Source organism: Croceibacter atlanticus HTCC2559 (assembly GCF_000196315.1).
Lineage (GTDB): Bacteria > Bacteroidota > Bacteroidia > Flavobacteriales > Flavobacteriaceae > Croceibacter > Croceibacter atlanticus.
This window is the reverse complement of record NC_014230.1, coordinates 230,686-288,356: the sequence shown is the minus strand read 5'-3', so window position 1 is coordinate 288,356 and position 57,671 is coordinate 230,686. Positions and strand designations below refer to the sequence as shown.

General features: G+C 35.2%; 43 protein-coding genes, 2 tRNA genes and 1 pseudogene (1 of these 46 running past the window's edge). 29 read left to right on the top strand and 17 right to left on the bottom strand.

Going from position 1 to position 57,671, the window contains the following annotated elements; all coding sequences use genetic code 11:
* On the top strand, positions 1–248 hold the 3' portion of the coding sequence (locus CA2559_RS01205; RefSeq protein ID WP_013186004.1) for a hypothetical protein. It extends 1,846 nt beyond the left edge of the window; 248 of the gene's 2,094 nt are visible here — the last part of the coding sequence; its start codon lies off the left edge, out of view; its stop codon occupies positions 246–248.
* A 4-nt stretch (positions 249–252) separates the two neighbouring features.
* On the opposite strand, the gene CA2559_RS01200 is transcribed toward CA2559_RS01205, so the two are convergent.
* Positions 253–1,137 (bottom strand): MBL fold metallo-hydrolase, encoded by an 885-nt coding sequence (locus tag CA2559_RS01200; protein ID WP_013186003.1) that lies wholly within the window; start codon positions 1,135–1,137, stop codon positions 253–255.
* Positions 1,138–1,318: 181 nt separating this feature from the next.
* Between CA2559_RS01200 and cyoE the strand changes: the two genes are divergently transcribed.
* The 15 genes and pseudogenes from cyoE (at position 1,319) to tsaB (ending at position 14,387) form a co-directional block, all read left to right on the top strand.
* A complete protein-coding gene (gene cyoE, locus CA2559_RS01195; protein WP_013186002.1) occupies positions 1,319–2,212 on the top strand; it encodes a heme o synthase in 894 nt (297 codons plus the stop codon).
* A complete protein-coding gene (locus tag CA2559_RS01190) occupies positions 2,212–2,790 on the top strand; it encodes a cytochrome c oxidase subunit 3 (protein WP_013186001.1) in 579 nt (192 codons plus the stop codon). Before cyoE ends, CA2559_RS01190 begins: the two co-directional genes overlap by 1 nt.
* A 138-nt stretch (positions 2,791–2,928) precedes the next feature.
* On the top strand, positions 2,929–3,909 hold the full coding sequence (locus CA2559_RS01185) for a cytochrome c oxidase subunit 3 (RefSeq protein WP_013186000.1): 981 nt from the start codon (positions 2,929–2,931) through the stop codon (positions 3,907–3,909).
* Between the two features lie 18 nt (positions 3,910–3,927).
* Complete coding sequence (locus CA2559_RS01180; RefSeq protein ID WP_013185999.1) at positions 3,928–4,287, top strand: cytochrome C oxidase subunit IV family protein; 360 nt, start codon at positions 3,928–3,930, stop codon at positions 4,285–4,287.
* Between the two features lie 139 nt (positions 4,288–4,426).
* On the top strand, positions 4,427–5,104 hold the full coding sequence (locus tag CA2559_RS01175) for a hypothetical protein (RefSeq protein WP_013185998.1): 678 nt from the start codon (positions 4,427–4,429) through the stop codon (positions 5,102–5,104).
* A gap of 8 nt (positions 5,105–5,112) precedes the next feature.
* Positions 5,113–5,844 (top strand): SCO family protein, encoded by a 732-nt coding sequence (locus CA2559_RS01170; RefSeq protein WP_013185997.1) that lies wholly within the window; start codon positions 5,113–5,115, stop codon positions 5,842–5,844.
* On the top strand, positions 5,828–6,364 hold the full coding sequence (locus CA2559_RS01165; protein ID WP_013185996.1) for a DUF420 domain-containing protein: 537 nt from the start codon (positions 5,828–5,830) through the stop codon (positions 6,362–6,364). The genes CA2559_RS01170 and CA2559_RS01165 overlap by 17 nt, the downstream gene beginning before the upstream one ends.
* A 10-nt stretch (positions 6,365–6,374) precedes the next feature.
* Complete coding sequence (locus CA2559_RS01160) at positions 6,375–6,605, top strand: hypothetical protein (RefSeq protein WP_013185995.1); 231 nt, start codon at positions 6,375–6,377, stop codon at positions 6,603–6,605.
* Between the two features lie 82 nt (positions 6,606–6,687).
* Positions 6,688–7,389, top strand: coding sequence for an ABC transporter ATP-binding protein (locus tag CA2559_RS01155; RefSeq protein ID WP_013185994.1), 702 nt, complete (start codon positions 6,688–6,690; stop codon positions 7,387–7,389).
* Positions 7,382–8,626 (top strand): ABC transporter permease, encoded by a 1,245-nt coding sequence (locus CA2559_RS01150; protein ID WP_013185993.1) that lies wholly within the window; start codon positions 7,382–7,384, stop codon positions 8,624–8,626. Before CA2559_RS01155 ends, CA2559_RS01150 begins: the two co-directional genes overlap by 8 nt.
* A 1-nt stretch (position 8,627) precedes the next feature.
* On the top strand, positions 8,628–9,887 hold the full coding sequence (locus CA2559_RS01145; RefSeq protein ID WP_013185992.1) for an ABC transporter permease: 1,260 nt from the start codon (positions 8,628–8,630) through the stop codon (positions 9,885–9,887).
* Positions 9,888–9,916: 29 nt separating this feature from the next.
* Positions 9,917–11,038, top strand: coding sequence for an efflux RND transporter periplasmic adaptor subunit (locus CA2559_RS01140; protein WP_013185991.1), 1,122 nt, complete (start codon positions 9,917–9,919; stop codon positions 11,036–11,038).
* Positions 11,039–11,099: 61 nt separating this feature from the next.
* On the top strand, positions 11,100–12,431 hold the full coding sequence (locus CA2559_RS01135) for a TolC family protein (protein ID WP_013185990.1): 1,332 nt from the start codon (positions 11,100–11,102) through the stop codon (positions 12,429–12,431).
* 4 nt (positions 12,432–12,435) lie between these two features.
* Positions 12,436–13,716 (top strand): annotated as a pseudogene (locus CA2559_RS01130) (efflux RND transporter periplasmic adaptor subunit).
* 2 nt (positions 13,717–13,718) lie between these two features.
* Positions 13,719–14,387, top strand: a complete 669-nt coding sequence (gene tsaB / locus CA2559_RS01125; RefSeq protein WP_013185989.1) for a tRNA (adenosine(37)-N6)-threonylcarbamoyltransferase complex dimerization subunit type 1 TsaB — start codon at positions 13,719–13,721, stop codon at positions 14,385–14,387.
* On the opposite strand, the gene CA2559_RS01120 is transcribed toward tsaB, so the two are convergent.
* From CA2559_RS01120 to CA2559_RS01110, 3 genes are all read right to left on the bottom strand, one after another.
* A complete protein-coding gene (locus CA2559_RS01120) occupies positions 14,384–15,226 on the bottom strand; it encodes a mechanosensitive ion channel family protein (RefSeq protein WP_013185988.1) in 843 nt (280 codons plus the stop codon). The genes tsaB and CA2559_RS01120 overlap by 4 nt on opposite strands.
* A gap of 81 nt (positions 15,227–15,307) precedes the next feature.
* Positions 15,308–17,353, bottom strand: coding sequence for a thioredoxin domain-containing protein (locus tag CA2559_RS01115; RefSeq protein WP_013185987.1), 2,046 nt, complete (start codon positions 17,351–17,353; stop codon positions 15,308–15,310).
* A 92-nt stretch (positions 17,354–17,445) separates the two neighbouring features.
* Entirely contained in the window at positions 17,446–17,646 is a 201-nt protein-coding gene (locus CA2559_RS01110) for a dodecin family protein (RefSeq protein WP_013185986.1), read from the bottom strand.
* Positions 17,647–17,802: 156 nt separating this feature from the next.
* Between CA2559_RS01110 and CA2559_RS01105 the strand changes: the two genes are divergently transcribed.
* Positions 17,803–20,052, top strand: a complete 2,250-nt coding sequence (locus CA2559_RS01105) for an inorganic phosphate transporter (protein WP_013185985.1) — start codon at positions 17,803–17,805, stop codon at positions 20,050–20,052.
* 74 nt (positions 20,053–20,126) lie between these two features.
* Here CA2559_RS01105 and CA2559_RS01100 read toward each other — a convergent pair whose 3' ends face one another.
* Complete coding sequence (locus tag CA2559_RS01100; protein WP_013185984.1) at positions 20,127–21,044, bottom strand: NifU family protein; 918 nt, start codon at positions 21,042–21,044, stop codon at positions 20,127–20,129.
* Positions 21,045–21,221: 177 nt separating this feature from the next.
* Between CA2559_RS01100 and CA2559_RS01095 the strand changes: the two genes are divergently transcribed.
* Positions 21,222–24,401, top strand: coding sequence for a choice-of-anchor L domain-containing protein (locus CA2559_RS01095; RefSeq protein WP_148232761.1), 3,180 nt, complete (start codon positions 21,222–21,224; stop codon positions 24,399–24,401).
* Positions 24,398–26,980, top strand: a complete 2,583-nt coding sequence (locus CA2559_RS01090; RefSeq protein WP_013185982.1) for a T9SS type B sorting domain-containing protein — start codon at positions 24,398–24,400, stop codon at positions 26,978–26,980. Before CA2559_RS01095 ends, CA2559_RS01090 begins: the two co-directional genes overlap by 4 nt.
* A 70-nt stretch (positions 26,981–27,050) precedes the next feature.
* Here the strand turns inward: CA2559_RS01090 and CA2559_RS01085 are convergent, their stop codons facing one another.
* Together CA2559_RS01085 and CA2559_RS01080 are read right to left on the bottom strand one after the other, a co-directional pair.
* Positions 27,051–28,565, bottom strand: coding sequence for an OmpP1/FadL family transporter (locus CA2559_RS01085; protein WP_013185981.1), 1,515 nt, complete (start codon positions 28,563–28,565; stop codon positions 27,051–27,053).
* 21 nt (positions 28,566–28,586) lie between these two features.
* A complete protein-coding gene (locus CA2559_RS01080) occupies positions 28,587–29,555 on the bottom strand; it encodes a hypothetical protein (protein WP_049787187.1) in 969 nt (322 codons plus the stop codon).
* 99 nt (positions 29,556–29,654) lie between these two features.
* On the opposite strand from CA2559_RS01080, the gene proS reads away from it, so the two are divergent.
* The 4 genes from proS to rpsT all read left to right on the top strand — a co-directional run bounded on the left by proS (position 29,655) and on the right by rpsT (position 31,677).
* Positions 29,655–31,133, top strand: coding sequence for a proline--tRNA ligase (gene proS / locus CA2559_RS01075; RefSeq protein WP_013185980.1), 1,479 nt, complete (start codon positions 29,655–29,657; stop codon positions 31,131–31,133).
* Positions 31,134–31,201: 68 nt separating this feature from the next.
* Positions 31,202–31,273, top strand: a tRNA-Glu gene (locus tag CA2559_RS01070).
* Between the two features lie 60 nt (positions 31,274–31,333).
* Positions 31,334–31,405: transfer RNA gene (locus tag CA2559_RS01065), tRNA-Glu, on the top strand.
* Between the two features lie 23 nt (positions 31,406–31,428).
* Positions 31,429–31,677, top strand: coding sequence for a 30S ribosomal protein S20 (gene rpsT, locus CA2559_RS01060; RefSeq protein WP_013185979.1), 249 nt, complete (start codon positions 31,429–31,431; stop codon positions 31,675–31,677).
* A 128-nt stretch (positions 31,678–31,805) separates the two neighbouring features.
* On the opposite strand, the gene rho is transcribed toward rpsT, so the two are convergent.
* Entirely contained in the window at positions 31,806–33,545 is a 1,740-nt protein-coding gene (gene rho / locus CA2559_RS01055) for a transcription termination factor Rho (protein WP_013185978.1), read from the bottom strand.
* Between the two features lie 179 nt (positions 33,546–33,724).
* Between rho and CA2559_RS01050 the strand changes: the two genes are divergently transcribed.
* Positions 33,725–34,135, top strand: a complete 411-nt coding sequence (locus CA2559_RS01050) for a DUF4293 domain-containing protein (RefSeq protein ID WP_013185977.1) — start codon at positions 33,725–33,727, stop codon at positions 34,133–34,135.
* A gap of 139 nt (positions 34,136–34,274) precedes the next feature.
* Here CA2559_RS01050 and CA2559_RS01045 read toward each other — a convergent pair whose 3' ends face one another.
* The 4 genes from CA2559_RS01045 to CA2559_RS01030 form a co-directional block, all read right to left on the bottom strand.
* Positions 34,275–36,218 (bottom strand): OmpA family protein, encoded by a 1,944-nt coding sequence (locus CA2559_RS01045; RefSeq protein WP_041240842.1) that lies wholly within the window; start codon positions 36,216–36,218, stop codon positions 34,275–34,277.
* Between the two features lie 12 nt (positions 36,219–36,230).
* Entirely contained in the window at positions 36,231–37,187 is a 957-nt protein-coding gene (locus CA2559_RS01040) for a PorP/SprF family type IX secretion system membrane protein (RefSeq protein ID WP_013185975.1), read from the bottom strand.
* A gap of 39 nt (positions 37,188–37,226) precedes the next feature.
* Complete coding sequence (locus tag CA2559_RS01035) at positions 37,227–43,322, bottom strand: Ig-like domain-containing protein (RefSeq protein WP_083798850.1); 6,096 nt, start codon at positions 43,320–43,322, stop codon at positions 37,227–37,229.
* A 485-nt stretch (positions 43,323–43,807) separates the two neighbouring features.
* Positions 43,808–46,279 (bottom strand): M14 family metallopeptidase, encoded by a 2,472-nt coding sequence (locus CA2559_RS01030; protein ID WP_013185973.1) that lies wholly within the window; start codon positions 46,277–46,279, stop codon positions 43,808–43,810.
* A 102-nt stretch (positions 46,280–46,381) separates the two neighbouring features.
* Between CA2559_RS01030 and bshC the strand changes: the two genes are divergently transcribed.
* Positions 46,382–47,995 (top strand): bacillithiol biosynthesis cysteine-adding enzyme BshC, encoded by a 1,614-nt coding sequence (gene bshC / locus CA2559_RS01025; protein WP_013185972.1) that lies wholly within the window; start codon positions 46,382–46,384, stop codon positions 47,993–47,995.
* On the opposite strand, the gene CA2559_RS01020 is transcribed toward bshC, so the two are convergent.
* Positions 47,978–49,438: a glycosyltransferase family protein gene (locus tag CA2559_RS01020; RefSeq protein WP_238524729.1), complete on the bottom strand. Its 1,461-nt coding sequence runs from the start codon at positions 49,436–49,438 to the stop codon at positions 47,978–47,980. The genes bshC and CA2559_RS01020 overlap by 18 nt on opposite strands.
* Positions 49,439–49,724: 286 nt before the next feature.
* Between CA2559_RS01020 and guaA the strand changes: the two genes are divergently transcribed.
* The 4 genes from guaA to CA2559_RS01000 are packed head-to-tail and all read left to right on the top strand — an operon-like array spanning position 49,725 to position 54,158.
* The gene (gene guaA / locus CA2559_RS01015; protein ID WP_013185970.1) at positions 49,725–51,254 is read left to right on the top strand and encodes a glutamine-hydrolyzing GMP synthase; all 1,530 of its coding nucleotides are present in this window, start codon (positions 49,725–49,727) and stop codon (positions 51,252–51,254) included.
* Between the two features lie 9 nt (positions 51,255–51,263).
* Entirely contained in the window at positions 51,264–53,219 is a 1,956-nt protein-coding gene (locus CA2559_RS01010) for an amino acid ABC transporter substrate-binding protein (RefSeq protein ID WP_013185969.1), read from the top strand.
* Positions 53,219–53,620 carry an OsmC family protein gene (locus CA2559_RS01005; protein ID WP_013185968.1) on the top strand — a complete coding sequence of 134 codons (402 nt, stop codon included), beginning with the start codon at positions 53,219–53,221 and terminating at the stop codon, positions 53,618–53,620. The genes CA2559_RS01010 and CA2559_RS01005 overlap by 1 nt, the downstream gene beginning before the upstream one ends.
* Positions 53,613–54,158, top strand: coding sequence for a DUF922 domain-containing protein (locus CA2559_RS01000; protein ID WP_013185967.1), 546 nt, complete (start codon positions 53,613–53,615; stop codon positions 54,156–54,158). Before CA2559_RS01005 ends, CA2559_RS01000 begins: the two co-directional genes overlap by 8 nt.
* Here the strand turns inward: CA2559_RS01000 and CA2559_RS00995 are convergent.
* The 4 genes from CA2559_RS00995 to CA2559_RS00980 form a co-directional block, all read right to left on the bottom strand.
* Positions 54,148–55,092, bottom strand: coding sequence for an NAD(P)H-dependent flavin oxidoreductase (locus CA2559_RS00995; protein WP_013185966.1), 945 nt, complete (start codon positions 55,090–55,092; stop codon positions 54,148–54,150). The genes CA2559_RS01000 and CA2559_RS00995 overlap by 11 nt on opposite strands.
* Positions 55,093–55,101: 9 nt before the next feature.
* Positions 55,102–56,292, bottom strand: coding sequence for a tRNA 2-thiouridine(34) synthase MnmA (gene mnmA, locus CA2559_RS00990; protein ID WP_013185965.1), 1,191 nt, complete (start codon positions 56,290–56,292; stop codon positions 55,102–55,104).
* Positions 56,293–56,385: 93 nt separating this feature from the next.
* Positions 56,386–57,078: a toxin-antitoxin system YwqK family antitoxin gene (locus CA2559_RS00985; RefSeq protein WP_013185964.1), complete on the bottom strand. Its 693-nt coding sequence runs from the start codon at positions 57,076–57,078 to the stop codon at positions 56,386–56,388.
* An 81-nt stretch (positions 57,079–57,159) separates the two neighbouring features.
* On the bottom strand, positions 57,160–57,612 hold the full coding sequence (locus CA2559_RS00980) for an SRPBCC family protein (protein ID WP_013185963.1): 453 nt from the start codon (positions 57,610–57,612) through the stop codon (positions 57,160–57,162).
* Positions 57,613–57,671: the final 59 nt, after the last annotated feature.

Below are 57,671 nucleotides of genomic sequence, written 5' to 3'. Positions count from 1 at the left end.
GTGAAGATGATAGGCCTGCAGATAATGGAAATAATTTGTTGCAAGGTAATAAGGCAACTAGCTTTTATGGCGAGTTAGAATTAGGCTACATTATAAATCCTGCCACTAATTTTAAAGTATACGCTACTGCAATTTATAGAGATTTCTCTGTAGATGAAGATGTGAGCGATGTTATACAAACACAAAATACTGTATGGTTAAACTTTGGTGTTAGGACAGACTTGTTTAATTGGTATTACGATTATTAATTAACTAGTTTTTTTCAGAAGTTAAACTAAGGTAAATGGTTCTTCTCCATTTTTCTGGCGATATAAAAGCACCTTCTGTGTAAAATTTCCCATCAAGATCTTCAGTTAAAGCTCTGTTTTGTGAAACATCTTCCTGAGTAGCGCCACGGTTAATTTCATTTTCAATGCGGGATATACAAGTGTTGTACATAGCTAATGTTTTTTCTAAATCTGTTTTTGTAGCGCGTTTTCCATGTCCTGGAATAATTTGCGTTTCTGCATTAATAAGCATCAACATGTGTTCTATCGCCTTTTTGGCACCGATAACACTTCCGCCAGAATCTAAATCTATATAAGGATATCGGCTATTAAAGAATACATCTCCGGTGTGTAATACATTTTCTTCAACAAAATAAATAATTGCATCGCCATCTGTATGTGCTGTTTCAGGATGAAATATTAAAACTTGTGTAGTGTCGAAATATAAATTTAACTCGGTTGAAAAGGTTAGAATTGGTAAGGCTTTTTTAGATGATTTAGTCTTGTCTTCGATACTTTTTAACAAACGGACTCTTGCATTTTTGTGAGCAAAAACAGAAGCGCCTTTATTTACTATATTTTCATTGCCGCCAGTGTGATCGCCGTGATGATGTGTGTTAAGGAGTGTTTTAATTGGTTTGGGGCTAATGGTTTTTATTTCCGCAAGAATTTGGGGAGTTAATTTGCCAAATTGAGAATCAATCATCAATAAAGCATCTGTATCTTCAAACAATCCTATGTTACCACCTTGTCCGGTAATCATATAAACATGATTAGATAGTTTTTCTGAATTTATAGATACCTTTTGAGAATGCAAAAATAAAGGTGAGCTTAGAAAAATTAATGCCAGTGTGTGGGTTAAAGCTTTCATAATTACAATTGTTTGTGAGGTAGGTCGTAAAAAGATTAAGATACTTAATAATTTAAAACTTGCTCTAATAGATTTTTAATATTGAAATACAATACTTTATATTATAAATTTTATAGGCTGTTCATCGTGGCAAAACATCTATAATGCAGTATCTTTGCACCCCAATTGAAAAACTTATTTCTTGGCTGAAACAGCGCTACATAATACGACAACTTCTTGGAGTTCTGACTTTAAGGAAATCACTAAAATGAGATTAGCTATTAGCGTGGTCTTTTCTTCTGTTGCTGGTTATTTTTTAGGCGCCACCGTTTTAGACTTTGTAGATGTTCTGCTTCTTGCAATTGGTGGCTACTTAATGGTTGGAGCATCAAATGCCTATAATCAAGTTATAGAAAAAGATCTTGACGCGTTAATGGATCGCACTAAAAATAGACCATTGCCAGCAAAGCGAATGAGCGTGCAAATGGCTTTGTTTATAGCTACGGCTTTTGCTATAAGCGGTGTTGCGGTGTTATATTATATAAATCCTAAAACTGCAATGTTTGGTGCATTGTCTATCTTATTATATGTATTGGTATACACACCTCTAAAAACAAAAACACCTTTAGCCGTATTTGTAGGAGCTTTTCCAGGAGCAATACCATTTATGCTGGGTTGGGTTGCCGCTACAAACGAATTTGGAATAGAACCAGGTACATTATTCATGATACAGTTTTTTTGGCAATTCCCACATTTTTGGGCTATTGGTTGGTGGTTGTTTGATGATTACAAAAAAGGAGGTTTTGCTATGTTGCCAACTGGCAAGCGTGACACAAAAACAGCCATACAAGTTATCTTATATACATTCTGGACAGTTTTAATATCATTAGTTCCTGCATTTGGTATGACAGGACGTCTTTATCTTACACCAATAGCAGCTGTTATAATTGGATTGTTAGGAGTGTTTATGATGTATTATGCAATCATGTTATATAAGAAACGAACACCAAAATCTGCAAAGCAATTAATGTTTGCAAGTGTAAGCTATATTACACTGCTTCAAATAATATATGTCTTAGATAAATTTATAAGGTAATGGATTTAACACAAGGAACAGAACAAGAAAAAACAGCACGGTCTAAAAAGATGATGCTTTGGTTTGGCATCATATCTATGGTAATGATGTTTGCGGGATTAACTAGTGCTTATGTAGTAAGTAGTGAGCGTCAAGATTGGTTAAATGATTTCACGCTGCCAGCTTCTTTTATATGGAGTACACTAGCTATTGTAACAAGTAGCATTACTTTATTTATCGCAAAAAAACAACTAAGAGCAAACAACCGCAAAGGAGCAACTTATTCATTATTAGCTACATTGGTGTTGGGAGTAATTTTTGTAGGGCTGCAGTTACAAGGATTTGAAGATATTATTAATTTAGGATTTTATTTTACAGGAAGCGAAAGTTCAATAACAACCTCTTTCATTTATGTACTTGTGTTAGCGCACTTAGCACATATTGCGGCAGGACTAATTGTGCTTTTAGTCTTAATTTATAATCATTTTAAACAACGCTATACAGCAGAGCAAATGCTAGGCTTCGAACTTGGTGCTACATTTTGGCACTTCGTTGATGTTCTGTGGCTTTACCTCTTTGTATTCTTATATTTTTTCTAAGAAAAAGTATGATAATCTTCGTTGAATCAACTCAATGAAAGCGATAAATTAAAAAAATGCCTTGAAAATGCGGTGCAAGCTATTTCGAGAGTACAATAAAAAAGTTATTTTTGCACAACATTAAACCAATTCACGTTTATGGAAGCTACTGCAGTAAGTACTGGCACCGAAGGAAAAACTTGGGGTGGCGGTAATCAACCACTAAAAGCAAGCTATGGCAAGCTAATGATGTGGTTTTTCATCGTTTCTGATGCATTGACATTCTCAGGATTCTTAGCATCATACGGATTTTCCCGTTTTAAATTTATCGATTCTTGGCCAATCGCCGATGAAGTGTTTAATCACTTCCCATTTTTACACGGTGTAGATGCACCTATGTATTATGTGGCATTAATGACCTTTATTCTTATTGGCTCATCTGTTACAATGGTATTAGCGGTTGATGCTGGTCATCACATGAAACAAAAGAAAGTTATTCTTTACATGTTCCTAACTATTATTGGAGGTGCTATTTTCGTAGGATCTCAAGCTTGGGAGTGGAAAAACTTTATTAATGGTGAATATGGAGCCGTTGAAACTCATGGAGGACAAATACTACAGTTTGTAGACAATACAGGTCATCGTGTTGCTTTAGAAAACATTGCTGTTGCAGTTCCTGGAGAAAGAGAACAACACCAAAAGAAAAATGGTGTTTGGTATAATGGTGAAAAAGAATTGCCTACTTACTCAATGAACGAAATCATTAAAGGTTTTGAAGCTAAGCCAGAAATTTTGGTGCGCACACAGATCTTAGATGAAAATGGTCAAAAGACAATTCTTTCTAGAGAAGAGTCTTTGGCAAAGTTAAAAGCCGAAGGAAGAAACATAGTAGAAGGTGCTAACCTTAAACATAACGAATATGGTACGCCATTATTTGCAGATTTCTTTTTCTTCATTACAGGATTTCACGGGTTTCACGTATTTTCTGGTGTAATTATAAACATCATTATTTTCTTTAATGTAATCATTGGTACTTATGAAAGAAGAGGTAGCTATGAAATGGTTGAGAAAGTAGGATTATATTGGCACTTTGTAGATTTAGTTTGGGTATTTGTATTCACATTCTTCTACTTAGTATAACACAAAATATTAAACACAATGGCACACGATACAGCACACGGTAAGGATCCAATTAAACGCATTTGGTTTGTATTTGCATTACTTTCTATAGTAACTATAGTTGAGGTTATCCTTGGTATTATAAAACCAGCATTTTTAATAGAGAATACGTTTATTAAAATGAAATTGTTAAACTGGATATTTATCATCCTAACAATTTATAAAGCATATTACATTACTTGGGCATTCATGCACATGGAAGGAGAAACTAAAGGTCTTAGGAGATCTGTAGTTTGGACAGCTATATTTCTTGTATGTTACCTAGTTACAATTCTTCTTGTTGAAGGAGATTATATTTATGAAGTATACAGAACAGGACATCAAGCTTGGGATTTCTAATATTAAATCCTAAATTATAATATACTAAATGCCCAACAGGAATGTTGGGCATTTCTTTTTTAACAAATGTCTTTAGCTTTTATCTCTATTTGATTAAAATAATGTGACCTCTGTATTGTATTTTTGTGCAAACTAAAATATGCAATTGGAAACTATTAAAGACAACAGGAATAGCCCAGTAAAATATGCTGTACTTATAGCATTGTTTGTATTGCCATTGGTAATCTATCTACTTTCAGCATCTGGTGAGGAGTTGTTCAATTTGTTGCCGCAGCTTACTAAAGATGTTTCAAATTTAGAAGAGTTTGAAGATCTTGAAGGAAATAATGTTTCCTTAGATAATAAGATAACCATTCTTGGCTTTTTTGGAGATACACCAGAATCAAAGAAGGGAAATGCCTTAAACCTTAATGAAAAAATATACAAGCGTAATTATAAATTTGATGACTTTCAATTTGTCATATTAATTTCTGAAGAAGGAAAAGATCAAGCTATCGAATTACGTAATAAAATTGAAGCTTATACCTCTACAGAAAAGTGGATTTTTGCCGTAGGTAGTAAAGATGCGATAAGTAACGTTTTTAATAGTTTAAAAACAGATATGTCATTATCGCCTAATTACTCAACACCATATGTATTTATAATAGACAAAGAACAAATTTTAAGAGGTCGTGAAAACGATGAGGATAATGGTTTAATGTATGGTTATAATTCTGCAGATATAGCTGAAATAAGTAATAAGATGGTAGCAGACGTAAAAGTTATATTAGCAGAATATAGAAGAGCTCTTAAGAAATATAATTCAGATAGAAAGTAAGACTTATTATGAAGAGAAAATACAGTTATATAGGTTTAGGGATCATTATACTAATTTTTGGTATAATAGTAATTCCTAAAATAATTGAGACACTTTCAGAAGGAACAGTTGTAAAAGAGAACAGAACAGAGTCTGTTAAAAACAGTGATCTCGCTTTTGTAACTAGAGATGGTGAGAAGAGAAAAGTACCGCCTTTCAAATTTATAAATCAAGATGGTGATACAATTACTAATCAAGATTATATTGGAAAAGTATATGTTGCAGAGTTTTTCTTTACTTCTTGTCCTACTATTTGCCCAATTATGAACAGTAACCTTGTGGCAGTAGATCAAGAAATTGGAGATGAAAATTTTGGTATTGCTTCTTTTAGCATAGATCCAAGAAAAGATACGCCAGAGGTTTTAAAAGATTATGAAAAACAATATGGTATAACCAATCCAAATTGGAATTTAATGACTGGAGATAGAGATGCTATTTATGATTTGGCAAGAACAGGATTTACAATCTATGCAGAAGAAAACCCAGAAGTTCCTGGAGGATTTGAGCATAGTGGTTATTTTGCATTGGTAGATCAAGAAGGGTATTTAAGATCTCGTAAAGATGAGTTTGGAAACGTTATTATATTTTACAGAGGTTCGGTGCCACAAGGAATAGACCCAACTCAAGCAGATGAAGAACCACAGATTGATATTTTAATTGAAGATATAAAAATTTTATTAGACCATGGCAACAAGAACTAAAACAGACAAAATAGTTATTCCTGTTATAGTAGCACTTTCATTGGTAGTACCATTAGTTGTGTTATTACTTATGAATTTAAATGTGCGTTACAATCTTTTAGGTTTAGAAGTAGGAACATTTCCGTTTTTTCACGCAGTTATAAATGCTTGTACGGCATTATTATTACTAGCTGGATATTTCTTAATAAAAATAGGAGATATGAAATGGCACCGAAATGTCATGATTACAGCATTTGCTTTGTCTTGTGTGTTTTTGGTAAGTTATGTGATTTCTAAAATAAGTAACGATCCTGTGCCTTATGGTGGAGAAGGAATTTTAAGACCAATATATTTCTTTATCCTAATTTCTCATATTGTATTATCGGGTATTATTGTGCCTTTAGTGTTATTTACAATGTATAGAGGTTTAAATAAACAATATATTAAGCATAAAAAAGTTGCACGCTGGACCTTTCCAATTTGGTTTTATGTTTCTGTAACTGGTGTTCTTGTATATATATTTATGTTGCCTTATTATTAAACGTTTCAAAATGAAATCCTATAATTATAAACTTTTAGCCGTTATTGCTTTTTGTCTGTTACTACCAATAGTGGCAGATGCTCAGTGTGCTATGTGCCGCGCTGTATTAGAAAGCGAAGGTGATGGTGGTATGGCAAAAGGTATAAATAATGGTATCGTTTATTTAATGATTTTTCCATATCTACTTGTAGGCGGTATAGCTTTTGCTATTTATAAATATAAAAAGCGAAATAAAGCTTAATTCATTTTAACATTTCTATAACACTTTCGCTGTAACAATTCCTAAAGCAATTAGTCTTATTTATAAACTGACTAGCTGCATTATGATTGAAATTACTAACCTTCACAAGTCCTACAAAACTGGAGCAAACTCTTTGCATGTTCTTAAAGGAATTAACTTTTCTGTAAAAGAAGGTGAGCTTGTATCTATAATGGGATCTTCTGGTTCAGGAAAATCTACATTACTTAATATTTTAGGAATGCTAGATGAAGCAGATGAGGGCTCTTATATGCTAGACAATGTTCCTATTAAGAACTTAAACGAGAAGATAGCAGCTAAATACCGTAATAAATTTTTAGGGTTCATATTTCAATCCTTTAATCTAATTGGATACAAGACAGCACTTGATAATGTAGCAATGCCATTGTACTATCAAGGTATGAAGCGTAATGAGCGTATAGATAGATCTATGGCTTATCTTGAAAAAGTGGGTCTAGCAGATTGGGCTACACACTTGCCAAATCAATTATCTGGTGGTCAAAAACAACGTGTTGCCATTGCTAGAGCATTAGCAAGTGATCCTAAAGTGTTGTTGGCAGATGAGCCTACAGGAGCTTTAGATACTAAAACATCTTACGAAGTCATGGATCTTATTCAAGGTATTAATGACGAAGGAAAAACAATTCTTGTTGTTACGCATGAAGATGATATTGCCCACATGACTAAACGAATAGTAAATTTAAAAGATGGCCTTATTATAGATGATAGTAAGGTAAACCAAGTAAAAGCTATTCAGCATGTTTAATATTGAACGTTGGCAAGAAATATTTCAAACAATAGCAAAAAATAAACTCCGTACGTTTTTAACAGGAGTATCTGTAGCGTCTGGTATTTTCATCTTAGTTATTCTTCTAGGTTTTGGCCAAGGCATGGAAAATGGAATTTCTAAAGAGTTTCAAAATGATGCTTCTAATAGAATAAGTGTTTGGTCTGGAGTTACTACTGTGGAGCATAAAGGACTAAATCCTGGTCGCTTCATACAGATGAAGAATAAAGATTTTGAATTCATCACCAAGAAGTATTCAGATAAAATTGAAAACAAATCATCGCTTTATAGAATTTGGAATGGTCTCGCAACTCATGGCAAAGAAAGTGGTAGTTACCGCGTTGAAGGTGTACATCCAGATTACCAATTCTTAGAAAATGAAACTTTAACAGCGGGAAGATATCTTAACCAAAATGATATAGATCATAACGAAAAAGTTGTGGTGCTAGGTCATAAAGTTAAACGCGATCTTTTTAAAGAAGAAGATGCAATTGGAAAACAATTACAAGTTTCAGGTGTAAACTTTAAAGTTGTAGGTGTGTATACAGATCCTGGCGGAGAACGTGAAGAAGCTCGTATCTTTTTACCAATTACGACTTCTCAAAAAGTTTTTAATGGAGGAAACATTATAAGAAACATGGCATTTACGCTTCAGCCAAAAGAAAATTTTGAGGAAGCGCTAATTGAAAGTGAGCAATTTTCAGCAGAAATTCAAGACTACTTAAAACAAGTACATACCATTGCTCCAAATGATATGAGTGCCATAAATGTGAATAATACATTAGAGCAAACAAAACGCTTTTACGATTTAATTTGGATGATACGCACCTTCTTTTGGGGTGTGGGCATATGTACCATTATTGCAGGAGTTGTAGGTGTAAGTAATATCATGCTCATAATTGTAAAAGAGCGCACTAGAGAGATAGGTGTAAGAAAAGCACTTGGCGCACAACCGTGGTCTATTATAGGAATGATTCTTCATGAATCTATTTTTGTAACCGCAATTGCCGGTTTTACAGGCTTGGTGTTTAGTATGGCACTTTTAGAAATTATAGGGCCAAACATCGAGATGGATTATATTTTAAATCCTTCTGTAAATTTTAATGTGGCAATTACAACCGTATTTATTTTAATAATTGCAGGCGCAATTGCAGGCTTTTTTCCTGCGTGGAGAGCAGCTAGTATTAAACCTATTGAAGCCTTAAGAGACGAATAATATGTTTAGCAAAGACCGTTGGGATGAAATTATAGAAGCCTTAAGCAGTAATTGGTTTAGAACCATACTTACAGCCTTTGGAGTACTTTGGGGTATTTTTATATTGGTTGTATTGCTGGCAGCAGGTAAAGGTCTGGAAAATGGAGTAAAATCAGATTTTGGAGGCATTGCTACTAACACCATGTTTATGTGGACCCAAGGTATTAGCAAACCTTATAAAGGTTTACCTAAAGGCAGACAGTTTAATTATAAAACAGACGATGTTCAAGCAATTAGAGATAATGTACCTAACCTAAGATTTATTTCTCCTAGAAATCAATTAGGAGGTTTTGGGGGTACAAACAATGTGGTAAGAGGATTAAAAACAGGAGCCTTTAATGTGTATGGAGATTATCCAGAAATCATTCAACAGGAGCCAATGGATATTACCAGTGGTCGTTTTATAAACTATGGAGATATAGAGGAAAAGCGTAAAGTAGCTATAATTGGCGAAGGCGTAAAAACAGCAATGTATGGGTTTGCGGAAGATCCCTTAGGAACATACATAAAGATTAATGGTGTAAACTTTATGGTTATAGGTACCTATAAAAAGAAAGGCGGAAATGGTGATGCAGAAGAAGAACAGAAACAAATTTATGTGCCGTTTACTACGTTTTCTCAAGCATTTAATAGAGGAAACAATGTAGGTTGGATGGCCATAACTGCAGAAGATGGCTCATCTATCACAGAAATAAAACCTCAAATATTCGAGCTTTTAAAAGAACGACATACTATACATCCAGAAGATGACAGAGCTATAGGAAACTTTGATCTTTATGAGCAGTTTAGTAAAGTTAATGGGTTGTTTATAGCCTTGCGCTTTGTCGCTTATTTTGTGGGAATACTAGTATTATTATCAGGTATTATAGGTATAAGTAACATTATGCTAATTGTAGTAAAAGAACGCACAAAAGAGATTGGTGTAAGAAGAGCTTTGGGAGCTACACCTTGGAATATAAGAGGTCAAATACTTATGGAGTCTATTGTGCTAACTATAATTTCAGGAATGTTGGGAATTGCTTTTGCAACATTAGTAATTTATGGTGCTAACCAAATGTTGGAGGCAAATGGACCTGTAGACATGTTTGCAAATCCGTCTGTAAACCTAACAGTAGTATTAATAGCATTAACCATACTTGTAGTTTCTGGACTATTAGCAGGACTCATACCAGCTCAAAACGCCATTAAAATTAAACCAGTAGACGCATTGCGTACAGAATAAAACTAACAATTAATAATCAATCAATTCCAATGAAAAAATCTGTAACCATTATCATCCTAATAGTTATTGCATTAGGTTTCAGCATTTCTTTGTATTACCTCTATAGCAAAAATCAAGAGGACCCTATTATTTATACAACAGAAACGCCAACTACAGAAACTATAGTTAAGCAAACAGTGGCTACGGGTAGCATTGTGCCAAAAGAAGAAATATTAATAAAGCCTAATATTTCTGGAATTATAGATGAAGTAGCTATTGAAGCTGGAGATATTGTTAAGCAAGGAGATCTTATTGCTAAGCTTAAAATTGTGCCTAATGTAAATAATTTAGCAAGTAGTAAAAATCAAATTTCTACAGCTAAAATTGCATTAGACAATCAGAAAAAAATCTACGACCGTCAAAAAGCGTTGTTTGATAAAGGTGTAATTTCTGCAAATGAATTTGACCAGGCAAACACAAGTTACCTTCAGGCTAAGCAAACTTATGATGCAGCCAACCAAACTTATCAGATAGTTAAAACAGGTTCTGCAAGAGGATTAGGTGTCTCTGCAAATACAGAAATTAGAGCTACCGTTGCAGGAATGGTATTAGATGTGCCTGTTAAAACAGGAAATCAGGTTATTGAGAGTAACAACTTTAATGATGGGACAACAATTGCAACATTGGCAAATGTTAATAATATGATTTTTGAAGGAAAGGTAGATGAAAGCGAAGTTGGAAAAGTATCTGAAGGCTTACCGTTAGAAATAACAGTTGGTGCTATTGAAAATAAAACCTTCGATGCAGTTTTAGACTACATAGCTCCTAAAGGTGTAAGTGAAAATGGTGCTATTCAATTTGAGATAAAAGGAACGCTACAAAAGCAAGATTCAACTTTTATACGTGCAGGATTAAGTGCCAATGCCTCAATTATTTTGGCAAAAGCAGAAAACGTCCTTGCTATAAAAGAAGCCTTAGTTCAATATGACCCTAAGACACAGTTACCGTTTGTAGAAATTGAAACTGGAGAACAGTCTTTTGAGCGTAGAGATGTAAAATTAGGAATATCCGACGGTATAAATGTTGAAGTATTAGAAGGATTATCAAAAGACGACAAGATTAAAGTTTGGAACCAAGTGAAGCCAGTACAAGGTTTTAGCGGAAGAGGATAATTTTTTTATTCAATCTGTAACTATTTATTAAAACATAGACTTATTAATTAAGATCACCATTATGAAAGGATTCTTTAGTATAGTATGTATCGTTTTGTTTGCCGTTTCTGGACAAGCACAAGATAAAACATGGACATTGGCAGAATGTATTAATTACGCTCTGGAAAACAACATATCCATTAAACAAAGTGAATTAAACTTAGAGGCTGCAGAAATAGATAAGAGCGACGCTATCGGTAATTTTTTACCATCAATTAATACAAGTGCTTCACTATCTAAAAATACAGGTTCAAGTATTAACCCAGTTACTAACACATTTGAAAATACCTCATTTACATCTGCTACAGGTGGCATAAACGCAGGATTAACATTGTTCGATGGGTTAAGAAATTTTAGACAGCTACAACGATCTAAGCTAAACAGACTAGCTAGTCAATACTCATTAGACAAAATGAAGGATGATATTTCTTTATTTGTGGCTAATGCTTACTTGCAAGTATTGTTTAATAAAGAAACTGTAAATGTGCTTAGATCTCAAAATGAAATTACCATTCAGCAGTTGGAGCGTACACAAGAATTGGTTGATGCTGGATCTTTACCAGCAGGAGACCTCTTAGAAATTAGAGCTACAAATGCAGATGAGAAACAACGCTTAATAGTTGCTAAGAATAATGTAAGAATTGCATTAGTAAGCTTAGCACAAACACTTTTAATTAAAGATTACGATAATTTTCAAATTGCAGATGATGACTATAATATTATAGATGATGGTTTATTAAGTAAGCCAGTTTCAGTTATCATAGCACAAGCAGAAGAAGAGCGTAATGAAGTTAAGCTTGCAGAGCAAAATAAAGCTATAGCAGAGAAAGATGTAGAGATTGCAAAAGGAGCATACCTTCCTACACTAAGTGCATTCTTTCAATATAACACGCGTTGGGCAGATAATGATTTCTTTAACCGAGACTTTAGAACTCAACTTTATGAAAATGATGGTTTAGGTTATGGGTTGCAATTAAGCTTACCTATATTAAATGGTTTTGCTACAAAAAACTCTGTTAAGAGAAGTAAGATAAATGTACTTAGAGCAGAATATAACTTAGAGCAAGCAAAACTAGACTTAGAGTCTAACGTGTATCAAGCCTATGTAGATGCAGAAGGAGCTAAAGAAGCATATGAAGCTGCCTTGGTAGCATTAGAAAGTCAATCACAAGCCAATACATATGCACAAGAGCGTTTTGATGTTGGCCTAACAAATGCTTTCGATTTTAGCCAAAGTAAAATACGTTTGCAAAACGCAGAGATTGAAGCAAAACGTACTAAGTACGATTATATTTTTAAACTTAAAGTCTTGGAACTCTACTTTGGGGTACCTGCTTCAGAATTAAAATTCTAGTATTATGAAAAAAAAGACACTCTACTTATTATTAGGTGGTTTAGCACTAATGGCAATCCTAGTAGTAGGTTCAAAATCTGGCTGGTTTGGTAAGAAAGGCGATTTTGAGACTGTTGAAGTAGCAACTATTGAAACTATAAACATTACTGAAACAGTTTCTGCTACTGGAAAAATACAACCAGAAGTAGAAGTTAATCTTTCTTCTGAAGTTTCTGGAGAAATTATCGAACTACCAGTAAAAGAAGGCCAATCTGTTGAAAAAGGAGATTTGCTGGTTAAAATAAATCCAGACTTAATTCAATCTGCATTAAATCAATCTCAAGCAGCTTTATCTAATACAAGAGCTGGCTTAGAGCAAGCAAATGCAAGTTTAAAGGAAGCAGAGTCAAATTATAACAGAAACAAGACTTTGTTCGACAAAGGTATAATCTCTAAAGCAGAATGGGATCGTGTAGTATCTGCATATGAAGGTGCTTAAGCAGCAAAACAATCTGCATATTATTCTGTACAAAGTGCCTCTGCAAATGTTTCTCAAGCTAGAGACAACTTAAACAGAACTACAATTTATGCACCAAGAAGTGGTACAATCTCAAAACTAAGTGTCGAGTTAGGTGAGCGTGTGGTTGGTACACAACAAATGGCTGGTACAGAAATTATGCGTGTAGCAAACCTTGCAAATATGGAGGTTGAGGTAGATGTAAATGAAAATGATATTGTAAAAGTTAATGTAGGAGACTCAACAATTGTTGAGGTAGATGCATACCTTAAAAAAGAATTTAAAGGTATTGTTACAGAGATTGCAAACTCTGCAGATAACGCATTAACTGCAGATCAGGTAACAAACTTTAAGGTTAAGGTGCGCATTTTAGAAGAGTCTTATAAAGATTTAATTGAAGATAAGCCAGAAGGATTTTCACCGTTTAGACCTGGTATGACAGCTACGGTTGATATTATTACAAAAAAACGAGAAGATATTATAGGTGTACCAATTAGTGCTATTGTTATTAAGACAGATACCTCTTCAGGCAAAAAGAGCAGAAAAGAAAAAATGGAGATTAAGTCTTCTGAAGAGCAACGTTTTGAGTGTGTGTTTATAGCTAAAGATGGTAAAGCAAAACTTAGGGTTGTAAAAACAGGTATACAAGACGACACAAATATTGAAATCTTATCTGGCCTATCTGCTGGAGAAGAAGTTATAGTTGGCCCGTACACAACTGTTACTAAAAATTTAGATAATGGTGAGGCTATAGAGCGCCAATCTCCTAATCAAGAAAAAGACGAGTAATTGTGGCATTAATTCTTAGTATAGAAACCTCTACAACAAACTGTTCTGTAGCTTTAGGAAAAGATGGTGTTCTTGTTTCCTTAAAGGAAGATTATAATGATCAATACTCTCATGCAGAACGATTGCATGTGTTTATAATGGAAATTCTTGAGGAAAATAAAAAGAAACTTTCAGAGCTAGATGCTATTGCTATAAGTAAAGGACCAGGTTCTTATACTGGATTAAGAATAGGTGTAAGTACAACTAAAGGACTATGTTTTTCTTTAGACAAACCCCTAATCTCAATAGGTACTTTAAATTCTTTAGCGCATCAAATAAATAGTGACGGCCTCATTGTACCAATGCTTGATGCTAGGAGAATGGAGGTTTTTAGTTCAATATATAACTCAGATTTTAAATTACAGCGAGAAATTGAAGCTCAGATACTAGATGAGACTTCTTTTGTTGAAGAGCTAAATCTTGGGAAAGTAACATTTGTAGGTAATGGTGCTCCTAAATTTAAAGAGGTTTGTAAACATCCTAATGCAATATTTGTAAATAAATTGCCTTCTGCAAGAGAAATGGTACCATTGGCTGAAGCAAAATATAAAAGCGACACCTTTGAGGATGTCGCTTATTTTGAGCCTTTTTATTTAAAGGATTTTGTAGCTGGAAAGAAAAAAGCAAACTAGCTTTTTACGTCTTCCGCATACATGTGTACGTCTCTTTGTGGATAAGGAATAGATATGCCTGCTGCTTCTAATCGAGCTTTTCCTTCCTCTAAGATATGCCATCTTAACGCCCAGAAATCATCATTTAAAGCCCAATATCTTAAAGATAAATTTACAGAGCTATCTGCTAATTCTGCAAGGACAATCATTGGTGCAGGTTCTGCCATTACAGTTTCTTGCTCTAACGTAAGTTTAAGTAAAATGTCTTTTGCAAGCTTTACATCATCATCATAAGAAATACCAAAAACAAGGTTTTCTCTACGTTTTCCTTCTTCTGTATAATTTATAATGTTGTCGTTTGAAAGTTTTCCATTAGGAATAATAGCTAATTGATTTCCGAACGTAAGCAATTTTGTATTAAAGATAGAAATCTCTTTTACCGTACCTTCTATACCTTGGCCCTTAATAAAATCGCCAACTTTAAAAGGTTTTAATAGTAAAATAAGAACACCACCAGCAAAATTTGCTAAAGAACCTTGTAATGCCAAACCTATAGCTAAACCTGCAGCACCAATAATAGCTACAAAAGAAGAGGTTTGTACACCAAGTTGAGAAACAACAGTTACAAATAATAAGACTTTAAGCGCCCAATTGGTTAAGCTTAATAAAAAGTTCTCCAAAGTAGGATCGTAATCTTTTTTCAAGAAGAATTTTCTTAACCATCCGGTAGTAATTTTTATAATCCACCAACCAACTATAAAAATTACAATTGCCAATAAGATATTTGGTAAGTAGCCTAAAACCTTATCAAAATATTTTGATATAATTTCATCGTAGTTTTTAATATTTTCTAAATCCATAGGTATGTACTAATTTTTTTGCAAAGGACTAATTTTTACAGCGTATAACCATATAACTAGCGTTAAGGTTTATTTAAAACCCTACTCAAGACATTGCTTTACAGCACTAGAAACTTTATCTGTAGGTACATTACATGTATTGTCTTTACAAACGTATATTAGTGTTTGCTCATCTACATATCTATTTTTAAATATCAAAAGATCATTATTTTCCTTTTCTGTAGCTGCTGTTATACTGTTTGGGATATAATTTAAATTTAAGTCTTTAACGTAGTTGCTTGCATTTTTACCCGTAATGACAATCTCATGGTAAGGGAAGCTAAAATTCATTATGACGTCTAACCAATTAGAATAGCCACTTGCATAAGTCTTAGCATCTTGTAATACTGTTTTTAATTGTTGTTCTGCTATTTCTTTGTAAGATTTTATGCCTAATAAATGAGATAGTTTAAAAAGGTTTTTAGCCATTGTAGAGTTAGATGCCGGAATAACATTGTCTTGCTGCTCTATAGGTCTTGTTACTAGTGCGTCATCTAAATTAGAATTGAAGTAAAATATATGCTGTTCCTCATCATAAAAGTGTTTGAGAGCATATGTAGTTAATTCTTCAGCTTTTGAAAGCCACTTACTATTAAAAGTAACTTCAAATAAAGATATAAAAGCCTCAATTGTAAATGCATAATCTTCGAGATAGCCATTTATCTTGGCTTCATTTTTATTATAGCTATGAGTTAAGCTACCATCTTTCTGAAGCATTTTATCCAGTATAAAATTTGAAGCTTTAAGGGCTATTTCTAAATAATCATTTATTTGAAATGCTTTATAAGCATCTATGTAGCCATTTATCATCAAAGCATTCCAGGATGTTAAAGATTTGTCGTCTAAACGTGGTTGTGCTCTTTTTTGACGGTTATTGTTTAAAAGAGCTTTCCAGGAAGTTAATTTTTTATCTAGAGTAGATATTGGAATAGAAAAATCATTAGCTATCTCGCTATTAGATTTGGTTCTTATTAGTACATAATTATTGTGTTCCCAATGTCCATATTCATTAATGTTATAATAGGCTTCAAACAACGGATAATCTTCATTTAATAACGATTTTAATTCAGCTTTAGTCCAAACATAAAAAGCGCCTTCCTCTAACTTGCCTTCAGTATTAAGACTATCCGCATCTAGAGAAGAGTAAAACGAACCGTTGTCTCTTGTTAGTTCTGTTTCAATAAAATTAAGGGTGTTTGTTACTACAGTTTTATACCAAGGATCTTTTGTGAGCGTATAAGCTTTTGAATATAAACTAACCAGCTGCGCATTGTCATAAAGCATTTTTTCAAAATGTGGCACGTGCCATTTAGAGTCTACAGCGTATCTTGAAAAACCACCACCAATATGATCATACACACCACCATAAGATATCTTGTTTAATGTAAGTATTACATAATCTAACAAAGATTTGTCTTTAGTTTGATGAGCATACCTAAGTAAAAATTGGTAATTGTTTGGCATCATAAACTTTGGAGAACGCTGTGTGCCACCATAAGTATAATCAAACTGGTTAGACCAAGTTTGTAGAGAGTCTTTTAAAAATGCTTTCGATATATCTGTGTTTGAGTCAGTTTTAGTAACTAAAGAAACCTGTGCCATACCTTTAGATAGCTTTTCTGCATATGTAATCATATGTTCTGAGTTGCTCCTATATAGATCTGCTAGTTGATGTAAACTTCCTTTCCATTGTTTTTTTGGCAAATATGTTGCACCCCAAATTGGTCTGCCATCTGGCAAGGCTACAATATTTAGTGGCCAACCACCTTGTCCTGTCATAAGTTGGAGTGCCTTCATGTAAACTTGATCCACATCTGGACGTTCTTCTCTATCTACCTTAATGTTTATGAAGTTAGCATTCATTACTTCTGCAATAGATATATCTTCAAAACTTTCGTGTTCCATAACATGGCACCAATGGCAAGCAGCATAGCCAATACTTATTAAAATAAGTTTGTTGTCTTCCTTTGCTTTATTTAAAACTTTAGAAGACCAACCTACCCAGTTTACAGGATTATTAGCGTGTTGCAGTAAATAAGGGCTAGTTTCCTTAGAGAGTAAATTATTTGTATTAATTTTTGAAGACATAATGCTGTAAATTGAAAAGCAACTTAGGTTTGTTGAACAAAAAAACGCCCCTAAGGATAGTTAGGAACGTTAGTTTAAGTGTTTAATGTTTGTTAATCTACCTCGAAGGTAATTTTTGCATTTACTCTAAACTCTGTAATTTCATCGCCTTTAACAACTGCATTTTGCTCGTTAATATAGACAGATCTTATGTTTTTTACAGACTTCCCTGCGTGCTTAACTGCTTTTCTAGCAGCGTCTTCCCAGCTTTTATCAGAATTTGCTAAGACTTCAATAACTTTTAAAACAGACATAATTTTTGTGTTTAAGATTTATATTGGTTTCATAGGTAAGATACAAAAAATCATATGCTTAGAAGAAAAGTGTATCTGCTTAATGTTTTATTAACTTAGTAAGCTGTTAAAAGTTATAAAAATGTATGACTTTTGCCGAATTATTGAATATACACTATGGACAATATTTATATTATCATGCTTGTGGCATTATTTGCCTTGGCTATCACAGATTTAGTAGTAGGTGTTAGTAATGATGCTGTTAACTTTCTAAACTCTGCAATTGGCTCTAAGGCAATTTCAATGCGTACTATCATGATTGTTGCTAGTATAGGTGTGGCAGTTGGTGCCATATTTTCTAGTGGTTTAATGGAAGTTGCTAGAAAAGGAATTTTCTTGCCTGGCATGTTTTATTTTGATGAGATCATGGTCATATTTACAGCCGTCATGCTCACAGATGTGCTCCTCTTAGACTTTTTTAACTCCTTAGGATTGCCAACATCTACTACAGTTTCTATTGTTTTTGAATTGTTAGGAGCTGCTGTGGCAATGGGTTTTATAAAAATATACCAGTCAGATGATAGTTTTGCACTGATATACCAATACATAAATACAGAAAAAGCTACAGAAATAATTGTAGGAATATTGCTCTCTGTCGTCATTGCTTTCTCAATAGGTGCGCTTGTGCAATATTTGTCTAGAGTTGTATTTACATTTAAATATGAAAAGAAGATAAAGCTTTTCGGAGCTTTATTTGGTGGAGTTTCTATGACTGCTATTACATACTTTATTCTTATTAAAGGAATGAAGACAATTAGCTTTATTTCTGATGATATTAAAACTTACATAAATGAAAATACGCTAATCATAATCGGGATTAGTTTTGTTATTTGGGCCTTAATTTCACAAGTATTAATGAAAGTATTTAAGATAGATATTCTTAAGGCTATTATTGTTGTAGGTACTTTCGCTTTGGCATTGGCTTTTGCAGGTAATGATCTTGTAAACTTTATTGGTGTGCCAATTGCAGCTTGGCAATCTTATGATATTTATATAAGTTCTGGTGTTCCAGCTAATGAACTTATAATGTCTGGTTTAGCAGGTTCTGTTGAAACTCCAGAATTTCTTTTGATACTTGCAGGAGCAATCATGGTTATTACCTTATGGTTTTCTAGTAAAGCACGTTCTGTTGTTGATACTGGAGTAAATTTATCTAGACAAGGTGAAGGTGTCGAGAAGTTTTCACCTAACTTTTTGTCAAGAACTATTGTAAGATATTCTGTATTATTAGGAGCAGCTTTAGAAACAGTAATTCCTAAAAAAGTACAGGAAACTATAGATTCTAAATTTGAAAAAGTAGAAATACCTAAATCTAAAAAGTTAGAAGCACCAGCTTTTGATATGGTGAGAGCTTCTATAAATCTAGTAGTTGCAAGTATTCTAATTTCTATAGGAACAAATTTAAAATTACCACTATCTACAACCTACGTAACCTTTATGGTAGCAATGGGTACATCTTTGGCAGATAGAGCTTGGGATAGAGAAAGCGCTGTTTATAGGGTTGCAGGTGTTGTAAATGTTGTTGGCGGTTGGTTTGTAACTGCTATTGTTGCATTTATTGCAGCAGCTGTTTTTTCAAGCATACTTTATTTTGGAGGTTTAGTAGCATTAGTCTTATTAATTATTTTGGCAGTAGCTCTTATAGTAAGAAGTGCAATGGCTCACAAGAAAAAAGTAAGAGAAGAAAAGGCTGTTAAGCATTATAATTTAAGTGATATCATTACTATTAATGAAATTACTAATGATACTTCAAATAATATTTCTAGTGTTTTAAGTGGTATTAATAAAAGTTACTCAGGCGTTGTAACTAATTTAGGATATCATGACCTTAGTAAACTTAAAAAAGAAAACAAGAGAGTTGGTAAATTAGTAAAAGAGGTAGATGAGCTAAAAGGCAATATATTTTACTTTATAAAATCTTTAGATGATAATAATATAGGAGCAAGTCAATTCTATATTCATATTGCAGATCATTTACATGATATGGTTCATTCAACTAAAACCATTACTAATAATAGTTACAATCACGTAAATAATAATCATAAGAATCTTAAGTTTAATCAGATAAGAGAACTCAAGGGTATTGATAAGAAGATGCAGGTTCTTTTTGATGATATTACAAATACATTTGACTCTCACTCTTTTGAACGTATAAATGTTATTATAGATGACAAACAAGAGTTGTTAAACCATGTTTCAGATTTAATACAGAAACAAATTACTCGCATACGTACTTCAGAGACAAGTCCTAAGAATACAAAACTATACTTTGGTATTCTTTTAGAAACTAAAGACCTTATAGTGTCTACTATGAATCTATTACAATTATTTCAAGAGTTTTATAATGATGCTAGGCGTACATTATAATCTTAAATAAGAACCCAAAAAAAGCCTCTTGAAATTTCAAGAGGCTTTTTTTTTGTTACTATCTATATTATTAGTTATCCATTAATTGCAACAACATGCTCTACTTTACCATTAAGCATATCTCTAAGCATAGTTTCGATTCCGTTTTTTAATGTCATTGTAGAAGAAGGGCAACCAGAACAAGCACCCTGTAAAATCACTTTTACAGATTTTGTTTCTTCATCATAGGAGTCAAACATAATGTTTCCACCGTCGCTTGCTACTGCAGGTTTTATGTATTCATCTAAAATTTCGACAATAGCTTTAGAGGTATCATCTAAATGAGATAAATCCAGTTGAGGTTTTTCTGTTGTTCCACCATTTGTTTGTGGAGCTAATTTGTTTGCTCTATGCTCTGTAACAACTGGCTTTCCAGACATTATATGTTGCGAGATAAAATCTCTAAGCTCTGTTGTAATATCGCCCCATTCTGCCATATCATACTTTTGTATAGAAACATAATTTTCATCAATAAATATTTCTTTTACAAATGGGAAATTAAAAAGAGCTTGTGCTAACGGAGCATTAGCGGTATCATCTATACTTTTAAACTCTTCAGATTGAACCACCAATTTTTTGTTAGCAACAAATTTTAAAACAGATGGGTTAGGAGTGCTTTCCGCATAAATGGTTACTGGAACACTTTTTTTCTGAGGTGTTTTATCTATAATAACATCTTCGCCACTGTTAAGGTACTCTAGTATTTGAGATTTCACTTCATCTTGCACATCACTCCATTCGGCAATATCATACTTCTGTATTGCTATAAAATTTTGAGCTATATATACCGTTTTTACAAACGGTAAATAAAATAGTTTTTGGGCAAGCGGAGAAGGCTTCGCTTCATCTATATTATGAAATTCAAAACTATCATGTCTTGATAAAAACTTATTAGTTTCAAACTTAAGTATTGATGGATTTGAGGTTGATTGTATATCAATTGAAAACGACATAGTTATTTTTTTTGCAAAATTACGGATTAAAATAAGCAAATCTGTAATGTGGTTCTTTTTTTACATTCAGTTATACTAACCTTTATCAGTGTATTACATTAAAATTATTGGTAACTTTAGTTAATATTATGATCAATCTATATATTTACCCGAATTACCCATTATATCTATAGCTTTATGAAGCAAGTTTTACTCTTTCTATTTTTATTATTTTTAGGTTTCACATCAAGTGTTCAATCCCAGTTTATAACAGTGGACGATAGTATGTCCGTTCAAGAATTGGTTGAAGATGTACTTATATCTGGATCTTGTGCAAATGTTTCAAACTTTAATTCAGGAACAGGTACAGTCTTTAACGGTATAGGGTATTTTGATGGCAACGGATCAGATTTTCCTTTTGCTGAAGGAATAGTTCTAAGTACAGGATCTGCAACAGCAGCCGTTGGTCCTAATGATACAGGTGGTTTTGGTAGTCAAAATACAGATGCTCCTGCAGATCCAGATTTAGATCTTGCAGTCCCAACAACAGATGCTAGGCAAGATAGAACATTCATTTCTTTTGATTTTGTCCCTTTTGTAAACGAGATATCATTCAACTTCGTGTTTGCATCAGAAGAATACGACGGAGGTTTTCAATGTACATATACAGATGCATTTGCATTCTTGTTAACAGATTCTGAAGGTAATGTACAGAATTTGGCAGTATTGCCAGGAGTGGCGCCTCCTAATAACATAGTATCTGTAACAAATGTTCATCCAGATGTCCCTGGAAGTTGTGGGCCACAAAACGAAGAGTTTTTTGGACAATATAATACTGGTGCAGCTGCCGCAACATCTCCTACTGAGTTTATAGGGCAAACAACTGTAATTAGTGCTATGGGAAATGTAAATCCTGGTGAAACTTATAGAATGAAGTTAGTAATCGCAGATGATAGAGATGGTGTTTATGATTCAGCAGTTTTTTTAGAAGGTGGAAGCTTTAATTTAGGAGCCAACTTGGGAGATGATATTACAATTGAAGCAGGTACGGCATCCTGTAATGATCAAACAGTAACACTTGATGTTTCTGAAAGCTCTGCTAATGCAATAAGTTTTGCTTGGTATCAAGATGGAGTTTTAATTCCAGATGAAACAGACCCTGTTTTAGTTGTTACTGAAGAAGGTGTATATACAGTCGAAGTAGAGTATAATGTTAATTGTGTTGCTACAGACGATGTTTTAATTGAATTCGCTCCACAACCAGTAGCTAACGCACCTCAAGATATACAACTTTGTGATGATGGAGTAACACCTGTGGTATTCAATCTTACTGAAAATGATGATGATGTTTTAGGAGGTCAAGATGCTACCATGTTTAATATTTCATATCATGAGACGATGGAAAATGCAGAAATGGATATGGCGCCAATACCAAATCCAGATATGTATCCACCAACAGGGAATCCACAAACTATTTTTGTGAGAATTGAAGATGCAGCAACAGAAAGCTGTTTTGATACAGCTCAATTTGAAATTCAATCATTCTTTGTATCAATAGGAGAGTTAGATGATTTAATAGAATGTGATACTGATAATAATGGTACTGTTATTTTTGACTTGTCAGTTAATGATGATAATGCTTTAGATGGTCAAGACCCTAATGAATTTACAGTTTCATATCATAATACTCAAGCAGATGCAGATACAGGAGATAACCCTATAGGTCCAAATTATAATAGCACTGTCTCCACCGAAACTATATTTGTAAGAGTAGAAAATAATACTAATCAGACCTGTTACGAATCTGGAAGTTTTCAAATTCAATTTTTTCAACAGCCAATAATTGCATCACAACCTCAAGACTTAGAACTATGTGATGATGGTACTGGTAATGGTGATTTTAATCTTGAAAGTAATACACCTATTGTTTTAGGGAGTCAAGATCCTAACCAATTTACGGTAACATATCATGAAACGCAGGTAGATGCAGATATGGGAGAGAACCCTATAACAGATTCAAATACCTATTCAAATACAGAAAATCCACAAACAATCTTCGTAAGGATAGAAAATATCGATAACACAGACTGTTATGAAACATCAACATTTATACTTTCGTTTTTTCAAGTTACTATTGGTGTTTTAGAAGATTTATTTGCGTGTGATCAAGGAAGTGGAGGTACAGCACTTTTTAATCTTACAGAGAATGATGATAATGCTTTAGATAATCAAAATAGTTTAGATTATTCAATAACCTATCACGATACACAAGCAGGCGCGGATACAAATGATACCAGTATACCAGACCCGACCATGTATACTAATACTATCAATCCTCAAACCATATATGTTCGTATTGAAAGTGATGGAAGTACAGATTGTTATGAAACAGGAACATTCCAAATTGAAGCTACCCCAAGCGCACCTATCCAGGATCCAGAGCCTTTGGAGGTGTGTGACACGGACAACGACGGTTTCTCCGAGTTCGACCTTGACAGCACGAGCAATGGCATAGCCCTCGGCAACCCTGACCTTGTTGTGACGTTCCACCCAACCCAGAGCGACGCCATCAATGGTGTCAATGACCTTTCGAGTCCCTACGGCAATGTGATGGAGGACACCCAGACGGTTTATGTTCGCGTGGAGGACGACATCAATGGCTGCGTTCTTTTCACCGAGCTTGAGCTGATCGTTTATGACAGTCCTCTTCTCGAGACACCAGACCCGCTGGTGCTTTGTGATCTAGGCAGTGACGGCGAGGAAGTCTTCGACCTGACGCAGGCAGAGATGCAGATCCTTGACGGTCTTGACCCTGCACTCTACGACATCACCTACCACGAGACACTTATGCAGGCGATGGACAATATGGGAGCCATCGGCAACCCGACGGCATATACGAATCAGGGCAACCCTCAGACGATCTACGTCCGGGTGACGGACCCATCGAACATGGCCGACTGCAACAACATCGTAGAGCTTGAGCTCAGGGTACGTGACCTTCCGGCTGCGAACCAGCCTGAAGAGCTTGAGGTGTGTGATGACGAGACCGGCGTGGACACCGAGGATGAGGTCGCGACGTTCGACCTGACGACGATGGACACGGTGATCAACGGCGACGCCAATGTTGATATCTTCTACTACGAGACCACGGCGGACATCCCTGGTAACCCTATTGCAGACCCTGAGAGCTATGTTAACATAGCAAACCCTCAGACCCTGGAGGTGAGGGTCGAGGACGAGTTCGGATGTGAGAACTTCACGACATTGACCCTTGTGGTGAACCCGAATCCGAGCATTGCCGATATGATCTTCGAGTATGAGCTCTGCGACATCGACAATGACGGCGTGAGGAGTTCGACCTTGAGAGCCAGACGATGATGATACTGAACAACGAGCCTGATGTGAGCATCACCTACCACGAGACGATGGCCGAGGCGGAGATGGGCACCGATGCGATCGATACGACGCAGCCCTACCAGAACACGGAGGCCAACGTCGATGATATCTACATACGAGCGGAGAATGACATCACTGGCTGTACGACCATCCGCCAGCTTGACCTGATCGTGACGGCCTCACCTGAGATCGAGAGCCTGGATGACCTATTCCAGTGTGACGACGACGGGGACGGCGAGGCGATCTTCGACCTTACCCAGAACACCCCTAATGCGTTGGGCACGACCCAGCCGGATGTGACGGTGAGCTACCATGAGAGCGAGACAGAGGCTGAGGACGGCACGATGCCGATCTCGATGCCACAGATGTACGAGAACCAGACCAACCCTCAGACCATCTGGATACGCCTTGAGGGCGATGATACCCAGTGTGTGACGGTAGGCAGCTTCGAGATCACGGTTGAGGCCCTTCCCGTGGTGAATGCCCCTACGGCACTCAGGATCTGTAATGACGACTATGACGACCCTGCGATCACGACCTTCGACCTTACGGTGAAGGACGAGGAGATCACCGGTCAAAGCCCGGTACTGTCGAACATAGAGGTATACTACTACGAGAGTCAGGCAGACCTGGACAATGACAATCCTATAGCGGATCCTGCGATGTATGAGAATACGCAGAACAACCAGACGATCTTCGTTGAGGTTGTGGACACGGCCACGATGGGGCAATGCTCCGATACCACGACGATGACCCTTACGGTATTGCCGTTACCATCACCTAGCAGTACCAACGAGAACGGAGAGCTTGACCAGGAATCCTGTGATGACAGCGACGGAATTATCGACACCATGGCTGACTTCGACCTTACGGCAAGTGGGGATGTGATAGCGATGGGAGAGAACGTCGATTTGACATACCACTTGAGTGAGCAGGATGCCCTTGACAACATCAACGCCATCCCTGCAGCAGAGGAGACGGCATACAATACAGTGACTCGCACGATATGGGTACGCGTGGAGAACGGTAACCAGAACAATACCTGCTCTGTTCTTGTAAGCTTCGAGGTGGTGGTCAACGCCAATCCAGTACTCACGGACACGTCCTACACGGCAGCACTCTGCGAGCCTGAGGATACCACGCCGGGCATTACGGCCTTCGATGCACAGGAGGTGACCAACAACCTTGTTCCAGACCTGTTGGCAACACCTATAGCAGACTTCACGGTGACCTATCACTTCACGCAGGCAGAGGCAGACATGGGTGTCAATGCGATCCCTGACGGCTTCCTGTTCAGCGAGGCGGTGAACAATCCTGTATATATCAGGGTGGTTGACAACACGACGATGACACAGTGCTACAACAGCGACAACCTCGCGGAGCTGACCATAACGGTGGACACGCAGCCGGAGTTCGTGATGGGAGATGTGGATGATATCTTCCTGTGTGCAGACAGCGCCATGGACCAGGACACCTCCACGATGTTCGACCTCACGGTTAGGGACGGGCAGATAGACGGATCGATGAATCCTGACACCGAGGTTGTGTACTATGCGAGCCAGGCGGACTATGATGCAGGTATCGAGATAGATGCTGCGGATGCCGTGATGTATACCAATACGGTAAATCCCCAGACGATCATCGCCGAGCTCTTCAATCCGGTGACGGGCTGCCGCAGTGACGGTACGGTGGAGTTCGACCTTGTGGTACAGTCACTTCCGGTACTTCCGGCTGCGCTTCAGATGCCTCAGGGCGATATCGTGTGTACGGACGCTCAGGGGAATGTGCTCTCTCCGTTTGATATCGGTTATGACCTTGGTGCGACAGACGGACTTGAGTATACCTATGACTGGACGCCTGACAATATTGATGCAGATGGCGACGGCAACGAGGATGCGATCTATACGGTGACCAGCCTTACACAGGCCACCACCTACAGTGTGGTGATCACCAGGGTTAATGACCCGGTCTCGGGAATGCCTAGCTGTGAGAACGGTCTTGATGAGAACGGCAATCCTTATACGGTGACCTTCACGCCAAGCTCTGCGCCGTTCGCGGCCAATGCCAGTGTGACGGAGACCTCGTTCAACGAGGAGGCGGAGTATACGGTGACGGTGACACCATTGGGTCAGGACGGGCAACCATTACCATTGGAGGATTACCTCTACAGGATAGATGACGGTCCGCTGCAGACCTCCAACGTGTTCACTGGTGTGGGTCCTGGTAGCCATATAGGCTATGCTGTGGATGTGGAAGGCTGCGGCGAGGTCGGTGACCCATTCGGGATCATAGACTACCCGAGGTTCTTCACCCCTAATGGAGATGGCTACAACGACACTTGGAATATCATAGGGATAGATGGGCAACCTGCGGCTAAAATTTATATCTTTGACCGCTATGGGAAGCTGCTCAAGCAGTTGAGTCCAACGGGCAACGGATGGGACGGGACCTTCAACGGTCGTGTGCTTCCTAGCGACGACTACTGGTTCAGCGTCGAGTTCGTGGAACCGGCTGACGGATCCATACAGGAGTTCAGAGCTAACTTTACATTGAAACGGTAATAATATAAGTATATAGATACAAAAAAAGGCTTCAATAATTTGAAGCCTTTTTTTTTGAGAAAAGATTGTTTTATAAGCCAAAACTTAGTGTTGCTGTAAAACTTGAATTCGTAGTGTTTATATTAGCCCTATTTGTTAAACCAATACTATAAAGTTGAGGAGATCTGTCTTGCTCATATATATCATAGGCTAAACCTAACTTTATATTTCCAAAATCATAACCAAAACCTGCTGAATACCCTTTTAGGTCACCTATTGTAGTTTCATCTTTATATGGACTTTCTTGGTAGCGAAAACCACCTCTCAAACTCCATTCTCTTATTCTATATTCTCCTCCAATATTTATGGAAGTTGCTCCTTGAAGTGTGTTTTTTATATTGTTGTTTAAATCTGCAAATGTATTGCTGCTATTAAACTGTGAGTCAAATTCAGTGTTAGAATAGTCTTTGTATGAGTAGTCTAAACTAATTAATCCTTGTTTGCCAAATAATATAGCGCCACTTAGAGTATATTTTCCTGGAGTTTTAAAATTATATTCAGGATAAATATTTATAACATTTGGATTTACAACAGCAGAACCTTCATCGTTACTAAAAGTATCTAAATATTGAGTTGTTTCTTCAGAAATGTTATACCAAGTCGGTGTTTCAAGACTTAAACCTAATCGAAACATAGGTGAAACTTTATAAATTCCTCCTACTTGGGCTGAAAAGCCATTCCCAAATGTTCTCAAGTTATTTTCAAAGAAAATTTCATTAATACCACTGCCGGAATTATTGTTAGTTTCAAATAATACTGTTTGTCTTTCATAATCTATAAAATGTGTATTTAAATTTACACCTAGGTATAAGTCATCATTTATCTGTGCACCACCATTTATAGAGAATTTTCCATTTAAACCATTTGATCGGTAAGCGTAATCTTGTAAGAAATTGCCGTTTGTTAAATTAGATATATAGGTGGTATTATCTGGATCGTCCATCTCGGGATCAATAATAAAACCTTGAAATCCTAAAAAGGCTTGTTGTGCAGCATAGCCTTGTGTTTCGCCTAAAAATGAATATAAGCTAGATATGCTTTCGCCATCTTGTAATTGCAAGAGATCTAAAGGAATCCCTTGAGCATTTTCAAGAAAAAATTGATCAATAGAATTTTGAGTTTCTCCAAAGGCAAAATACTCATCATCTAGATTTTGAGTTAAATTATAATTTAACCCTAAAGTGAATTTTTTAAAGGCTGCATTTTCATCTCTGTTATTAAATACAAATACACCGCCAAGTTGATTTAATTTTCCAGATGTATCATCATTTATTGCTAAGCCATCTCCATAAAAACTATCATTAGATATAGTATAACCACTAATAGAAAGAGAAGCTGTACTATTAAGAAATACTGCAGAACTTGCTGGATTATTCCCTATCGCAGATAAGTCTCCACCTAAAGCTCCAAAGGCTCCACTCATTGCTCTGTATCTTGCAGTTCCTGTAACATTTTCAGAGCTAAATAATACTGCGTCTGAGACGTCTTGAGCTTTCATAGAAATGGCGGTAATACATACCGCCATTGTAATAAATATCTTTTTCATAATAAATAAGTTTTTTAAATTTTATCTTCCACCACCTCTTCTTGAGCTTCCGCCAGAAGAACGTCTTACTCCAGATGAGCTACTACTTGAAGAACGTCTAATAGTTGAGCCAGACCCTGAGCTTCTTGTACTACCAGATGATCTTCTAATGGTTGAAGATGATCTTGTTGTTGATCTACTAGAAGGAGTAACTCTACGTTGTGGTGAAGTAGATCTAGTTCTTACATTGTTGCTAGAACTTGAACGCCTAACCCTTGTTGAGTTACTTCTAACTCTTGTGTTGGAAGAACTTCTGTTAGCATTAACATTGTTAGTTCTGCTTATTCTGTTAGAATTGCTTCTTGTGTAATTTCCGTTTTGATTAGTTCTGTTCACATAATTTGTGTATGCAGACCTTCTGCCATTAGAATAGGCGATTCCGTTGGTAGTATAATAATTATTTCCATAATAGTAAGGATAATTATTAAACCCATAATAAGGACTGTAAAACCCTGCATAATAAGGGCTAAATCCACCGTAGAAATATGGGTTGCCAAAGAAACCGTAACCAAAGCCTCTTCCGTAAAAACCTCCGTATCCATAAAAACCACCATATGCGTATGGGTTATAGAACCCAGAGTTATAGTAATTTATTGATACTGTAGAAGCGTTGTCTCCCCAAGAACCGTAACCACCATTATATGTGGTGTCGTCGTAAATTTCATCTCCTTCATAATTTGAATTAGAAGAATAGGATTCAATATCTGTGAAAATTGCATTCTCTTCAGGAACACTTTCATATTGATAAGATTTTTCAGCAAATAGGTTAGCATAGTAGTTGTCAGAACCTTGAGGAACTTCCTCATAATATTCTTCACCAGTACTTGTGCCATAAATTCCGTCGTTATTGCTACCAACGTATTCATAAGAACCACAAGAAACAAGTGTTATTGTCGCAACTAGCATAACTGCTAATTTATGTGTATATAATAAAGATGTAATAACTCGCATAACTTGATGGTATTAATTGTTGAACGTTATAAAAATAGTTAGTTTTGCGCTAAGCTATTTTTAACTAGTTAGTCACAAGATTTGTGCCAAAATTACAAAATGGGAAAGAACTTAACGCCTAGAAATGAGGATTATTCCAAATGGTATAACGAGTTAGTTGTACAGGCAGACTTGGCTGAAAACTCGGCTGTAAGAGGTTGTATGGTAATAAAACCATACGGTTATGCTATATGGGAAAAAATGCAGGCTCAATTAGATAAACGTTTTAAGGAAACGGGTCATCAAAATGCGTATTTCCCTCTATTTGTACCTAAAAGTTTATTTGAGGCAGAAGAGAAGAATGCAGAAGGTTTTGCAAAAGAGTGTGCTGTTGTTACCCACTACAGGCTAAAAACTGATGAGAATAACCCTGGAAAACTAATAGTAGATCCTGAAGCTAAGCTAGAAGAAGAGTTGGTTGTAAGACCAACTTCAGAAGCAATTATCTGGAACACTTATAAGGGTTGGATCCAGTCCTATAGAGATCTTCCTTTATTAATTAATCAATGGGCAAATGTTGTTAGATGGGAAATGAGAACCCGTTTGTTTTTAAGGACAGCAGAATTTTTATGGCAAGAAGGTCATACGGCACACGCTACAAGAGAAGAGGCTCTTGCTGAAACAGAGCAAATGAATAATATTTATGCTGAATTTGTAGAAAATTTTATGGCTATACCAGTTATAAAGGGAGCAAAGACAGAAAGTGAAAGATTTGCGGGTGCAGTTGAAACCTATTGTATTGAAGCTTTAATGCAAGATGGAAAAGCTTTACAGGCTGGAACGTCACATTTTTTAGGGCAAAATTTTGCTGAAGCTTTTGATGTTAAATTTACCTCGAAAGAAGGGAAGCAAGAATACGTTTGGGCTTCATCGTGGGGAGTTTCAACACGACTTATGGGGGCATTAATAATGACTCACTCAGATGATAAAGGGTTAGTATTACCTCCTAATTTAGCGCCAATTCAAGTTGTAATTGTGCCTATTTATAGAAATGATGAGCAGTTTAATGCTATTTCAGAAGAAGCTAAATTGTTAACTGAAGAATTAAGAGCTGTAGGTATTTCTGTGAAATTTGATGGTAGGGACACACATAAGCCGGGTTGGAAATTTGCTCAATACGAATTACAAGGAGTACCTTTAAGAATTGCAATAGGACCTAAGGATCTAGAAAATGGTACTGTCGAGCTTGCTCGAAGAGATACTTTAACGAAGGAGTTTGTAAAAAGAGAGGATGTAGTTGCTAAGGCAAAAGGGCTAATGACAGAAATTCAAGATACTCTGTTGAAAAAAGCACTAGATTTTAGGAATGATCATATTACCGAAGTTGATGATTTTAAAGAATTTAAAAAAGTATTAAAAAACAAAGGTGGCTTTATAAGTGCACATTGGGATGGTACAACAGAAACAGAAGATAGAATTAAAGAATACACAAAAGCAACAATACGTTGTATACCATTTAATGGTAAAAAAGAAGAAGGAATATGCGTGCTAACCGGCAAGCCATCTTCTCAACGTGTATTATTTGCAAAAGCATATTAAAAAAATTAAATCAATGTTTGTGACTTTAAAAAATAGTTGTATTTTTGCATCCGCTAATTAGCAAAACTGGTCCGTTCGTCTAGGGGTTAGGACGCATGGTTTTCATCCATGTAACAGGGGTTCGATTCCCCTACGGACTACTAAAGTTTTAAGAGTGTATAATAATTCTTATATTCTTAAGACAATTAAATAATAATTACGGTCCGTTCGTCTAGGGGTTAGGACGCATGGTTTTCATCCATGTAACAGGGGTTCGATTCCCCTACGGACTACTATAAGTTAACAAACAGAAATTATGGCAAATCATAAGTCAGCGTTAAAAAGAATTCGTAACAGTGAGACTAAACGTCTTAGAAACCGTTACCAACACAAAACAACGCGTAATGCTATCAAGAAGTTGAAAGAGGCAGATAAGGAAGAAGCAACAAAATTACTTCCTTCTGTAAACTCTATGATTGATAAGTTGGCTAAAAATAATGTTATTCATAGTAACAAAGCTGGTCACTTAAAATCTCAGTTAGCAAAGCACGTAGCGGCTTTATAATACAAAGCTAACTCTTAACAATATTAAACTTCTCGATAACATCGAGAAGTTTTTTTGTGTTATAAATTCAAATAAAAAAGCGCCTTCTATTTAAAGAAGGCGCTTTAGTTGTTTGTTATATTTAGCTTTTAGCCATTCATTGAAATTAAGAACTCTTCATTGTTCTTAGTTTGCTTAAATCTATCGTTTATAAATTCCATAGCTTCAACAGGGTTCATATCTGCTAAGTATTTTCGCATAATCCACATGCGTTGTATGGTCTTTTCATCTAAAAGTAGGTCGTCACGACGAGTACTAGAAGAAGTAAGATCAATAGCAGGGAAAATTCTTCTATTAGCGATCTTTCTATCTAATTGAAGTTCCATGTTTCCTGTTCCTTTAAACTCTTCAAATATTACTTCGTCCATTTTAGAGCCTGTATCTGTAAGTGCCGTGGCGATAATAGATAAAGATCCGCCTCCTTCAATATTTCTTGCAGCACCAAAGAAACGTTTCGGTTTGTGTAGTGCATTAGCATCTACACCACCACTTAGTACTTTACCACTAGCAGGTTGTACTGTATTGTATGCTCTCGCTAAACGTGTAATTGAATCTAATAATATAACCACATCGTGGCCACATTCTACCAAGCGCTTAGCTTTTTCTAATACAATGTTTGCAACTCTTACGTGTTCATGTGCTTCTTTATCAAAAGTAGAGGCTACTACCTCTCCTTTTACATTGCGCTGCATGTCTGTAACCTCTTCAGGTCTTTCATCTATTAATAGGATGATCTGATAAACTTCTGGGTGATTTGCTGCTATTGCATTTGCAACATCTTTTAAAAGCATTGTTTTACCAGTTTTAGGCTGGGAAACAATCATACCACGTTGTCCTTTACCAATAGGTGAGAATAAATCTATTATTCGGGTTGAAATTGTGCTCTGGCGTTCTGCAAGGTTAAATTTTTCTTGCGGAAATAATGGAGTTAAGTGTTCAAAAGAAACTCGATCTCTTACTACGCTAGGCTTTAAACCATTAATTTTATTAATTTTAATTAATGGAAAGTATTTCTCGCCCTCTTTTGGAGGTCTAACTTGTCCATGTACAGTATCTCCAGTTTTTAAACCAAAAAGTCTAACTTGAGATTGAGATACATATATATCATCTGGTGACGAAAGATAGTTATAGTCTGAAGATCTTAAGAAGCCATAGCCATCTTGCATCATGTCTAAAACACCTTCACTCTCTATAATCGCATCAAACTCATAGTCTGGTTCTTTATAGCGGTTTCTGGTGTCTCTGTTGCCTTTATTATTTTGCTTACTGTTGCGATTGTCATTCTTAGAGTTATTTCTATTATCACTTTTAGGATGACGGTTATCATTAGAAGACTTAGTATCGTTATTTGAGCGAGAATCTGTCTTACTACTGTTAGAGTTTTGCTGTGCCTTAGGATTTGGTCTCTTGTTTGCAGGAGCTGGTTTAGTCTCTTTAGATTCTTTTGCTATAGGCTTTTGTTTTTTGTCTTCTTGACTAGACGTTGCCCCTTTTGCAGGCTTGGGCCTAGGGTTTTTTTGATTAGCTCTTGGTGCCCTAGCTGGTTTAGTTTTTTGCTCTGCTTTAGTAGAAGAGTCCTTTGTAGTAGCTTGCTTTGGTTTAGAGTCCGATGATTTCTTTGTGGTCTCAGAATTTGTCTTTTGAGAATCACTTTGCTTATCGTCACTTAAAACCTCTTTTACTTTGTGAGGGTTTGCTGCTTGGTAATCTAAGATTTGATATACTAAGTCTAATTTTTTTAAGCTTCTGTATTTAGGAACTTCAAGTGTTTTAGCCATTTCCTGTAATTCAGGTAATTTCTTGGCTTTTAATGCGTTAATGTCTAACATGTAATGTTTTAGAATTAATGGGGTGAAAATTGTCCAGAAGAAGGACGTTGTTTATGAAAGTGTTAAGTAACCTATATTGAAATGGTTACGAATGGTTAATGCAATTATACAACATTATTTATAAATTTTCTCCCAATTTTGTTAAATAAGCCTTATTTTTGACGCCAATAATTTGTTAAATGATACAACGAATACAGTCTGTTTATTTACTTTTAGTCATCATAATTAGTGGTGCATTACCTTTCTTTGTAACACTTTGGAAAGATGCAGAAGGTGCTGCAGTTGTAGCTTTAGATGAACCATTTGTATTTGGAATGTATATAGGATCATCTGCTTTAGCAATTATTGCTTTATTAGCATTTAAAAATAGAAAGCTTCAATTTGTATTGGGGCGTTTAAATATAATATTAAACTTTATTTTACTAGGATTATTTGTGTATTGGTCACTAAGGGTGCCTGGAGAGATGAATATCTCTGAGAAAGGCATTGGGATGCTCTTACCGATTATTTCTATCGTTTTTTTAGTGTTGGCGAATAAGGCCATAATGAGGGACGAGAATCTCGTAAAATCTGTTGATCGATTACGATAAACCTTACATCTTAGTATCTATTAGTGCGTAAGCCCGAAGTGAAGACTTCGGGCTTTTACGTTTTTTATATTTATCCCAAAAAAACACCTAAGTTTTAACCTTAGGTGTTAGTAATCAATTAAGAGTTGCTGGTTGAGAATTATCGTTTTAAAATGATAAAATCTGATCGTCTGTTTACATCGTGTTCTTCATCGCTACATTTTACGCCATCTTTACATTCGTTTAAAAGGCGTTGCTCACCATAACCTTGTGCACTTACAATACGTTCTTCTGCTATGCCTTGAGAGTATATGTATTGTTGTGTAGCTTTTGCTCTTCGGTCTGATAAGCTATAGTTGTATTTCTTAGAACCTCTCGAGTCTGTATGAGACTCAATATTAATAACCATATCTGGATAAAAGTTCATAAGCTTAACGGCTTTATCTAAGACAGCTGCAGCTTTTGGTGTGATATCAGCTTTATCAAAATCAAAGTAAATAGTTTCTAAATCTATTTTTTCTTGTTTTGTAGTTTCATCTACTACTATCATATCTTTAGCTCGCTCAAGTTCAAAATCTATAGATTCATTTTCCTCACCATCTACATCACCTGTTTCTCCAATTTTCTCTTGTTCAAAATAATCTTCCTTTTCTGCAAGTATGGTAACTTTGGTAAGGCAAGGTAATTTTATTTCATAATTACCATCTGCATCAGTCTTTAATATAGAAATAGTTTCATTTAAGCTGTCTTTAATTGTAACAGTTACCTCTGCAAGATTTTCTTTAGTTCTTAAGTCTTTTATGTTACCAAACAAGATTTGATCACAAGGAATTGGTTCTTTAGTGAAATAATAAATATCATCATCACCCACACCTTGTGTTCTGTTAGATGCAAGGTAACCAGTCATTCCATCTGTATTAAACACCATAGAAAAATCATCATAAGATGTGTTTACAGTTTTTCCTAAATTTTGAAGATTAGTAAAATCTTCAGTATCTCTATTAAATTCAATTTGAAAAACATCCAATCCTCCAAAACCTACATGGCCATTAGAAGCAAAGTATAATACACCGTCTTTCATATGTGGAAAGAAATCATTTCCTGAAGTATTAATTTCAGGGCCTGCATTTTTAGGTGTGGTTAGTTTACCACTTGGAGTGATTTTACAGTAATAAATGTCTGAACCGCCATAGCCTTGTTCCATATCTGATGCGAAGAAGAAATACTTGCCGTCATCACTAATAGATGGATGCCCTACTGAATACGAATCACTATTAAAGTTTAGTTCTTCCCTGTTTTTTATGACTCCATTTTTTAGTTCGCCACTATAAAGTTTAAAGTTATTTTCTCTCTCACTATCTAGTATTAATTTATTTTTATTGATGTTACTTGAAGCAAAGAAAACAATATTGGTGTCTGGCATAATAGCTAGCGTTGCATCATGATAGTCACTTTTGCTTGATTTTGAGAATGGTTTAGCATCTATCAAATCTCCATCTTCACCTTTAGAAGCTATATAAAGACTTAAATATGGTTGTTCATTCCAAGAATATAATTCTTTAGAGTTTCCGGTACGTGATGAAGAAAAGACAATACTATCTCCAAATATTACGGGAGCAAAGTCTGAATATTTTGAATTGGCAGATATATTCATCAACCTATATTCAGAATCTTCTTCAGAATTTAATAACTCTAAAAAAGCTTCATATTGTTTTTTGTAAGTATTTAAAGCTTCATCATCATTAGATTCTTTTAGGGCTTTGAGCGCTACTTTATGTGCAAACTCATAATCTTCCTCGCTTCTTAATGTCCTCACGTATCTAGAAATGTAAGGCTCTTTAATATCTGGCTTTCTATTAAAAGCTCTTTGATAGTATTGCTTTGCTTTTGAAGTGTTGTAAATGAAATAATTTGCATCTCCAGCATTTAAAAGTGTTTGTATCTCTACTTCACCTTCATATTCGGCTAGAAACTCTTTATAAGCCTCTGCAGCCTTTGTGTACGCCTGAGTCTTAAATAACTTGTCTGCATTCTTTAAACTAGATTGAGACATGCTGGGTAGCGAGAGAAACAAACCTATAAGTAATGTAATATATATTTTCATGTTGTCAGGGTTTTAAAAGAAACGAGGAGATTCGATTATTTCTATTTTTGGAGGTGCAGTATATCTTAATATAAGTTCGTGTGTACCATCATTATAGTTTGATAATTCTGTTGTAGATGCGTCATAAGAGTATCCCGCAAAAAATCCTTTTAAAACTTCAAAACCAACAACGCCACTAAATGAATCTTCAAACCTGTACGAAGCTCCTAATGTAAGCCTGTCATACAATAAGAAATTTGCAGAAACATCTACCACTAAAGGTGTGCCGTCTAAATATTTAGCTAAAAATGCTGGTTTAAACTTTAAATCTTGGCTAAAGTCGAATACATAACCACCAATAAGAAAATATTGTATTTCTTCCTCAGCAACTGCTTCGTCGTTATCGTCATAAAAGTCATCAGACAAGAAATCTGGAATAGACAAGCCTAAATACCAGTTGTTAGAGTGTAGGTATAAACCACCTCCAAGATTCACACTTGCACGGTTGTCTATATTGTTATTTAATTGATCATTTGGGTTTACAAAATCACCTTCTGTAAAATCGACATTAAAAATCCTGACACCTGTTTTTAAACCAAAAGCTAATTTTGCTGTAGGATTAACTTGTACGGTATATGAGAAATTAGCATCTGCAAAAAATTGCTTGGCAGGTCCTAGTTTATCATTTGTAAGGTTGAGGCCTACACCCACTTTTTCATTTCTTAAAGGTGAATGTATTCCTAAATTTTGAGTAACTGGAGCACCATCTATTCCACGCCATTGATCTCTATAGGTTCCTACAATATCTAATGTTTGTAAAGAACCTGCATAGGCTGGATTAATACTCATTGTGTTATACATATATTGTGTAAACTGAGGTGTTTGTTGAGCAGATGTTGTGTTGGTAAAACCAAACAAGATTGCGAGCAAAACAATACAGCCCACAGAAGCTTTTGTATTAAAAGACTTGAATTGACTACGATTTTTCATAGAATTGGAGTTGATTATTAACGATTAAGAGGTGTTTTATTACTTGATTAGGTAAACCCATCCAGACATACGGTTATCTTCCTGGTCATTCATTTTTATAACGTAATAATAGGTTCCTGCTGGGAGTAATTCGCCATTACTAGATACACTACTTACATTTGCTGTGCCGTCCCAATCATTTCTGTAACCTACTTTTTTGTAAACTAAACTTCCGTATCTATTAAATATCTGGATTTCATTATTTGGAAATCTTTCAATACAAGAGATTGTAAAGTTTTCATTCATACCATCTCCATTTGGAGAAAACTGGCTATAAACAAATAAACATAATGGATCTACACTGGCTTCTGCAGAGTTGTTTGATGGGTTAGTGTCTTCTGGTGTAGAAGATTCAATAGTTGCAATATTTAAATAATCTCCGTCACCTAAAACTTCTGCTGTAATTGTAAGGCTTGCAGTTTGGTTTGTCATAAGAGTAGGTATAAACCATTCTCCAATTGCAGATGTGTAAGTTCCTACTGTTGCATTAGAAGATATAAGCTCATAACCAGAAGGAAGTACCTCATCAATTGTAATATCAAAGAAATCATTTGGTCCAGAATGAGTAACGTTTATTACAAACGTAACTTCACTACCAATAGTTGGAGAAGTTTCATCTACAGTTTTTGTAATTGCTAAATCTCCACATACAGAAACTATCTCGTTAATTGTAACTGGTCCTCCAGAACTACAAGCATTTGCAGCATCATAAGACACACTTACAGTAGTGTTATCTTGAGTGTCCCAAAGTATTTCGATAGTATTATCGTCTATACCACCGCCGGCAACAACCATTCCTCCAGTAAAGTCCCACATATAATTTGTGTTACCTGGCTCAGTTGTATAGGTAATTACAGTATTAAGGCAAACGTCTCCTGAAGCACTGGATGTAATTGTAGCAGAATCTGAACTAAAGATTGATACATTAACTTCTAATCTTGTAGAGCTTTCACAACCATCTACTGTTTGGCTAGCATAGTAAGTAAAACCATCTGTAAGCGCATCTGTTAAATTATAAGCTGTTCCGCCTGTTGGCATATCATACCAAGTAATGTTAGTTTCGTTTATTTCTATATCTGCTATAGTAGGATTGTTAACTTCACAAAACTCTTGGTTGGCATTAACTGTAGTTGGTGGCGGTGTATTAGTTATATTAGTAGTTACCGCTAATCGTGTTACACTTTCGCAGCCATTTAAAGTTTGCGATGCATAATAAATTTGCCCATCAACTAAGGCATCTGAGTCATTTAATGGCGTAGTGCCTGCAGCCGAGTTGTACCAAGTAATATTTAATTCGTTTACTTGTATGTCTCCAACTGTAGGGTTGTTTGCTGCACAGAATGTTTGAGTATCATTAGCAGTAGTTGGTGGTGGTGTGTTAAATATTGTAACACCAATAGCTAATCTGGTGTTGCTTTCACAACCATTAATGTTTTGAGCACCATAATAAGTTTGACCAGATATAAGAGGCTCACTAGGACTTAAAATAGTTCCTCCTGAAGACATATCATACCAAATAACATCACTTTCATTTACTTGTAAATCTGCAATAGTTGGGTTGTCTTGTATACAAAACTCTTGCATATTATTTAAAGTAGTTGGTGGAGCTGTGTTTCGAATAATAACTGTTACTGCTAATCGAGACACACTTTCACAGCCGTTTAAAGTTTGTGAACCATAGTAAACCTGACCATTAATTAATGATGCTGTATTACTAAACGCTGTTCCGTTTGTTGGAGCATCATACCATATAACGTTACTTTCATTTACTTGTAAATCTGCAACTGTTGGGTTATTTGAAATACAAAATTCTTGTGTACTGTTAGTAGTAGTTGGTGGTGGTGTATTAAATATTGAAACACTTACTGCAAGACGATCTTCACTTTCACAACCATTTTGTGTTTGTGTGGCATAATAAATAGTGTTATCATCAAGAGTATCTGTACTATTAAATACTGTGCCACCAGTTGGCATATCATACCATATTACAGCTGTACCTATTACTTGTAAGTCTGCAATTGTCGGATTGTCTTGTATACAAAAGTCTTGTGTAGAGTCTACCGTTGTAGGAGCTTGTGTATCATTAATAGTAACAGTAACGGCAAGCCTTGTTACGCTCTCGCAGTCATTTTCTATTATTGAGCCATAATATGTTTGACCATTAATTAAGCTAGCAGTATTACTAAATGCATTTCCGCCTGTCGCCATATCATACCAAGTCACATTAGGTTCATTAACCTGTATATCTCCAACCGTTGGACTGTCTTGAGTACAGAAATCCTGTGTACTATCTGTTGTAGTTGGTGGTGGTGTGCTGTAAATAGTTGCAGTAACTTCTAGACGTGTTGCGCTTTCACAATTATTACTTAGTTGTGATGCAAAATATGTTTGTCCATCAACCAATGCATCTGTAGCATTATAGGCTGTTCCGCCTGTAGCCATATCATACCAAGTAATATTTGGCTCGTTTACTTGTAGGTCTGCAATCGTTGGATTGTCTTGACTGCAAAACTCTTGAATTGCTTCATTAGTTGTAGGTGTTTGAGTTTCAAAGATTGAAACTGAAACTTCTAACCTTGAAGCACTTTCGCAATTATCTGCTACTATTGAAGCGTAATAAGATTGGCCATCTACTAAACCGTCTGTAGGATCGTATGCTGTTCCTCCAGTTGCCATGTCAAACCAAGTTACATTAGATTCATTCACATGTAAATCTGCAATTGTGGCATTATCTTGAATACAGAACTCTTGATCGGTACTATCTGTAGTTGGCGTAGGAGTTTCGATAACTTCAACTTGTACAGCTAACCTAGATGTGCTATCGCAATTATTTATAGTTTGTGAAGCATAGTAAGTTACACCATCAACTAAAGGCTCGTCTACAGGCAATGCTGTACCTCCAGTTTCCATATCATACCAAACGATTCCAGGCTCGTTAACATCTATGTCTGATACCGTTGGGTTATCTTGAATACAGAACTCTTGAGCAATATCATCTGTAGTTGGTGGTGGCGTAGTATTTATTGTAGCCACAACTTCTAACCTTGTCGCACTTTCGCAATTATCTGCTAAGATAGAGGCGAAATAAGATTGCCCATTAACCAACTCGTCTGTTGGATCATAAGCTGTACCACCAGTAGCCATATCGTACCAAGTTACGTCTGCTTCGTTAACCATAAGGTCTGCTATAGTAGGAACATCTTGAGAACAGAATTCTTGTTCAGTGTTATCTGTGGTAGGAGTAGGAGTTTCAAAAATTGTAACAACTACTGCTAATCTTGATGCACTCTCGCAATTATTTAAAGTTTGAGATGCGTAATACGTTTGTCCATTAGTCAATGCATCTGTTGAATCATACGCTGTTCCTCCAGTTGCCATGTCATACCAAATAACGCCAGTTTCATTAACCTGAATATCTGCAATAGTAGGGTTGTCCTGAATACAGAATTCTTGATTAGGTTCTGTAGTTGTTGGTGGTGGCGTGTTAGCTATTGTTACAATAACTTCTAATCGTGTAGTACTGTCACAACCATCAACAGTTAATGCTCCAAAATAAGACTGTCCATCTATTAAAGCATCTGTAGGATTAAATGCCGTGCCTCCAGTTGCCATATCATACCAAGTTACACCAGTCTCATTAACCTGTAAATCTGCTACAGTAGGGTTGTCTTGAATACAAAATTCCTGATTAGATTCTGTAGTTGTTGGTGTAGCAGTATCGTTTACTGTAACAGTAACATCTGCTCTTAGAGTACTTTCACAACCATCAATTGTTTGAGAAGCATAGTAAACTTCACCATCTATTAATGGGTCTGTTGTGCTGTATGCTGTTCCGCCAACAGGAGCATCATACCAAATTATGTTTTGACCAGAATTTACTTCTAGATCTGCAACGGTAGGATCATCTAACAAACAGAAGGTTTGCTCTGCATCTGCATCTGGTATAGAAGTATCTATAATAGATACACCATATAAATCTAGGCTTTGAGCTACAGTAACTACTTCTAAGCTAGTAAGGCTTACGGTAACTGTATCAAAGGTTAAGTTTGGAGCAAATGTAACATCAACAATTTCACCATCACTTAAAAGACCTAAAAGGTCTACATCTAAACCGCTTGAAAGAGTTGTAGAGAATACTTCTGTGCCATCATCTAATGCGCTAATAACAACATTGTTTACAAGGCCTACAGTTAAAAGAGAAGGATCTGTTTTTAACCTTACTGAGATTTCACTTTGTGGTGAATAATCTTTAGAAAAATATATGTTTTGTTGAATACCTGCACCTACAGATACCACACCTAAGCTTAACTGAGAAAAATTACTGTCATTTTCATCTATAGCAAACTGAGGATTAGTAACACCAGAGTTTTGTAGTTCTAATAAGTCTAAGCCAATGCCACTATCATCAAAATCTGTAAGTAAGTTATTTGTAGCACAAGGTGTAGTAGAAGAATAATAGAATGCATGATGAACATTCATTGTATTTGTTTCACCTAATAATAGTGCATTTGTAACGTCCTCTATATAAACCCTATCATAATCTGAATCTGGTGTAATAGCAATGTAGAAAAAGCCGAACTCATCTACAACGACTCTAAACCTATCTGTTGATAAGTCTGAAGAGCTTTCAGAAAGTACAGTTGTGGTATTATTTCTGGCTTCAACATTAAAGAAATGATCACCTAGAGCAATAGTTCCTACAATATCTGCAAGCAAATCTCCCAAACTACCACCAAGTAAGGAGTTTAATACATCGTCATCAAAATCTATTCTTATATATGAGGTTGTATTAGCCGGAACAACTTCTGGATACTGTAACTCAATGTCACCAGTATAACTTCCAATGCCTACAGCTATACCACCAAAAGATTCAAGTACGGCGAAGTTGCCATTGTCTCCTACGGCACTTCCAGAATTTGTTGCATTATTTTCATTACTAACTGTGTCTGCAAAAACCCTATTGTCAACTTCGCCAGGCAACAATTCACCTGCGATTGATATACCATAAATATTTATAGATTGAGTAGCACCAACTGGTTGTAATGAAGACAGGCTTATTGATACAGCATCAAAATTAATATTTGGAGCAAAAGGTACCGTTACAATTTCACCATTTTCAAAAAGTCCAAGTAAATCTATATTTAATACATCTCCTAATGTCGTGGAGAACACTTCTGCGCCATCATTTAATGCTGTTATTACAACATTGTTTTGAATGCCAACTGCTACCAGTGCAGGTTCAGATTTAAGTGTTATTGAAAACTCATCTGTATTTGAATATTCTCTTGCAAAATATATGTTTTGTTGTATACCAGCACCTAAAGACACTGTACCTAAGCTGATTTCAGAAAAACTGCTATTATTATTATCTATAGCAAATTGAGGGTTTACCACACCAGAATCTGCTAGATCGGCAACATCTAATCCTAAACCGCTTTCATCAAAATCTGAATAAAGTGGTGTTACGTTATTGCCAAGTTCATTATAGAAAAATGCGTGGTGCACATTCATACTATTTTCTTGTCCTAGTAATAAGGTACTTGTTGCATCTTCAATATAAACTCTGTTGTAATCTGCATCTGGAGTAATAGCAATGTAAAAATATCCATTTCGGTCTACAACCACTCTAAATCTATCTGTCGCACCTGTAGCGGAGCTTGCACTAAGTACTGTGGTGGCATTGTCTCGTGCTTCAACATTAAAGAAATGATCACCTAAAGCAATAGTCCCTACAGTGTCTGCAAGTAAATCTCCCAACGCTCCGCCTAATAATACATTTAGGAGGTCATTATCAAAATCTATTCTTACAAATGTTGTTGTATTAGCGGGAATGGTGCTTGAAAATTCTAATTCAATTTCACCTGTATATGCACCGCCACCAGCTAGTAGGCCGCCACTTGAATTTAATGTTGCAAAAGAGCCGTTTTCGGCTATGGCGTAATTAGAGTTTAATACATTATTTTGTGAAACAACAGCGTCTGCATAAACTTGTGTTTGTGCATTTAAGTTTTGAAACATATTTAGAAACATAAATATGAATGCGAAACTTAGTAGTGCTGAAAATTTTTTACATGAATAGAGTAGAGGTGTTTTCATAGCAGAAGAGGGATTTATTTGTGTTTAAACAATACTAAATATAAGTACCAATTATAACGTAAAGTTAATTGGATAATAAATCACAATATGTTAAGCTATTCTTTATTTAAGTGAATATTTATCTTAAATAAAACCAAATTTTAATAAAATTCGTAACTCAATAAGCTCATATGTCCCAAATAAAGATTAAGTGACAAACGGTGTGATGAATATGTTAATGAAGTCTTAAAAAGTAATTTAGATGATTTCTCCATTTATTTTCATTGCGTTTGACTAAAAATTATTAGTAAGAAAAAGATTACAAACGCCAAATTAATTTTAATTTTAAATTTAGAGTAAACAATGATAAAGCCTTGATAAATATTTGTTTAAATAAAAAAAAAGACCTTATAAAAATAAGGTCTTAGTTGTCTCTTTATGATTGTATGTTAATGTTAATTTTTCAGAACAATTAATTTTAACATTTGTTTAATTTTTATAGTGTTCTAAATTCTAACTTTAGAGTTGTTCACATAGAAAATTGCATTTACGAGAAGAAGTTTACCGTTTTCCCAAAAGCTTCTAAACATAGGATTGTCTACCATATATATTATACTTCCCTTACCTAATCTTTCTTCTCCAAAGACCATAGTGTTATCTTGGTTTTTTAAAGCATTTTTTCCTGCAAATCCTGAAATGTTTTGAGCAGTACCATTTATGTAACCTACATTATAACCACTATCAAGAAATTGGTAAGCATCTGCGCTTAGCTTTAAACTATTGTATGTGTTTTTGTATCCAAAAGCTAGTGGATGACTAGTGTCTAAAGTTGTTTTAAAAATACTGCCAATAATAAAGTCATTAGTGCTTTGGCGTTCTCTCATATTATAAGGTAATAGCTCATTATTAGTGTCTTCTTGTTCTTGAGTTTTTTGTTTCAAACTAAAACTGTCATTATCACTAAATATTTGTAAAGCGTTTGCAAGTGCAATTATTTTTCCGCCATTTTTCACAAATTCTTTTAATGTATCTAATTTAGATTCATCGAAATAACTTCCGTAATATCCATCTGGGATTATAAGTACATCATAATCTCCTAAATGTATTCCAGAAAAGTTATTTGTGTTAATGCTGGTTATGGGATAGTGTAATTGAGTTTCAAAAAAGTGCCAAAGTTCACCATAACTTAGTGACGAGGTATAATCTCCAGTTAGTACTGCAATCTTCTGTTTGTTTATTCTTTTAATATGTGGAGAGCCAAAATCTGGACCATTATTAGCAAAACTGCTAGTTACAGGATTAAGTTGTCTTTGCTGTGTGTTTGCAATTGTTGTAACTAAAGTGTCAAAATTTTCTAAGGATGTATTATCGCTTCGTGTTATAATTAAACTGCCCTTTTCAAAATCTGTATTAGCATTAGTAAAAGCTTTTTCTGAAAACCTCACATTTATTCCTGCCTTAAGTAATTCAGATAAAAAACGGGCATCTTTCATGCTGTCCCATTTAGTAATATATCCTGCAGATGTAGTCATAGGACTATTACTTATATCAGAACGTTGTCGAGATGTATTTCCTGAAACAGATTTTGTGGTAACAACAGCATCTAAACCATAAGCGTAAGGTATACTCCAAGCTGTAATATCGTAAGTAAGAGAGTCTGCTATTTTGGTTTGTGGTTCAAATAGCGTTGTAGCCATTTTACCTTTTGGTTGATTGGCGCTTATAATTAATGAACTGGTTGTCATCTTCATACTTCCATTTTTCTGAGTATTGTAGTTATAACCAGAAACATATCCAGAATTACCAAAATTGTACACTATCTCATGTTTGTCTAACAAGTTAGTAACAGCATCAATTTTATCCTGAGAACCATTTAAAACATAAGATGCATTGTTAGTTGCATTGTTAAAGAATGCATTAAACTCGGCATTTAATTCAGCGGCGTTATTAGAAGCTACTTCAATTGTAGATAAACCAGTTGTGGTATGGTGTGCAACTCTATCTTTTAGTGTTAAAACATTGCCTTCATCTGTATTAATACCAAGACCAGCACGACCGTGACCAGCTTGCTCATAAGTCATACCTATAGCGCCCATAAATGTTGGGTAGGTGTCACCATAACTTGGGTACAATAAATCAAAACGTTCTTTTGTGAAAAATAACCACCCATTTTCATCAAAATATTTTGCGTGATTTTTACCTATTTTGGTCTGAAAATCTCTTTGAAAATCTGTGATCTCTTCATGAAAAGGCTCTGCAGCTGGTGCAAAATAATATGGGTCGTTAATGCCTTGCTCATGAAAATCTACATGTACGTGAGGTAGCCATTGGTTATAAACTTTTAAACGTTCTTGTGTTTCAATTTGAGTAGCCCAAGCCCAATCTCTATTCAAATCGAATAAATAATGATTAGGTCTTCCTCCAGGCCAAGGTTCATGATGTTCTGTAGCATCTTGCGCAATGTTGTAAGGTGTTGCTTTTACCTGGTTGTACCAATTGGCATAACGGTCTCTACCATCAGGATTTACACAAGGATCTATAATAACAATTGTATTTTCAAGCCAATCTTGTTTTTCAGTAATAAGTTTGTAGAGTGTGGCCATTGCAGCTTCTGTAGACGATGCTTCATTACCGTGTACATTATAACTTAACCAAACAATAGCTTTGTCTGTAGTGCTGTCTCCAGAAAGTATACCTGTGTTTTTTAAATGGTTTGTCCTAATAGCTTCAATATTGCTAAGGTTGTTTTCTGATGTCACAATTGCATAGGTTAAAGGTCTGCGCTCATTGGTTTTTCCATAGGTAGAGAAGGAAACCATTGGGGAAAACTGAGCGACATGTTCAAAATAGTTAACCACGTCTGCGTGCCGTGTAAACTGTTGTCCAATTTCATAGCCTAAAAAAGCTTCGGGCGATTTTAATTGCGCCGAAATAGTGATTGAACATAAAAAAGCGAAAAGAAGTGTAAGTTGTTTCATTATATAAGAACAAATATTAAAAGTTTAAAGATACACAGCTTAGCATTATCTAGGCTGTTTCCTTCTAAAAATCGCTAACTTTACACAGAATAAATTCCTTATATGCCTATTGATTGTATACCATTTGAAGATACTGGCTATTTTTCAAATCTCGTTTGTGACTACTTGAAACAAGAGGAAAAACTAGCTTCGTTTTATAGAAGTTTTCCTAGTGATGCTGCATTCTTAACTCATGCAAAAGAACGTAACAAACAATTTCCCAAGACACATAGGCGTATTTTGGTAGAAGTACTTAAGGAACAATACCAAAATATTGAAACATCTTCTGAAACACAACAAGCCATACAATTGTTGGCCGAAGATACTACTGTAACCATAACAACTGGTCATCAACTCAACTTGTTTTCTGGGCCTTTGTATTTTTTATATAAGATTATATCTACTATAAACCTTTCTGAAAAGCTTTCAGAAAATTATAAGGATATAAATGTTGTTCCTGTATTTTGGATGGCAACAGAAGATCATGATTTTGAAGAAATTAATCATTTTACATTACATGGTAAAAAGTTTAAGTGGAGTCCAGAACGTTATTCAGATAATGCAAATGGAGCTGTCGGAAGATTTACTACTGAAGGCTTAGAAGATGTTTTAAAACTTCTTAAAGCAGAATTAGGTGTAGGTCATCAAGCAGAATATCTTGTAAAATTATTTGAAGACACCTACTTAAACCACAATACACTAGCTGAAGCTACGAGGTACTTAACTAACGAGCTGTTTGCTAAGTACGGGTTGGTAATTTTAGATGCAGATCATCCTAAGTTAAAGCAACTATTTGTGCCTACAGTTTTAGATGAATTACAGCATCAAACATCTTATAAAGCTGTAACTAACACATCTAAGCACTTAGAAAGTGCAAACTATCCAGTTCAGGTCTCTGCTAGAGAAATAAATTTATTTTATTTAACCGAAACTTCTAGAGAGCGTATCGTAAATGTAGATGGTACGTTTGGTGTTGTTGATAGTGATAAGATTTGGAATACAGATCAAGAACTTTTTGAAGAAGTATCGGCGCATCCAGAAAGATTTAGCCCAAATGTTATAATGCGACCGCTATATCAAGAAACTATTTTGCCAAATATTTGTTATATAGGTGGTGGCGGAGAGTTAGCTTATTGGTTTGAGCTTAAAACCTATTTTGATAAAGTTGAAGTTCCTTTTCCTGTTTTGCTATTAAGAAATTCTGTATTGCTGCGTACAGATAAACAATACGGGAAACAGCAAAAACTTAGAGTGAGTAATGAAGAGCTGTTCTTAAAACAGCATGAACTTATAAATAGAAAAGTAAGGCAGATTTCTAATATAAATATAGATTTCTCTACGCAGAAAGCACACCTTAAAGACCAGTTTGAAGCTATGTATGCTTTAGCTGAAAAAACTGATGCTACATTTTTAGGAGCTGTAAAAGCACAAGAAGTAAAACAATTAAAAGGCTTAGATCATTTAGAGCAGCGACTGTTAAAAGCTCAGCGTTTAAAGTTAAAAGATGAGGTGAGTAGGTTGGTAGCACTTCAAAATGAGCTCTTCCCTTTAAAAAGCCTTCAAGAACGCACAATAAATTTCTCAGAGTTTTACTTAGAGTATGGAGACCAATTAATTAATGAATTAAAAGAAAATTTAGATCCTCTTAGTCATGAGTTTTCAATCTTGACGCTTTAAGTCTACCTTATATAAATACGTTTGCTCTGGTGTTTCGTAGGCAGTATAAAATTCATTTAACGTTACAAGCCAATCTGGCCAACTTTGAGTGAGCTTTGTAAACTCTAACGTTGTGTTTTCTGAAAGACAGGTAGTGTCTAATTTATCTTTAAAGGCAAATGTCACTAAATTAATATTATTAGGATTAATGTCTTTCAAGGTAATGTCACAAGGAGTTATTATTGTCTTGGTAGTCAAATTTTCAATTTTATAAAAATTTAGAGGCACTCCAAAAGGAGCGTAAGGTGCAGCAAATTGTGTTTGGTGCAGCGTTATAGCATCACCTTTAAAATTATCATAAATATACTTTCCTGTGTGAATAGATCTTGCTCCTGCAGTTTTGCTAACCAACGCAACTAAACCAATACTGTTAGCTAAGGTTATACATATTATGGAAATAATAGCCAGTGTAGGTATTGCAAATTTATTTGGAAATATACCTCTAGTCGATTTAAAGACATATTGTATAAATAAGAATACAACAGGAGTCACTATAAATGCTAATGGAAACAAAAATCTAACTTCTTTATGTGGTATAAGACAATGCACCACAAACATTGGAAGAAAAATAAATAGAAAAATAGATTTTCTTCGTTCTAGAAGCAAGTATAAAAAAGATAAGCCTATTAAAATACCAATAGGTAAGAAGGTGTATTTAATAATTGCATACGGATACCAAAGAAATGGCTTGGTGCCAAATGTAGAAGCACCATCTTCAATAATATTAAAGTTGAAATAATTCCAGGCGGTTATAATCCATTTATCATAAAACCAAGTGTCTATCAAGATTCCAATTAGAGCTATTATTAAAATAGCAGAAGACATTTGTAAAAACCCTTTTAAGTTTAAACGCTTATTGTAAAGTAGCCAAGCTATTAGCCCAATACTTATAAATGCAGATTGGTACCTAAATAAAAAGGCAATTCCTAAAAGCAAACCGATAGCAAATATTTGTCGAGGATTAGGTAATTTAGAGTTGATTAGCGTTGTAGTTGCAAAAATTATGAAGATGGCAGACCAAGCTTCAGAAGAAAACCGTGTAAATACCAGCGGCATAAACCAGATAAAATATGAGCTTATGATATAAACGTTCCTTAAACTCTCTTCAATTAAAAATAAGGTGGCATTAATAAAAAGCCTAATTGCCAAGAGTCCAATTATTGCAGTAAGTAATCGTAGTAAAAACGCTTTAATATATGGGTTACTTGTAAATACTTCCTGAAATTCTAAAATGAGATATGCAATTGTAGGCTGTAAGGTAGGTCTTATGCCTTCGCGATATTCAAAAGAGAGATCGTTAGGGGTATTGGCGCCTGTTTTTATTCCAGCAAATTCAATAATTTGAAAATGTTCATCTGCATGATAATAGCCGCTTGCAAACCAGGCAACTGCTGCATAGAATATAAGGGCAAAAACAATACAAATCTTATGAAATGAAGTAGGTTTCAGGGTAATTTAGATCTTAATTAAGTTAATTTAGGGGAATTCAAATGTAAGAATTTATATTACAAATAAATCTAGTTATGTAAGCGCTAATCTGCATTTCCTAAACTTAAAGTTTCACAGTGTAGGTTTTAAAAATTATCACTTCAAAAATTGTTTATTAAAATTTGAAAAAGAATCAATAGTAACTCAAAAAATCTGTTTAGAAAATCTTTTCTGAAAAATTTAATTTGGGTTACTTTTGCCTATGCAAAACAACGTACTTATCCTCGATTTCGGATCGCAATACACGCAGTTAATTGCTCGTCGTGTTAGAGAATTAAACATTTATTGCGAAATTCATCCATTCCATAAAGTTCCAGAAGATTTATCAACCTTTAAAGCTGTCATTTTATCGGGTAGCCCTTTTTCTGTAAGAGGTGAAGATGCTCCGCAACCAGACCTATCTAATATAAAAGGGAAACTTCCATTATTAGGTGTTTGTTATGGTGCGCAGTACTTAGCTCACTTTTTTGGAGGCAAGGTAGAAGCGTCTAATGTTAGAGAATACGGTCGTGCTAATCTGTCTGTAATAAAAGATAAAGAAGCTCTTTTTGCAAGTATTACAGAAAACTCTCAAGTATGGATGAGTCATAGTGATACTATTAAAGAATTACCAGATAACGCTGTGAGGCTAGCAAGTACAGCAGATGTGCTAAATGCAGCTTACAGAATAGATGGAGAAGAAACATACTGTATACAATTTCACCCAGAAGTTTACCACTCTACAGATGGTAAGCAGCTTTTAGAAAACTTCTTAGTTCATATAGCTGGCGTTGAGCAATCTTGGACACCAGGCGCTTTTGTAGATTTAACAGTTAATGAGTTAAAAGAAAAAATAGGGGAAGATAAAGTTGTTCTTGGTTTAAGCGGTGGCGTAGACTCAACGGTAGCAGCAGTGTTATTGCATAAAGCTATTGGGAAAAACCTGTATTGTATTTTTGTAAACAATGGGTTGCTACGCAAAAACGAATTTGTTGATGTATTAGATCAATATAAAGATATGGGTCTAAATGTTAAAGGCGTTGATGCTTCGGCACGTTTCTTGAAAGCCTTAGAAGGAAAAAGCGATCCAGAAGAAAAACGTAAAGAAATAGGTCGCGTGTTCATTGAAGTATTTGATGATGAAGCTCACGATATTGAAGATGTGAAGTTTTTAGCTCAAGGGACCATTTATCCAGATGTTATAGAAAGTATTTCTGTAAACGGACCTTCTGCAACAATAAAATCTCACCATAATGTTGGAGGTTTGCCAGATTTCATGAAACTTAAAATTGTGGAACCATTACGTATGCTTTTTAAAGATGAAGTAAGACGTGTTGGTAAAGAAATGGGTATTTCTCCTAAATTATTAGGAAGACATCCTTTTCCTGGACCTGGTTTAGCAATTAGAATCTTGGGAGACATTACTGCAGAAAAAGTACGTATCTTACAAGAAGTAGATGCCATCTTTATAAACGGACTTAGAGAATGGGAGCTATACGATAAAGTATGGCAAGCAGGTGCAATATTATTACCTGTACAATCTGTAGGTGTTATGGGAGATGAGCGTACTTATGAGCAAGTTGTTGCTCTAAGAGCTGTAGAGTCTACAGATGGAATGACAGCAGATTGGTGCAATTTACCTTATGAGTTTCTGCAAAAGACATCAAATACGATAATAAATCGTGTAAAAGGCGTTAATAGAGTAGTGTATGACATTAGTTCTAAGCCGCCAGCCACAATTGAGTGGGAATAAAATTATAATATGAAAACAATCCTAGCCAGTCTAATCTTCTTTTTAGCATTCAATTTACAAACGAATGCACAAGAATTTTTGACATATACAGTTAATCAAGACGATACTGCCACTAGTTTGGCTAAGCGTTTTAATACTACAATTCAAGAAATATATAGGTTTAATCCAGATGCTAAAAATGGATTGAGAAAAGGTGCTGTTTTAGTGATCCCTAAAAGCACTTCTGCTCAAAACAATACGGCAAACTCGCAAGACCGCACGCCAAAAACCTTTAAAACACATAAAGTAAAGCGTAAGGAAACCTTATACAGTTTATCTAAAGAGTATAATGTTACTGTAGATGAGATTAAGAGGTACAATAAATGGTTGTATGCCGAGCAATTAAAACGAAAGGACAAAATAAGAATACCTGTGTATCCAAATGTTGTTATTTCAGATACTCAAACTGTTGATGATCCTAGGTTTATAATTAAAGAAGAACCTGTTGTTAAAATTGTAAGAACACCTTCTGGGAAAACAACCCACACCGTTCAAGCTAAAGAAGGGAAATACGGGATCTCTAGAAAATATGGGATGACCATAGCCGAGTTAGAAGCTATGAATCCTGATATGGAAGAACCTATACAACCAGGACAAGTATTAAATGTAAAAGGCGAAGCTTCTACCGAAAGCACTGTAATTACAGATGAACGATTTACATTTTATGAAGTTAAACCGAAAGAGAACTTCTTTAGGTTAGAGCAGCGTTTCAATATTTCTGAAGACTCATTAATTGCACTAAATCCTAAATTAGAAGAAGGACTAAAAGTAGGAATGATTATAAAAATTCCTAAGAAGAATACTAGTATTGCATTTGGTAATGATGAGCTTGTTAACCTAGAAGCGTCTATTAGAAACTACGATGCTAAAACTGTAGCATTATTATTACCATTTAATAGTCATAAGATTACAAACGATTCGCTTTCAAATACAGAAGAGCGCATTAAGAGAGATCGTGTTATGCGTATTTCATTAGATTTTTATAGTGGTGCCTTGGTTGCATTGGAAGAAGGAAAACAAAAAGGGTTGAGTACGACCCTAAGAGTTTTTGATACAGAACAAAGCACATCTAAAGTAAGAGCTATTATAAATGATAATAACTTTAATGATGTAGATGTAGTTGTAGGACCGCTTTTAAATAGTACGGTTGAGGAAGCTTCTGCATTACTTAACAGAAAAGACATTCCGGTAATTTCACCATTGTCGAGTAGAAAAGCTAACGGAAGAGAAAACCTTATACAGTCTCGCCCTACAGATGATATGTTACACGAGGTTATGCTTAGTTATCTTGAAGCTATGCATACAGACCAAAACATAGTTATTTTGGCAGATGATAATGCATCATCTATTAAATCTCTTATAACATCTAAATTTCCAACTGCTTCAACTTTAAAAAAGCAAGAAGACAATTTTGTGTATCAAAATGATGTAAGCAAGCAATTGGTAAGTGGAAAAGACAATTGGTTTATTGTAGCTACAGAAGATGTAGCATTATTAAGTAATCTTTTATCGTATTTAAACGCTTACCGTTCTAAACATAACATACAACTATTTGCTTTGGAGAAAACATCTGCGTTTGATAGTGAAGATGTTTCAAACGATCATTTAAGTAATCTTAAATTTACTTTTCCTTCAGTAGATAAAGAATTTGATTATGAGAATAAAGCCAAATTCATAATAGATTATAATGCTAAATACGGTATTGCTCCTAATAAATATGCAGTGCGTGGTTATGATATTATGTATGATACGTTGTTGAGGTTGGCAAATTCAGACACTTACATGGAATCGTTAGAAAATAATATAGCTACAGAGTACATTGAAAACAAATTTAGTTATGTTGAAAACGGTATAAGTGGCTATATGAATAACGGGATCTATATTATGCAATATGGAGAAAACCTTACCCTAAAACCTGTAGAATAATGACTAGTAAGATAACCTATAATGGTAACTTAAGAACTACTTGTGAGCATATTAAAAGCGGTAACACGTTTATAACAGATGCACCTACAGATAATAATGGTAAAGGTGAAGCGTTTTCTCCAACCGATACTGTAGTTACAGCACTTGCGAGTTGTATGCTTACCGTTATGGGAATTAAAGCAGATCAACTTAATGTAGATATGATTAATGCTACTGCAGAAGTTGTGAAAATTATGGCTAGTAATCCTAGAAGGATTTCTAAGATAGATATGGTTATTAAACTGCCTAAATCTTACGACGAAAAAACTAAAAGCATTTTAGAGCATACAGCAAATACGTGCCCAGTGCACTTTAGTTTACATCCAGATATTGAAAAAAACATATCATTTGTATATGGGTAATTTTAAAACTTTAGCGGTCTTTTTACTTTTGGGTATGGTGTCACTTGGGTATACCCAACAAAAAATATCCTATGATGATCATCCGGTATTAACTTGGAGTGATTTTAAAGGCGCTCCAGTTTACGACTCAGAATTTCATGCTAATACAAATTCTGGCTTTTCATATACGTGGTCTTATAAAACTACAAATGGCGAAGTAGATTTACAATACGAAGTATATAGTACATTTTATCCTAATGGATCTTGGGTGCATCCAGATCATAAGACAGATAAGCTTTTAAAGCACGAGCAAGCACATTTTGATATAAGCGAAATTCACGCCCGTAAGCTAAGAAAAGCTATGCAGGCTTATAAGCCAGGTAGAAATATTAGAAAAGATTTACAAAAGCTTTATAATGATATAGAGCTTGAGCGTGTTAAGATGCAAGGTGAATTTGATTTAGAAAGCGCCCATAGCATGAATTCTCAAGCTGAAATGAAATGGCAAGCACATATTGCAAAAGAGCTGGATAAATTAAAAGAGTACGCTAAAAAGTAGGTAACATTTCTTTAGCTATTTTAAATTCTGAAACCATGTCTTCAACAATTTTCCCTGCAGGTTTTATATCGTGAATTAGCCCTGAAATTTGTCCAATTTCTAGTTCGCCATCATCTAGATCACCTTCAAACATTCCTTTTTTAGCTCTAGCTCTGCCTAATAATTCAATTAAATCTTCTTTAGAAGGGTTTTTGCTATAAAGCTCTATAACTTGGTTGAAGAATTTATTTTTCAGCATTCTTACAGGTGCAAGTTCCTTAAGCGTTAATTGTGTGTCGCCTTCTTTTGCTTTTAGAACTAAATCTTTAAAGTTTTGGTGGGAAGATGCTTCGGGTGTAGCTACAAATCGACTTCCAACTTGTACACCATCTGCTCCTAATATCATAACTGAGAGCATACTTTTTCCGTTTGCAATACCACCAGCAGCAATTAATGGGATGTCTAATTGTTCTTTTACCATTGGTATTAATGCTAAAGTAGTTGTCTCTTCTCTACCATTATGTCCGCCTGCTTCAAAACCTTCTGCTACTACGGCATTTACGCCAGCTTCTTGAGCTTTTAAAGCAAACTTTACGCTACTAACCACGTGAACAACAGTGATACCGTGAGACTGCAAATGAGAAGTCCATGTTTTTGGATTTCCAGCAGATGAAAAAACAATCTTTACACCTTCATCTATAATAATTTGAACAATTTCCTCCATATTAGGATAAAGTAGAGGAATGTTAACTCCAAAAGGCTTGTCTGTTGCTTTCTTACATTTTTGAATGTGCTCTCTTAATACTTCTGGATACATAGAGCCTGAGCCAATAAGGCCAAGTCCACCCGCATTACTAACAGCACTTGCTAGTTTCCAGCCGCTTGCCCATATCATGCCACCTTGAATAATAGGGTATTTTATATTGAAAAGCTCTGTGATTCTGTTAGTTGTCATAAATATATTTTAAGATATTACACCGCTACCAATAAGTTCTTCGTCTTGATACCAAGCTACAAATTGTCCTTCTGCAATGGCAGATTGAGGGTTGTCGAAAATTACATATAAGCCGTGTTCGGTTTGGTGTAATGTTGCTTTTTCTAAAGTTTGACGATACCTGATACGTGCCATAACATTCATAGTGTCACCTGTATCAAGTTTTAAATCTTCACGAATCCAATGTATTTCATGAGGGCTAACAAAAAGGCCTCGCCTATATAAACCTGGATGCTGTTTTCCTTGGCCTGTGTATATAATGTTTTCTTCTACATCTGTATCAATTACAAATAATGGTTCTGGAGTACCGCCTACACCTAAACCTTTACGTTGTCCTTTTGTAAAATAATGTGCACCTTGGTGTTTGCCAACTACTTTACCATCTTCAAAATTATATGTAAACTTTTTAGACAGGTAAGCCAACTCTTCTTCAGTTGTATTAAAGTCTTCTTTAGTGTCTTTTGCGTATTGGTCTAAAGTTGAGTCAATCTCTACGATATCTCCTTCCTTAGGTTTTAATTGTTGTTGCAAGAAATCTGGAAGCCTTACTTTTCCTATAAAACAAAGACCTTGAGAGTCTTTTTTGTCTGCGGTAACTAAATCTTGCTCAGCTGCAATTTTTCTTACTTCACTCTTTTGCAACTCACCAATTGGAAATAATGTTTTAGATAATTGCTCTTGAGAAAGTTGACATAAAAAGTAAGATTGGTCTTTATTATTATCTTTTCCAGACAATAATTGGTAAATGGTTTCACCATCCTTTTCTATACTGCTTTTTCTGCAATAATGTCCTGTGGCTACATAGTCTGCTCCTAAAGACATTGCAATCTTCATAAAGACATCAAACTTAATTTCACGATTACAAAGCACATCTGGATTTGGGGTGCGTCCGTTTTTGTATTCATTAAACATATAGTCAACTATACGTTCTTTGTACTCTTCGCTTAAATCTACAGTTTGAAATGGTATACCTAATTTTTCGGCTACAAGCATAGCATCATTACTGTCATCCAGCCAAGGGCACTCATCACTTATGGTTACAGTATCATCATGCCAGTTTTTCATAAACAAGCCAATAACCTCATAACCTTGTTCTTTAAGTAAATATGCAGAAACACTACTGTCTACACCACCACTAAGTCCTACTACTACACTTTTCATATTAAGTTGTAATAATTTAGAGCAATTTGCAAAGCGCAAATGACTTTCTAAATTTAGTTTGCAAAATTACAAAATAGAGTCGAAAATTGCGTTCTAACCTTTCTTTCTAGAGGTGTTAATAGGAAAGAAAATTTCTTCAGTTAAATTTCCTTGGTCATAATATTGCCAGTAACCGTCTTTTCTACCATTTTTATATTGACCTTTTTTTGTTACTTCACCTTTACCGTTATAAAATAGTGCCGCGCCGTGTAGCTCATTATTTTTGTAATTAAGGTGTTGTAGCAAAACACCGTTAAGTGAGTAAAGTTTGTAGTCTCCTTCTTTATTACCGTTAATATAATTGTATTCCTCTGTAATATTTCCGTTATCGAAATATGCAGTTTTTTTTCCGTGAAGCTTATCGTCTTTATAATGTTCTATCATCATAATAGCGTCTGTGTTATTGTGATAATACTCCCATTTACCAGTCCTTAGCCTATCTTTTAATTGCCCTTTACTTATAAGTTTTCCCTTTTTTGTAAAATAAGATACCAAGACAAGGTCTGTATCTTTTGAATATGTTTTGATAGCAGAAGGCTGTTTGCCATATTTTGGCTTGTAAAACATAAACTCACCAACTTCTTTTCCGTGCTCAAAAGTACCTTGATATCTTAATTGGTCATATCCTTCGTACGTTTTTTTCCATAACCCATGACGTTTTCCATTACTGTCAAATTGGTTTATAGCATTTTGAGAAAAAAGTGATATGCTAGATAGAACCGTAATTAAGACTAACAATTTTTTCATGGTAATTTATGTTTGTTTTGATAACGTTTAGAGTGTTTCAAATAATATGCCGCTAACAAAGTTTAGTTTTAGCACACAAAATTAATCTAATACACTTTTATTGTCTTCTGCAAAGGCTTTAAAATCTTTCATATATTTTAAAGATTGTTTTTTAAATGCGCCTGGCATAAGAAACCCCATAATTTTCATCATTAAGTTGTTAAAACGGAACTCAGATTCAGATGTCCACTTAGTATGCCCGTTAGAAGTAATTTCAAAACGATTTGTTTGAATATTATAAACGCCTTTGGTGTCATAAGATGTAATGAGCAAATCAGGAAGATCGTTTTTAATAATAGTTTCAATCATTGTAAGTTCCCGTTTTCCCATTTTATAGTCTAGTTGCATTTTGGCGCCTTCTGCACCAAAATCACCACTAAGCTGTTTGTAGTGTATAAGTCCTCTTTGCCAATGCTTCATGTTCTCAGCATTATCAAATATGGAGATGGTTTTTTCTCGTGGCAATTCTATAATTATTTGAGAGCTATATTTCATGTAGTTTTTAGTTTATTGTGCACTAATATAATGTAGAATAATGATTAGAGCAACCATAT

What these genes read in the sequence shown, in the direction of transcription:
- CA2559_RS00985 (WP_013185964.1), bottom strand. Translation starts at nt 57,078, where the DNA reads ATGAAAAAATTGTTAGTCTTAATTACGGTTCTATCTAGCATATCACTT.
- CA2559_RS01160 (WP_013185995.1), top strand. Translation starts at nt 6,375, where the DNA reads ATGAAATCCTATAATTATAAACTTTTAGCCGTTATTGCTTTTTGTCTG.
- CA2559_RS01150 (WP_013185993.1), top strand. Translation starts at nt 7,382, where the DNA reads ATGTTTAATATTGAACGTTGGCAAGAAATATTTCAAACAATAGCAAAA.
- CA2559_RS01080 (WP_049787187.1), bottom strand. Translation starts at nt 29,555, where the DNA reads ATGCGAGTTATTACATCTTTATTATATACACATAAATTAGCAGTTATG.
- CA2559_RS00995 (WP_013185966.1), bottom strand. Translation starts at nt 55,092, where the DNA reads ATGACAACTAACAGAATCACAGAGCTTTTCAATATAAAATACCCTATT.
- CA2559_RS00980 (WP_013185963.1), bottom strand. Translation starts at nt 57,612, where the DNA reads ATGAAATATAGCTCTCAAATAATTATAGAATTGCCACGAGAAAAAACC.
- CA2559_RS01155 (WP_013185994.1), top strand. Translation starts at nt 6,688, where the DNA reads ATGATTGAAATTACTAACCTTCACAAGTCCTACAAAACTGGAGCAAAC.
- CA2559_RS01095 (WP_148232761.1), top strand. Translation starts at nt 21,222, where the DNA reads ATGAAGCAAGTTTTACTCTTTCTATTTTTATTATTTTTAGGTTTCACA.
- CA2559_RS01120 (WP_013185988.1), bottom strand. Translation starts at nt 15,226, where the DNA reads ATGGATTTAGAAAATATTAAAAACTACGATGAAATTATATCAAAATAT.
- CA2559_RS01035 (WP_083798850.1), bottom strand. Translation starts at nt 43,322, where the DNA reads ATGAAAACACCTCTACTCTATTCATGTAAAAAATTTTCAGCACTACTA.
- CA2559_RS01100 (WP_013185984.1), bottom strand. Translation starts at nt 21,044, where the DNA reads ATGTCGTTTTCAATTGATATACAATCAACCTCAAATCCATCAATACTT.
- CA2559_RS01170 (WP_013185997.1), top strand. Translation starts at nt 5,113, where the DNA reads ATGAAGAGAAAATACAGTTATATAGGTTTAGGGATCATTATACTAATT.
- rho (WP_013185978.1), bottom strand. Translation starts at nt 33,545, where the DNA reads ATGTTAGACATTAACGCATTAAAAGCCAAGAAATTACCTGAATTACAG.
- CA2559_RS01190 (WP_013186001.1), top strand. Translation starts at nt 2,212, where the DNA reads ATGGATTTAACACAAGGAACAGAACAAGAAAAAACAGCACGGTCTAAA.
- mnmA (WP_013185965.1), bottom strand. Translation starts at nt 56,292, where the DNA reads ATGAAAAGTGTAGTAGTAGGACTTAGTGGTGGTGTAGACAGTAGTGTT.
- CA2559_RS01040 (WP_013185975.1), bottom strand. Translation starts at nt 37,187, where the DNA reads ATGAAAAATCGTAGTCAATTCAAGTCTTTTAATACAAAAGCTTCTGTG.
- CA2559_RS01115 (WP_013185987.1), bottom strand. Translation starts at nt 17,353, where the DNA reads ATGTCTTCAAAAATTAATACAAATAATTTACTCTCTAAGGAAACTAGC.
- CA2559_RS01145 (WP_013185992.1), top strand. Translation starts at nt 8,628, where the DNA reads ATGTTTAGCAAAGACCGTTGGGATGAAATTATAGAAGCCTTAAGCAGT.
- CA2559_RS01200 (WP_013186003.1), bottom strand. Translation starts at nt 1,137, where the DNA reads ATGAAAGCTTTAACCCACACACTGGCATTAATTTTTCTAAGCTCACCT.
- CA2559_RS01185 (WP_013186000.1), top strand. Translation starts at nt 2,929, where the DNA reads ATGGAAGCTACTGCAGTAAGTACTGGCACCGAAGGAAAAACTTGGGGT.
- CA2559_RS01090 (WP_013185982.1), top strand. Translation starts at nt 24,398, where the DNA reads ATGATGATACTGAACAACGAGCCTGATGTGAGCATCACCTACCACGAG.
- CA2559_RS01045 (WP_041240842.1), bottom strand. Translation starts at nt 36,218, where the DNA reads ATGAAAATATATATTACATTACTTATAGGTTTGTTTCTCTCGCTACCC.
- CA2559_RS01000 (WP_013185967.1), top strand. Translation starts at nt 53,613, where the DNA reads ATGGGTAATTTTAAAACTTTAGCGGTCTTTTTACTTTTGGGTATGGTG.
- CA2559_RS01030 (WP_013185973.1), bottom strand. Translation starts at nt 46,279, where the DNA reads ATGAAACAACTTACACTTCTTTTCGCTTTTTTATGTTCAATCACTATT.
- CA2559_RS01050 (WP_013185977.1), top strand. Translation starts at nt 33,725, where the DNA reads ATGATACAACGAATACAGTCTGTTTATTTACTTTTAGTCATCATAATT.
- CA2559_RS01180 (WP_013185999.1), top strand. Translation starts at nt 3,928, where the DNA reads ATGGCACACGATACAGCACACGGTAAGGATCCAATTAAACGCATTTGG.
- proS (WP_013185980.1), top strand. Translation starts at nt 29,655, where the DNA reads ATGGGAAAGAACTTAACGCCTAGAAATGAGGATTATTCCAAATGGTAT.
- CA2559_RS01010 (WP_013185969.1), top strand. Translation starts at nt 51,264, where the DNA reads ATGAAAACAATCCTAGCCAGTCTAATCTTCTTTTTAGCATTCAATTTA.
- CA2559_RS01005 (WP_013185968.1), top strand. Translation starts at nt 53,219, where the DNA reads ATGACTAGTAAGATAACCTATAATGGTAACTTAAGAACTACTTGTGAG.
- CA2559_RS01105 (WP_013185985.1), top strand. Translation starts at nt 17,803, where the DNA reads ATGGACAATATTTATATTATCATGCTTGTGGCATTATTTGCCTTGGCT.
- CA2559_RS01140 (WP_013185991.1), top strand. Translation starts at nt 9,917, where the DNA reads ATGAAAAAATCTGTAACCATTATCATCCTAATAGTTATTGCATTAGGT.
- CA2559_RS01110 (WP_013185986.1), bottom strand. Translation starts at nt 17,646, where the DNA reads ATGTCTGTTTTAAAAGTTATTGAAGTCTTAGCAAATTCTGATAAAAGC.
- CA2559_RS01135 (WP_013185990.1), top strand. Translation starts at nt 11,100, where the DNA reads ATGAAAGGATTCTTTAGTATAGTATGTATCGTTTTGTTTGCCGTTTCT.
- CA2559_RS01175 (WP_013185998.1), top strand. Translation starts at nt 4,427, where the DNA reads ATGCAATTGGAAACTATTAAAGACAACAGGAATAGCCCAGTAAAATAT.
- rpsT (WP_013185979.1), top strand. Translation starts at nt 31,429, where the DNA reads ATGGCAAATCATAAGTCAGCGTTAAAAAGAATTCGTAACAGTGAGACT.
- CA2559_RS01085 (WP_013185981.1), bottom strand. Translation starts at nt 28,565, where the DNA reads ATGAAAAAGATATTTATTACAATGGCGGTATGTATTACCGCCATTTCT.
- guaA (WP_013185970.1), top strand. Translation starts at nt 49,725, where the DNA reads ATGCAAAACAACGTACTTATCCTCGATTTCGGATCGCAATACACGCAG.
- bshC (WP_013185972.1), top strand. Translation starts at nt 46,382, where the DNA reads ATGCCTATTGATTGTATACCATTTGAAGATACTGGCTATTTTTCAAAT.
- CA2559_RS01165 (WP_013185996.1), top strand. Translation starts at nt 5,828, where the DNA reads ATGGCAACAAGAACTAAAACAGACAAAATAGTTATTCCTGTTATAGTA.